Raw genomic sequence first — 55,759 nt, 5'->3', positions numbered from 1 at the left:
CGGCCTGCGGATTGTTCGGCATGCCCGCCAGGATCGCAGCCGTTCCCGAAGAATCGCAAACATGATCTACATCCGACCGAATTTCCTGCGGAGGAGCTTCTCAAAGGCGCCGGGAAGTTCCATCCTTGGGCCCGCGGGCGACGCCGCCCGCACCTCCCGTCCCGCGATCCCCGGAGCGCCCCCGCATGAGCCCGTCCGCGTCCGCGACCGCCACGTTCACCGCCGGCACCGCCGTCGACCCCGGCCCGGAGCTGGACGTCGCCGAGTTCGCGCTCCCCGCGGACGGCCTGGACGAGGCGCGGCGCCAGCACGCGCTCGACACGGTCGACGAGTACCTGTCCCGCAAGCGCAGGCACCTGGTCGGTTACCAGGCCACCCAGGACATGCAGGGCACCGCGCTGGACCTGGCCCGGTTCATGCCGAACAACATCAACAACCTCGGCGACCCGTTCCAGAGCGGCGGCTACAAGCCCAACACCAAGGTCGTCGAGCGTGCCGTGCTCGACTACTACGCGCGGCTGTGGAACGCGAAGCGCCCGCACGACCCGGCCGACCCCGAGTCGTACTGGGGCTACATGCTGTCCATGGGCTCGACCGAGGGCAACATGTACGCGCTCTGGAACGCCCGCGACTACCTGAGCGGCAAGGCGCTGATCCAGCCACCGGCGGCCCCGTTCGACGCGCTGCGCTACGTCAGCGCCGCGCCCGACCGGCACAACCCCAACGCCCACCGCCCGGTGGCGTTCTACTCCGAGGACACCCACTACTCCTTCGCGAAGGCGGTGTGCGTCCTCGGCGTCGAGACGTTCCACGCCGTCGGCCTGGAGAAGTACGCGGACGAGTGCCCGCTGGTCGACCCGGTCACCGGGCGCCGCGAGTGGCCCACCGAGGTGCCCTCCCGGCCGGGCCCGTCCGGCCTCCCCTGGGACGGCACCGGCGAGATCGACGTCGACGCGCTCGCCGTCCTGGTCGAATTCTTCGCGGCGAAGGGCCACCCGGTCTTCGTCAACCTGAACCTCGGCAGCACCTTCAAGGGCGCGCACGACGACGTCCGCGCCGTCTGCGAGCGCCTGCTGCCGATCTTCGAGCGCCACGGCCTGGTGCAGCGCGAGGTCGTCTACGGCACCGACCCGGCCACCGGCGAGCCCCTGGTCGACGTGCGCCGCGGCTTCTGGATCCACGTGGACGGCGCCCTCGGCGCGGGCTACGCCCCCTTCATGCGGCTGGCCTCGAGCGACCAGGCGTACGGCTGGACGCCCGAGGTCGAGCTGCCCGAGTTCGACTTCGGCCTGACCCTGCCCACCGCCGAGCACGGCGACGTCGACATGGTCTCCTCGATCGCCATGAGCGGCCACAAGTGGCCCGGCGCGCCCTGGCCCTGCGGCATCTACATGACGAAGGTCAAGTACCAGATCTGCCCGCCGTCCCAGCCCGACTACATAGGCGCGCCGGACACCACCTTCGCCGGCTCCCGCAACGGCTTCTCGCCGCTGATCCTCTGGGACCACCTCTCCCGCCACTCCTACCAGGACCAGGTGGACCGCATCCGCCGCGCCCAGGAGCTCGCCGGCTACCTGGAGCGCCGCCTGCGCGCCCTGGACGCGGCCCTCGGCGTCGACCTCTGGACGGCCCGCACCCCGGGCGCCGTCACCGTGCGCTTCCGCCGGCCGAGCGCCGAGCTGGTGGCGAAGTGGTCGCTGTCCTCCCAGGACGTCGTGATGGTCCCCGGCGACGAGTCCACCCGCCGCAGCTACGTGCACGTCTTCGTGATGCCCTCGGTCGACCGGGCCAAGCTGGACGCCCTCCTCGCCGAGCTCGCCCACGACCCGGAGTACCGGGCACAGGCCTCCTGACGGCCCCGGACCGGGGTCCGCACCCCGGCCCGGACCCTGCCTGCGGGAGCTCCCGGGCCATCCGGTACGGTCACGGCCTCACGTCTGCTCAGTTCCGGTGACGGTCCGTGAGGGCCGCCACCGGGGGAGCGGTGACCCCACCCGTACCGTGCACCGAACCTAGGGAGTTTCCTCGTGCACCAACCCCTGCGCCGGAGCCTTCCGGCCGCCCTCGCCGCCCTCGGCATAGCCGTCGGCGCCCCGCTGCTCACCGCCGGCACCGCGCACGCCCAGGGCGAGTACGCCTGCGGCGACGTCAACGTGCTGTACTCGGTGGACGGCGGCAAGACCTGGAACGACGAGGGCCGGATGAAGCAGCCCCACGGCAGCGTCCAGGTCCGCCTCGTCGGCGACATCACCGAGGGCTGCGACTACGAGGTCTCGCTGGCCTCGTACGAGACCGAGGGCCCCACCTGGGCCACCTCGGGCAAGCAGACCTTCCTCGGCTGGGCGACCACCACGCTCAACAAGGGCCACCGCCAGGCGACCCTGGACGTCAGCGCCCACCTGCCGAAGTGCTTCGGCCAGATCGACCTGTACAACAACGACCAGAAGTTCGACGGGGTCGCCAACCCGCTGCCGAAGTACCCCAACGGGGTCTTCCCGAACGACCTGATCACGGCCTGGAACGGCGGCAAGGCCTGCACGCCGACCCCGACCCCGACCGGCACCCCGACCGGGACGCCCACCGGCACGCCGAGCTCCTCGGCCTCGCCCACGGCCACCGCGACCCCGCACCCGACCGGGACGCCCACCACGACGGCGACGCCCACGGCCACCGCCACCGCGACGGCCACCGCCTCGCCGTCGACCAGCCCCAAGCCGTCGGCCCCGGCCACCACCGGCACCCCGTCGGCCTCCCCGGCCGCGCCGGCGCCCTCCGCGCCGACCGACAGCGCCGACACCACCGGCCCGGTCGGCAAGCCGTCCGCCAAGCCGGTCTCCACCAAGCCCGCGCCGGTCCTGGCCAGCACGGGTGGCAACAGCGGTCAGATGATCGCCTACGGTGCCGGTGGCGCCGCGCTGCTCGCCGTCGGTGGCGGCGCGCTGGTGATCGCCCGTCGCCGCGGTTCGCGCGGCTGACGTACTGTCACTGCCTGTAACAGCCGGACGTCCGCGGTCTCCTGGACCGCGGGCGTCCGTCCTTTTGCCTCCGGACCGTCCTCATGACCTCCGGGCCGTCCGGAAGCGGCGCCGGTACTCCGTCGGCGTCGTGTCCAGCCGGCGCCGGAACGCCCGCACGAGCGTGTCCGTCGTGCCGAACCCGCAGGTGGACGCGATCCGTTCGAGCGTCTCGTCGGTGGTCTCCAACCGGTTGCGGGCCCGCTCGACGCGCGCCGACTCGACGTAGGCGCTCGGGGTCGTGCCGAGCTCGGTCTTGAAGATCCGGGTCAACTGCCGCTCCCCGACGTGGGCATGGGCGGCGAGGTCGGCCACGGTGAGCGGCGCGGTGAGGTTCCCGGTGATGTGGTGGCGCAGGTCCTCGATCCGCCGGGTCGTCGAGACGGGTTCCAGCGGCACGCTGAACTGGCTCTGCCCACTGGGCCGCTTGAGGTACATCACGAGCTGCCGCGCGACGCGCAGTGCCAGCTCCTCGCCGAAGTCGTCGGCGACGAGCGCGAGCGACAGGTCCAGGCAGGCGCTGATGCCGGCGCCGGTCCAGACGTCGCCCTCGCGGATGAAGATCGGGTCCGCGTCGACCTCGATCTCCGGGTACTCGGTGGCGAGTTGGCGTGCGGTCGACCAGTGCGTGGTGGCCCGCCGGCCGTCCAGCAGCCCGGCCGCGGCCAGGATGTGCGCGCCCACGCAGACGGAGGCGATCCGCCGGGCGCGGGCGGCGAGCTCCTTCACGCGGGCGACGACGGCCGGATCGGTGACGGCGCTGACCCGCCGCTCGCCGTCGACCTCGACCGCGCCGGGCACGAGGAGGGTGTCGACGGCGCGCCCGGCCGCCTCGTCGAAGGTGAGGTCGGGCAGGACGCGCACCCCGGCGGCGGTGGTGACCGGCTCCGCCGTCTCGGCGGCGAGGACCACCCGGTAGCCGGTGGCGTCGTCCGTCTCGCGCCGCACGAGCGAGAACACCTCGGGCGGTCCGGTGACGTCGAGCAGGTCGACGCCCTCGAACAGGACGATGACGATGAGTCGTTCGGCGCGCGGCACGGCGTCTCCCGGATTCGGCGATGTCGGTTTCTGCATGGTAGAGGGCATTGCCGACCTCGGGGGCCCCGCATAGCGTTGTCGTCGCAGGTCACCCCAGTGACCGAGACCCCTTCAGAATCGACCCGAGGCGGTACACCCATGTCCACGACCACCCTGCGCGCCCTCAACGGCCTCGACGAGACGCCCGCCTCGCTCGCCGCCGCGACGCTGATCATGGTCGACTACCAGAACACCTACACGCGCGGCGTCATGGAGCTCGACGGCTGGCAACCCGCGCTGGACGCCGCCGCCGCGCTGCTCGCCCGGGCCCGCGAGGCCGGGGCGACGGTGATCCACGTCGTCAACGACGGCGGCGAGGGCACCCCGTACGACATCCGGGCCGAAATCGGGCGGATCCACCCGGCGGTGGCCCCGGTGGAGGGCGAGGCCGTCGTGGTCAAGCAGGTCCCGGACGGGTTCGTCGGCACCGACCTCGGCGAGCGCGTGGACGCGGCCGGGACCAAGGACGTCGTGGTGGCCGGCTTCATGACGCACATGTGCGTGGCCTTCACGGCGGCCGGCGCCTTCCTGCGCGGCAACCGGCCGACGGTCGTCGCGGACGCGTGCGCGACGCGGGCCCTGCCGTCGGTCGGAGGCGAGCTGTCCGCCGCGCGGATCCACGACGGCGCGCTCGCGACGATCGCGGACCTCTACGGCGTCGTGGTGCCGTCCCACGCGTCGCTCGACTGAACGGAGTTGGGGGGCGCCGGGTTCCGGCACCCCCTGTTCGGCCTCAGGACTCCTGGAGCCAGAGGTCGCAGTTGTGCTCGTCGTCCAGGTCGACGGTCCGAGGTCCGTCGTCCGTGGTGTAGGTGTGCGCCTCGCTGTCGTCGAACCGCTGCCACGGGTGGCCGGTGGTGGCGAAGCGGGTCCAGTCGCGGACCATGCGCTCGGCGAGCCGCTGTTGGTCGGCGTCGAGCGTGGCCGGCAGGCCGGCGACGTCGAAGAGGTACGGCAACTCCGAGGCGTGGTAGGCGCCGTACGGGAATCCGGGCGGGAGGCCGGGCGACACGGGGGCGGTCCGGTCGGCGAACTCGTAGGCGTACACGGGGGTGTGGCGTGCGAGGAGGCGATCGCCGGCGAGCGTCGGGCAGGACCAGATCCGGTCGGTGGCGACGGTGGCCCACGCGACGGCGGGGGAGGGGTGGTCGCTCGCCGGGTACCGCTCGGCGACGGCGTCGGCCTGGTCGCCGAAGCTCTGCACGAGCAGGTCGTGGTAGCCCTGTTCGGTCATCGGGTGCCCGAGGTTGAGGACGGCGGCGAACCCGCGGTGCTCGTCGCGCGTGCCGCCCTGGAGGACGGGGACGCGCTGGAACCGGCCCTCCCGCAGAGCCTTGGCCGGTTCGGCGGGGAGGAGCGGAGTATCGAACGCGGGCTTGGCGAACTGGCCTAGGTGATCGACGAGTTGGGCGGCGGGCTTGTGCCGCAGGCAGTCGATGTCGGTGCAGCCGAGGGCGGTGCCGAGCGCGCTGCCGGCGGATTCGACGGCGGCCCGGCTCGTCCAGGGCGAACCGGCGGGCATGGTCGGCCAGAAGAGGGCCTTCGGGTAGTCGATGAGGCAGGACCCGCTCTGGATGATCGCCTTGTCGAACAGTCCGGCGGCGGAAGGCGAGGTGAGCTGCGAGCAGACGCTCATCCCGCCCGCCGACTGCCCGGCCAGGGTGACGTTCCCGGGGTCCCCTCCGAACGCCGCTGCGTTGCGACGCACCCAGCGCAGGGCGGCCTGCTGGTCGGCGAGCCCGAAGTCGCCGGAGCCGGCGAGGCCGGGGTAGCCGAAGTAGCCGTAGATGCCGAGGCGGTAGTTGACGGTCACGACGACGGCGTTGCCGTCGACGGCCATGCGGTGGGGGTCGTAGTCACTGCCGGCACCACCGGTGAAGCTGCCGCCGTGGAGCCAGACGACGACGGGGCGTCGTTGCGCGTTCTGCGGGGCGGTGACGTTGAGGTAGAGGCAGTCCTCGTCACCGGTGGTGCCTTGGGGGCACCGGTTGCCGGGCGCGGTCGCGTCGCGCACACCGGACCAGGGGGTGGCGGGCTGGGGGTCACGCCAGCGAAGGTCGCCGGTGGGCGGGGCGGCGTAGGGGATGCCCTGGAACGTGCGGTAGCCACCGTGGTCGGCGCCGCGGAGGAGGCCGGCGTCGGTGGCGGCGACGGGTGCCGGCGACGAGGCTGAGGCCGGTGTGGCCGGGAGGGCGAGTGCTGTGAGGAGCGCACCGAGGAGCAGTGCGGACGGTCGTGGCATGGGACGAGACCTTCCGGGTCGGAGGCATGAGTTGGATGCATGGCTCGGAAGAAGAAGCTCGGCAACCTGGCCGAGGCCTCCGATGATACAGGTGTATCACGCGCAGGGGGAATGAGTTGCGACCACGACAGAAAGCCGCCCCGCTCGGGAAGAGCGGGGCGGCCCGGGGAGGTTGAGGGAGGGTCAGACGTCGCCGAACTCGCCTGCCTGGACGGCGGACACGAACGACCGCCAGGCCTCGGCCGGGAAGACAAGCGCGGGGCCCTGCGGGTCCTTGGAATCGCGGACAGGCATGACGCCGGCGTATCCGTCGGCCACCTCGATGCACTGGCCCCCGTTGCCGCTGTAGCTGCTCTTGCGCCATGGGGCGCCGGTCAGGTCAACCTTCATGTTGAACAGTCCCCTTCGTGCCTTGCTGATGGTCATGAGCGACGCCGCTTGTGGCAGCGATTCAACCTGGAACAAATCGTATTCCCTTGCCCAAGCGCTCGCGGTCGGCCGGTCGTTCTCCAGGTAACCGCGTTGATGCGTCTCGGTGTACCCGAGCAGCGAGCCATCGCCGAGTTCCAGGAGCGATACCGATCGCATGAACGGGCGGAGGGCGCCCATGCTGAATGGTGCGACCTGAACCACGTAGTTGGGGCGGGAGGCCAGCTCCTCTATGCGATCGAGCTGGTGGGACAGCACATCGATGCCACCCACCTGGGTGTGGAGGCAGCTCTCGTCCAGGATCACATGGACGAGAGGAGCCGGCTGGCGACCGATCTTCGCCTGTCTGTCGAGCAGGAGCCTGAGTCGCTCGGCCCCTTGCTCGGCGGTGACGCTGCCGCGTGCAACCGATGCATCTTCCAGCGCCTTTGCGTACTCGGGAGTCTGTAGCAGGCCAGGCACGATGCCCAGTTCGAAGAGTCGGATGACGCGGGCGTCCCGTTCTTTGGCCACGTACTCCTGGTAACCGGGTAGAAGAGCCGTTCCCTTGAGGCTCCAATACGTAAGTTCAAGAGTGTCACCGGCCCGGAGGGCGATGTCCGTTGCGCGTACCCAGTCAAGTGTGGGATGACGCGTACCTCTTTCGAGGTTCGAGATCTGACTGTCACTCAGTCCCGTGAGCCTCCCCAGATCGATCTGCGTGAGGCCGGCGGCCTTGCGCAGCCTGCGCACTTGGGCGCCGAAGGCCTTGAGTGGGGAAGCTGATGGATCCAGCTCTGTCTCGGGCATGGCCATACCTCCACTGGGGCCGCCATTCCACTGCGGAAACTGTCAAGTGGAAAACGCTTCCGATCGTAGGGGTGGGCACGCCACCATGGCTACACCAGGTGATGCGCCGATAGCGCTGTGCGACTGCGGAGGCCCCTCATGTTCGAAGCCCAGAGATCCGTGCTGTCCGAAGTCCCCCTCCTCCACGAGGTGGTGATCGATCGCGGCCACCTCGACGACGGTCGGCCCCGCGAAGGCGTCTTCATGGAGCAGTGCGCCGGCGTCATGTACCTGCGGCCCATCGGCGGTGGCATCGAGTGGACCACCCGGGCCGACCAGGTCAGTGTTCTCAGCCCCCGCGAGATCGCCCCCGGCGCCGGTGCCCGCTCCCGCCGTCGGCTGCTCAACGACGAACCGGCGTGAATCCGGGCGAATTCCTTCTCGCCGGGCTCCACCTCAGCTCGCTGGCGGCCGCCGGATTCGCGGCCGTGGAGAGCCTGTTGACTTCCCGTCCCGACCAAAACCCCACTCCAGGATTCGAGTTGAACGACCACCTCACCCCGAAGCCGCCCGCCCGACGTCTCGGTCAGCAGGCCCTCGTCCTCCACGAGGACTCCGACCTCGAACTCCGCGTCCTCCTCCTCGAACCCGCCCACCGCGAGGGCTACACCCTCCCCGGCGGCGGCGCCGAGGCGGACGAGCTGCCCCACCTTGCCGCCCGCCGTCACCTGGAGACCAGGACGGGGCTCGTCCTGCCTCTCCGCACGGTCCTCACCGTCGACTACGTCGCCCGCCGTGACCACCCCGAGGCGCTCGACCTCGTCTACGCGGGCGGCGTCGTGACCCACCGCCAAGCCAGGACCATGAACGTGCACCGCCTGCCACCGGACATCCGCGCCCTGCACTGGATCCCCCGCCACCTGCTGGACACCGTGATGCAGCCCGACGACGCCCACCGCGTCCACGACGCCTGGGACGCCTGGGAACACGGTGCGGGCCGCCCCCTGCTCCTGCGCGGCTCCCCCGTCCCGGTCTGCTGATCGTGAAGCTCCCTGGTCTTGCCGAACACCGTTTCTCCCCAAGGCAATTCGACTACGCTTGCGAACCCGAGATCGAACGACGGGGGCGCCCATGCCGTACGAGGCCGGCACGAGGATCAGGCTGACCAGGGAAGCGCAGGTCACCGCAGGTGACTCCGCGACGAGGGGCGGCGTTCCCGGCCCGCTGTTCCTCGCCGAGGGGCTGGCGGGAACGGTCATGGGCTCGACCACGGAAGGCGGCCGGGGGCAGGACCACCTCGCAAGCTTCGATCAGCACGTTCGCGGCCACCGGTTCGACGCGTTCGCGGCGAGCCTGATCGATGACCTCCGCCAGAACGTCGCCCGGCTGGGAGCGTTCGACGCCGGAGCCGGCGCTCGGACGACCTACCGGGTGCGCTTCGACAACGGGTTCGTCCTCGACGGTCTTGAAGAAGGCTGGCTGACCCAAGCCTAAGTACCTCCCCCCCACCACCACCGAGGAGCTCCATGGCCGACAGCGTCACCTCTCTGACCGCCCGCGTGCACGATCTTCTGGTGGCGGTCATGACCAATGGCCTTTCCCCACGGGGCGTCGACGTCGTGGCCGGCCTCCACGACGTCGTCGCGCGCGCCACGGCCCTCGGCCCCGACGGCAGGTGGCTGGTCGCATCGGGGCACTCGGGCCTCGGTGGCCTGGCCATCGCCCAGGGGCAGGTGGACCGGGGCCTCTTCCACTTCGACGCCGCCGTGGCGAACGGGTTCAACGACTGCGTGGCGTTCCACATGCCCCTCGTGCGCCCGCTGCACCGCGACCCCCGGTTCCGGGCGCTGTACGAGCGGATGCGCGTGACTCCGGCCGACCTCGACGAGTTCCTCTGGCTGCACGGGGAGATACAGATCATGGCGCGGGAGGCCCAGCAGGCGACCGTGGACAACATCGGCCGCCTCGACACCGGGGTCTCGCTGCTCCCGCACGCCCCCGTGCCGACCCGCGAGCCGAACACCCCCGGCGTGCTGATCACCCGCCTCGACCTCGCCGCCACGCAGACCGCACTGCGACAGGCCGCCGTGAAGGCGGATTTCCAGCGCAGCGCCGGCAACGTCAGTCTCGGCCTCATCGACGACTCGTGGGACTACACCCGTGCCAGGCACGACGCCTGGCACGCCGACGATCTGGACACCCGACGCGAACAGGCCGCCGCAGCCCGGGCGTTCGTCGAACGTCCGGGCATCGGCACCATGCTGATCCCCTGCCCGCCACTGGGCTCGATCGTCTACCCGGCCTGACCAGGGCCGCGCACAGGCACAGACGGGATCAGTCCCCGTGTCCAGGGTGGGTGCTCAGGCAGAGGGCCCAGACGTCCGTGTAGGTGTTCGGGGACGGGGAGCCGCCGACGTGGACGGTGGCGCTCCAGTGGTCGGGGTCGTCGGTGCCGTCCTCGGCCGGGGCGGCTTCGGCGTCGCTCGGGTAGCTGCCGGTGAGGTGGGTGCCGCCGGAGCCGGCCTTGGAGAAGTCGGTGGTCGTCACCTTGCCGCCGCTGGCCGCGGCGCCTCCGCTCACCAGGCTCCAGCGGTCGTGGCGCTCGTCGGCGTCGCCGCCGCAGCCCACCGTCGCCGTGCCGAAGGTGCCCGCCACGGTCGGGCCGCTCACCTCGGCGAAGCCGACCTTCGTCGTGATGTTCTTGATCGTGACGTCGTCCCCGGTGCAGATCGCGTACGCGAACGTGGTGTTGCCGCCGTCGCGTCCGCCGCCGATGCCGCCGACGGCCGTCCACGAGTCGGGGTTGGTCTCGCCGTCGCCCGCCGCCTTCCTGCCGAAGTCGTGGGCGGCGTCCGCGGAGGTCGGGAAGCTCGCGATCGGCTTGAGGCTGCCGACGCTCGCGGGGGTGGTGCGGGCACCGCCGCCGATGAGGCGGGTGCCGGTCGGGCAGGTGGCGGTGACGAGGCGCGAGTCCTGGGAGAGCGAGGGCCCGGCGACCTTGTTCATGACGACCTGGGTGTGCCGGATCCGGTTGCTGTCCAGGCACATCGCGTACGGCGTGCTGGAGAACGCCGGGCTGTAGTTGCTGCCGCTGCCGCCGAAGGCGAGCCAGTGGGTGGCGTCCTGGCCGACGACCCCGGGCGTGCCGGTGAACTCGCCGAGGTCGTCCGCGCCGGGCGCGGTGCCCATGACGTGGTTGCCGTTGCCGGCCCGGTCGTCGCCGGTGGTCTGGGTGATCCCGCCGCCGGAGACGAGGCCGCTCTCGCAGTCGGCGTGGGCCGAGACACCGGTGAAGGGTGTGGCCGGGCCGATCGTGGCACCGGGGTTGGCCACGGTGACGCTCGCGGCGTCGGCGTACGCGAGGTTCGGCGCGGTGAGGGCGAGCAGGGCGCCGGGGACGGCGGCCTTGGCCAGGAGGGAGTGTCTCATCGTTCAGGGCCTTCCGGGTGGTTAGACGGCTCGGCTGTTGAAAGCGGTTCAGACGCCGTCGTTGGCGCACAGCGCCCAGGCATCGGAGTGGGTGGCCGCCGAGCCCGTGCCGCCGGTGTGCGTGAACGCCGTCCAGGACGCGGCCGTGGTGGTGCCGTTGGCGGCCGGGTTGCCGCCGGAGTCGCTCGGGTAGCTGCCGTTGAGGTGGTCGCCGGCCGAGCCGGGGCCGGTGAAGTCGGTGGTGGTGACGGAGCCGCCGCTGACGGCCGCGCCGCCGGAGATCAGGTTGCCGTCGCCGCCGGCGCAGGTGACTGTGGTGTTCTGGCCGGTGCCGCCGGTGCTGGGGCCGGCCGCCTCGGTGAAGCGGACCTTGACGGTGACGCCGCTGACGTTGATCCCGGTGCCGCTGCAAATGGCGTACGCGTACGTCTCGTTGCTCGAGTTGGTGCTGTTGTCCCAGCCCACGGCGCTCCACGCGGTGGGGTTGGTGTCGCCGTCGGCGGCGGCCTTCCGGCCGTAGTCGTGGGCGGCGTCGTTGAAGGTCGGGAAGCTCGCGATCGCTTTCAGGTTGCCGGTGTTGCTCGGCGTGACGAGCGCGCCGCCGCCGAGCAGGGCCGTGCCGGACGGACAACTCGCCGTCACCAGGCCGACGGTGGCCGCGCTGGTGGGCGTGTTGGCCTTGTTCATCACCACCTGGGTGTGGTTGATCAGCGTGCTGGTCAGGCACAGCGCGTACGGGGTGGTGGAGAAGCCGGAGTTGACCTGGCCGCCGCTGCCTCCCTTGGCGATCCAGTACGTCACGTCGGTGCCGACGACGCCGGTGGCGCCGGTGTACTCGGTGCTGCCGTCGGAGCTGGGCTCGGTGCCGAGGACGTGGTTGCCGTTCGACCCGGTGCCCGTCCCGTTGCTCTGGTCGATCCCGCCGCTGGAGACGAGGCCGCCGGAGCACTGGGCGCTGGTCGAGACGGACGAGTCGATCGCGGTGGGCCCGCCGGTGGCCCCGGGCGTCCGCACGGTGACGGCGACGCTGTTGGCGGCGGCCGTGCCCGGCGCCGCGAGGACGAGCAGCGCGCCGACGACCATCGCCGTGCCGGCGGAGGTGAGGCGGCGGGTCGGCGCGGCGTCCTTGGTGCGGCGGAAGATCGGGCGTGTAGCCATGAGGGTTCCTCCAGGTCGGGTGTCGCGAGGGCGGACCGATTGAAGCAACGGCCCGGTCCGAGGGACTACTGGTGTCCAGCACAGGGCATATGGCCCCGAACTGGTTGATTCACCAACTGCCCCACCCCGGAGGCGAACCCGGGCCGCCCTCCGTGCGAGGACGGCCCGGGGCGGCTCAGCGCAGCCGACGGCAGAGGAGCGCGTCCGGCGCGCCGCCCTCCAGCCAGCGCCACGTCATCGCCACGCCCGCGACGTACTCGCCGGCGGCGCACTGGCCCTTGTAGGAGCCGGGGGCCCAGTCGCTCGCCGCCGAGTCGGCGCCGGTGGACACCGGCGGCCGGTCGTCACCGTGGTCGAACCACAGGACGCGCCCGGTGGTCGGCAGCGAGCCGGTGGCCGGCGCGCACAGCAGGGCTGCCATCGCGTTGCCGTGGACGCCGTAGCCGACGGCGAAGTCCCCGTCCGGGCACTGGAGTTTGTTGTAGCCGGAGGCCCAGTCGCCGCCTGTGACGTAGCGCTCGTCGGTGACCGCGACCCAGTCGCCCGATCTCGTTCCCGTCCCTCCGGTGTCCGTGCACAGACCACGGCTCGAACCGCGCCCGAGGCCGATCAGCCGCTGCCCGTCCGGGCAGTTCCCCTTGCGGTTGCCGCTGCTCCAGTCGGGCAGGGCGAGCATGTGCCGGGAGACGTTCTGGTCGGCGTGGTCGAGGTCGAGCATGTTCCAGTGCGGGGCGTCCGCCACCGGGCCGGTGTACGAAGGGGCGGTGACCAGCCGGTTCCAGTCGTCGGCGCGCCAGTCGCCCGGGTCCTCGATGCTCAGCCGCCGCCCGGCCGCGTCGTAGTGCAGCAGTGCCCAACTGTCCTGTGGCACGCCGCCGTTGTGCCAGCCGATGAGCGGCCAGACGGCGAAGTCGGCGTCGCGGGCGGCGAGCAGCGCGGTGAAGGTGTCGAACCAGGCGTGCTCCTTGGCGTCCGTCGAACCGCGCCCGCCCGCGCCGAACTCGCTGATCCAGACGGGCGCGGTGAAGTGCTGCCCGCTCTGCGTGACGAACAGGGCCTCCTGGTCGACCACGGACGCCAACTGCGCGGGGGTGAAGTCCTGGTAGCGCGGGTCGCTCGTGGCGCCGGGCCCGCTGCCCGCGCCGGTGTTGGCTGGTCCCGTGTAGGCGTAGAAGTGTGCGGAGTAGACCAGTTTTCCGGAATCCACGAGGGTGGTGGAGAGCGTGGCGACCGGTGTGAGCACCGGCCGGCCGTGCGGCAGCCCCGCCAGCGGGATGCCCTGCCAGTTGATGCCCTCCATGATGATCAGGAGGTCAGGGTCGGCCTGGAGGATCCGGTTGCCGGCCTCCTCGAAGGCGGCGTACTCGTCGTGGCCGTCGCCCATGCCCCAGTTGGGGTCGTCCCAGGTGTCCCGCCGGACCTCGTTGCGCAGGTCGGCGCCGACGACGCGCTTGTTGTCGCGGTAGCGGCTCGCCATGAACAGCCAGTCGTCCTCCCACTGCCGGGTCGACTGACTGCTGTTCCAGCGCTCGTTGCCGTCCAGGCCGCAGCAGAACCGGTACGTGGTCGTGTGGTTGTTGAGGACGACGGCGAACCCGTCCGTCGTGAGGGCGGCCACCACGGCGTCGTACACCTGGAGCGGAGTGCTGCCGCGCAGCTGGGGGTTGGCCGCGACGGCGGCGTCCGGGACGGCCGTGCCGTCGTGGACCATCGCGTCCGCGAACGGCAGGCGGACGCTGTTCAGGCCGAGGCTGTGGAAGCCCGCCATGATGTCCGCGAGGGGCGCCCGGTCGAGGCCGAGCGGGATGTCGTGCGAGACCTGTCCGGCCTGGTTGTCCGCCGGGTCGTTCGGGTCCCCACTTCCCTCCCACGTGCCCTGGGCGCCGGACCAGTTGCCCGACCTCAGCTTGAACCGGTTCCCGGCGGCGTCGACGACGTACCGCCCCCGGGTGCTCAGCGGCCCCGTCCAGGAGGCCGACAGCTCGGCCCCGGTGAGCGCCGCCGGCGCTTGCCCGACGGCGGCCTCAGTGGCCGGGGGAGGGGCGACGGCCAGTGCGCACAGGGTGGTTGCGAGCGACAGCAGGCGTAAAGCGAGTCTTCTCATGGCGATCCCGAGATGGTGAGGGTACGGACCGGTCCCTGATGGTCCTCCACCTCATTTCCCCGGCTTGTGCCGGTCATGCCACGGGCCCTGCCCGCCGAGTGCACGAGGTGTCCCCGCCGCCCCCTACGATGACGCCCATGAATGCACCGGAGGCGGAGAGACGCCTCATCGACGGCCGGTTCGAACTGCTCCAGCAGCTCGGCGGTGGCGGCATGGGCCTCGTCTGGCGGGCGCGCGACACGGCCCTGGAGCGCGAGGTCGTGCTCAAGGAGGTCCGGCCGCCGGACCCGGCCGTGCTCGCCGCCGACCCGGCCGCCGCGCGCGAGCTGCGCGAGCGCGTCCTGCGCGAGGCGCGGGCGCTCGCGCGCCTCCAGCACCCCAACGTCGTGGTCATCCACCACATCGTCGACACCCCCGAACACCCGCACCCCTGGCTCGTCATGGAGCTCGTCTCCGGCGGCAGCCTCGCCGACCGCCTCGGCCAGGGTCCGCTCGGCGTCGCCGAGGCCGCCCGGATCGGCCGCGGCGTGCTGTCCGCGCTGCGCGCCGCCCACGCCGTCGGCATCCAGCACCGCGACGTCAAGCCCGGAAACGTCCTGCTGCGCCCCGACGGCACCCCGGTCCTCGCCGACTTCGGCATCGCCGCGATCCAGGACGCCACCGCCCTCACCGCGACCGGCGCGCTCATCGGCTCGCCCGAGTACATCGCACCCGAACGCCTCCGCGGCCAGGAGGGCAACCCGTCCTCCGACCTGTGGTCGCTCGGCATGCTGCTGTACGTCTCGATGGAGGGGTACCACCCGCTGCGCCGTGCGAGCACGCTCGCGACCCTCGCCGCCGTCCTCGACGAGCCGCTCCCGCCCCCGCACCGGGCCGGCCCGCTCGGGCCGCTGCTGTCCGCGGTGCTCGCCAAGGACCCGGCGGTGCGCCCGGACGCCGAGCAGTTCGACCGCATGCTCGCGGCGGCCGAGTCCGGCTCCCCGACGCCCTCGCCGATGACGGCGCAGACGACGCACCTGCGGCCCGGGCCGCCGCCCCCGATGGACGCGGTCCCGTACCCGCAGGACCTGACGAGGCCGACGACGGCCCGCACCACTCCCAACCGCGCGCCCGCGATCGTGGCGGCCGTCGCGATGGTCGCCGTCGCCTCCGGCAGCGCGGTGTGGATGCTCCGGCCGGACAGCACCGCCAAGGCGAACACCACGGCGTCCACGACGGTCGGCACGACGCTCCCCACGGGCACGGGCGGAGCGCCCGGGGCGGTGACACTGCCCTCCAGCACGGCCCAGGCGCCCGCCGCCAAGGTGGACCTCCTCACCCCCGACGGCGTCCGGAAGGTCGTCGACGCGCTGCGCCCGTTCACGCCGAGCGGCAAGGTCTGGGACCTCACCGTCTACCCCGAGTACGCGATCGCCAGGGTGCCCGTCGCGTCCGAGCCCAAGGGCTACGACCGGATCGAGTACCGCGACGGCAGGGCCGCCAAGGAGACCGTCGCCGGAAGCGGCGAGATCACCCCCGACGACAAGCTCTTCGATCTCGCCCAGTACGACTGGAACCTGCTCCCCGGCCTCCTGAAGAAGGCCCAGGACACCCTCGACGTCGCCCAGCCGAAGTCGCGTTACATGATCGTCGAACCCGACATCTTCGACCAGAGCCCGGCTCTCCTGATCTACCTCACCGACGACTACGGCAGCGGCTACCTGGAGACGGACCCCAAGGGCAACGTCATCCGCACCACCCCCAAGGGCTCCTGAGCCTCAGAGGTTGGTGAGCTGATCGCCCTTGGCGTCCTCGACGACGTGGTCGACGCACACGGCGAGGATGAGCAGGAGGAGGGCGTCCTGCGGGTGGAGGACGTCGACGGCGTAGGCGTCGCGGACGGTGAACCAGCGGCGGGAGATGTGGGCGAGGGTGGTGCCCTCGTGCTGGATGTCGAACTCGCGGTCCCACAGGTTGCCCGCTATCCGCAGGCGGCGGCCGTCGGCGAGGCGCACCTTGAAGCGGTCGCCGAACAGGGCGAACATCTTCTTGCTGATCTTGGCCGTCACCGCGCCGTCCTGCTTGACGAGGAGGGTGTGGTGGATCGTGAAGGCCTTGCGGACGATGCTCGCGACGTGGTCGCCGCGGGTGTCGACCAGGGCGAAGGTCCGGCGCAGCCGGAGGAACCTCCGGTTGACGCGGTAGAGCTTCTCCCGGTGCTCGGTCTCGATCCAGGCCTCCTCGTGGAAGGCGAACATGCGGTCGCGGACCAGGTAGCGCATCTGGTGGATCCCCCCGTGCTGTGATCGTGTCCGCCGGCCCTCCGGCGCGGCGCGCACAGAGCGTAGCGGGAGATCGGTTCAGGGGGAGCCCGTGGGGTGGGGTGCTTTACCGGTCGTAGAGGTTGGGCTGGGAGTTGATCCCCTGGCCGTCGATGTCCGCCCCCCACTGGTCCACGCCCTCGGCGCCGGTGCAGTAGCCGACGCCCTCGATGTGGCCGCCGGCGCCGTAGCACTGGTCGGCGGTGACGTCACGGCGGGCGGCCGAGGCGGAGGCGGCGGTGCCGGTCACGAGGAGGGCGGCGGTCGCGGCGGTCAGGGCCGCGCGGCGGAGCGGTGAAGTGCGCATGTGGCCAACCACAGCACGGCCCCGCGGGCGCGGCGAATCCGGTGCGTCCGATCCGCTGAAGCGCCGGCCGGGCTCTCAGGGGCGCCGGGGCTGGCGCGGCAGCGGGAGGGTGAGCGCCTCGGGGGCGCCCGGCGGCAGGGCGAGGGCGGAGGCGGTCTCGGCGGGCAGGTCGCGCAGGCCGAGCATCGCGGTGGCGAGGTGGGTGGTCGCGCGGTGCCAGTCGGTCACGCGCTGGAGCATGGCGTGGCCGCTGCCGGTGACGGTGTAGCCGCAGACGCGGGCGCCGGCGGCGCGGCCGCGCGCGGCGAAGGCGTGGGTGTCGGCGGGCGGGGTGACGGTGTCGCGGTCGCCGTGGAGCATCAGCACGTCGCGCCCGGCCAGGTGCTCGCAGGGCTCGCCGGCCGGGCACCAGGGGGCGAGCGCGACGACCCCGGTGACGTTCGGGTGGCCGCCCGCGCGCAGCGCCGCCCGGCCGCCCATCGAGTGCCCGACCAGGACGGTCGGCACGCCGCCGAGTTCCTCGCGGAGTTCGTCGAGGGCGGCGAGGGCGTCCCGGGCGGCGTCGGCGCGTTCGTCGTTCCAGCCGCGGTGGCGGTAGCGGACGGTGCCGATGGCGATGTCGGCCCCGGCGGTGGCGCGGCGCAGCGCGCGGAGGAAGCCGTGCATGCGCAGCAGCGGCAGGTTGAGGCGGCCGGGCCGGGCGAGGTTGCGTTCCTCGCCGCCGTGGAGCACGAGGACGGCGGCGCCGGGCCGCTGGGGCCGGACGCGCCAGTGCAGGGCCCGGTGTGCGTCGGGCCGTGGCCGCGCCGCGTTCTCGGCGGTGCCGTCCCCGGCGCTCGTCCTGATCGTCCCGCTCACTTGCGTGTCCTTCCCAGGCCCCCCGCGTCCTTCGTCCGTGGACCGCCAACTGTACGCGCGATCACGCGCCCGGTCGCCGGTGCGTCCTGCGCGGGCCGGTTCACCCGGGGGGACCAAGCCGTACGGGCGGGGCGCGCGGGCCGGGCCGGGCGCTGCTATCCACGAAGGGAGGGGGATCCAGGACTAAAAGGGCCGTTGAGCGCCGTTCGCGGCGCCGCGTCCCGAGTGGAGGACTCCGTGGTTCAGCAGCTCGCCCTCTCCGTGGACTTCGGATCGGGCTTCACCCAGGCTTGGTCCAAGGTCGCGAAGTTCATCCCGCAGTTCATCGCCTTCCTCGCGATCCTCGTCATCGGCTGGATCGTCGCGAAGGCGATCGCCCGGCTGCTCGACCACGTGCTGCGCCGGATCGGATCCGAGCGGGTCGCCGAGCGGGCCGGGATGGCCCGGTACCTGGCCGGCTCCAGTTACGACATGACGGGCATCGTCTGCAAGATCGTCTATTACGCGGTCCTGCTGATGGCCCTGCAACTCGCGTTCGGCGTGTTCGGGCCGAACCCGATCAGCGCGATGATCCACGGCATCGTCGCGTGGCTGCCCAGGGGCATCGTCGCGGTCGTGATCGTGGTGGTCGCGATGGCCATCGCCAACGCCGTCCGCGACATCGTGGGCAACGCGCTCGCCGCCGCCTCGTACGGGCGGACGGTCGCCAGGATCGCGTGGGCGTTCATCGTCGCGCTCGGGGTGATCGCCGCGCTGGGCCAGGCCGGCATCGCCACCGCGATCACCGGTCCGGTGCTGATCGCCGCCCTCGCGACGATCGCCGGCGTGCTGGTGGTGGGCGTCGGCGGCGGCCTGATCATGCCGATGCGCCAGCGCTGGGAGCGCTGGCTGGACACCGCCGAGCGGGAGAGCGCCAAGCTGCGCGGCAGCGCCTACCAGGCGGGCCGCTCGGACGCGCTGGCCAACCAGCCGGTGCGCCCGGCCACCGAGGCCGGGACGCGGGAGCGGGGCATCGACCCGGGCCGCGAGCTGTAGTCAGGCCGGGAGGAGTCCCTGCTCGCGCACCAGCCAGCAGATCGCGGTGAGCCGCCCGACGGCGAAGTCGTACCCGACCGGCTCGCGCCAGCCGATCTCGGTCAGCGCGTCGAGGAAGCCGAGCGCGTAGTCCGACAGTTCCTCGCGGTCCAGGGGCCGGGGCAGCAGCTCCGGCCCCTGCGCGTACAGCAGCTCGCGCAGTTCGGCGGCGTGCTGGTCGACCGAGGCGACGAAGCCGGGCTCGAACGCGAACTCGGCCAGCCGCGGCGTGAAGGCGGCGACGATGCCCGGCAGCGGGCAGCCGGCCGGCTCGTCGGGGGAGCGGCCGAAGGACTCGTCGGAGGTGGCGAACATCCGTCCACGGTAGGGGAACCGGCGCGCGGGCACGGCGGGTCGTGACGGTTCCGTGCTGAGACCTTGGCCACCTGGAAAACACACCGTGCACCCGCCGGTTCCGTCGTGTGACGGTCCGGCCGTCCGTACCAGAATGGCCGCATGGATCTCCGCATCTTCACCGAGCCCCAGCAGGGCGCGAGCTACGAGACGCTGCTGACGCTCGCCCGCACCGCCGAGGACCTCGGCGCGTTCAGCGCCTTCTTCCGCTCCGACCACTACCTGAAGATGGGCGGCGTGGACGGCCTGCCCGGCCCCACCGACGCCTGGATCACCCTGGCCGGCCTCGCCCGCGACACCCGCACCATCCGCCTGGGCACCCTGATGACCGCCGCCACCTTCCGGCTGCCCGGCGTCACCGCGATCCAGGTCGCCCAGGTCGACGCGATGAGCGGCGGCCGGGTCGAGTTCGGCCTCGGCGCCGGCTGGTACGGGGCCGAGCACACCGCGTACGGCATCCCCTTCCCGAAGGAGAGGTTCGGGCGTCTGGAGGAGCAGCTCGCGATCATCACCGGGCTGTGGAACACCAAGCTCGGCGACACCTTCGACTTCGCCGGCGAGTACTACACGCTGACCGACTCGCCCGCACTGCCCAAGCCCGCCCAGGAGCACGTCCCGGTGCTGGTCGGCGGCCACGGCCCCAAGCGCACCCCGGCGCTGGCCGCGCGCTTCGCGGACGAGTTCAACCTGCCCTTCGCCTCGATCGAGGACACCGCGGCGCAGTTCGCCCGGGTGCGCACCGCCGTCGAGGCCGCGGGCCGCCAGGCCGACGACCTCGTGTACTCGGCCGCCCTGGTCGCCTGCGTCGGCCGCGACGACGCCGAGGTGGCGCGGCGGGCCGCCGCCATCGGCCGGGAGGTCGACGAGCTGAAGGAGAACGGCCTGGCCGGCACCCCGGCGGAGGTCGCGGAGAAGATCGGCCGCTACGCCGCCGTCGGCACGCAGCGGATCTACCTCCAGATCCTCGACCTGCACGACCTCGACCACCTCGAGCTCATCGCGGGCGCCGTCGCCCCGCAACTGGGCTGACCGTCCGCCCGGCACCCGGCCTGACCACGGCTCTTTACTCCCTCTTTGGAATGCGCGATGCTCCGGAGGGAGGAACGGCAGGGGAGGCCAGGTGAGCAGTACGCGAACGGTGGAGGCGGCGGCGCCCCCGGTGCCGCCGCCGCGCCGCGCCGCCGGGGCGCTGCGCCCGCACGGGCTGCACGACCTGCGGCGCGCCCCCGCCCCGGCGGTGCTGCACTACCCCGCGGATGACCTCCTGGTCGTCTCCGGCCTGCCCGGCAGCGGCAAGAGCACCCTCATGCGGCACAGCATCCGCGCCGCGCTGATCGACTCCCAGCAGGTCCGCGAGGAGTACGCGGCCCGGGTGCCCGCCCTCGTCCCGTACGCCGTGTACCGCCCGCTCGTCCGGCTGGCCCACTACCGGCGGCTGCGCCGGGCCGTGCTCGACGGCGGGCCGCTCGCCGTGCACGACTGCGGCGCGCTGCCCTGGGTGCGGTCCTGGCTGAGCGCCGCCGCCGCGCGCCAAGGGCGCAGGGTGCACCTGCTGCTCCTGGACGCCGACGCCGACAGCGCGCTCGACGGCCAGCGGCTCCGCGGGCGGGTCGTCTCCCGCTACGCCTTCGCGCGGCACCGCGCGGCCGCCCGCCGCCTGCACGACGCCCTCGCCGGCTCGGGGGAGCCGCCGGCCGGGTGTGCGTCGGCCGTGGTACTCGACCGGGCCGCCGCGCGCGCCCTGCGGGAGATCGACTTCGTGGCGTCGTAATCTCGGCGAGTCCGCGCGCGGCCGCACCGGCCCTCGCCGCCGACGCCCCGTCAATCCACCCCGCCAGGAGCGCAGATGCGCCGTTCCTCCCGGGTGCGCTCGCGTGCCCTCCGCCTGTTCCCCTGCGCCGCCGCGCTCGTCGCGACGGCCGGCCTCGGTCAGCTCGGCGCCCCCGCCCCGCGCGCCGCGGCTCTGGCCGCCCCCACCGCCGTCTGCGACGGCACCGACGCCGCGGCCCGCCGCCCCGCCGGGGGCGAGAGCGGGCAGGACCCGAACTCCGTCACCCCCGCCCGGGCCCGGGCCATGGACGAGGACCTCCGCGCGCACCTCGCCGGGCACGTCAACGCGCACGCCTTCGACGGCACCACGACGACGATCCGGGTCTATGTCCACGTGATCCACTCCGGTGACACCGGCCGCCTCTCCGACGGGACCATCGCCGCCCAGATCGACCACCTCAACGCGACCTACGGCGGCCAGGGCGACGGCAACACCGCGACCGGCTTCGGGTTCGAGCTCGCCGGCACCGACTACACCGACAACGCCGGCTGGTACAAGGGCATGACGCCCGGCTCCCGCGCCGAGCGCGACATGAAGAAGCAACTGCGCAAGGGGGACGCCGGCACTCTCAACCTCTACACCGCCAAGCTCGGCCAGTCCCTGCTCGGCTGGGCGACCTTCCCCGACGCCTACCGCTCCGACCCGGTCGGCGACGGCGTCGTCCTGCTCGACGCCTCCCTGCCCGGCGGCTCGGCCACCAACTACGACGAGGGCTCCACCGCCACCCACGAGACCGGCCACTGGCTCGGCCTCTTCCACACCTTCCAGGGCGGCTGCCAGTCCCCAGGCGACTACGTCGACGACACCCCGTCCGAGCGCAGCCCCGCCTACGGCTGCCCCGAGGGGCGGCACACCTGCTCCACGACGGTCCTCGACCCGATCCACAACTTCATGGACTACAGCTACGACAGCTGCATGAGCCAGTTCACCCCGGGCCAGGTCGAGCGGATGGCCAACTCCTGGGCGGCGTACCGCAAGTGAACCCCGACTCCACTCACTCGAAAGGAGTAACGCCATGAGCGCCATCCCCCGGATCGTCGTCGGGGTGGACGGATCGCCCGCCTCCGAGCAGGCCCTCCAGTGGGCCCTCGACTACGCGCGGGCCATCGGCGGCAGCGTCCACGCGGTCACCGCCTGGGAGTACCCCGCGTTCTACGGCTGGGGCGGCACGAGCGGGCCGCCCGACGGCTTCAACCCCGAGGACCTCGCCGGGCGGACCCTCGCCGAGGCCGTCGCCAAGGTCGCCGGCGACGCCCCCGGCGTCCCGGTCAACCAGAGCGTCATGCCCGGCAACGCCACCGGCTCGCTCCTCCAGGCGGCCAACGGCGCCGTGCTCCTCGTCGTCGGCAGCCGCGGCCTCGGCGGCTTCTCCGGCGCGCTCCTCGGCTCCGTCAGCCGGCACGTCACCGAGCACGCCCCCTGCCCGGTCGTCATCGTCCGGGAGGGGCAGGTGCCCGTCACGGGGCGGTAGGCGCACAGGCGCACCGGGCCGCCGAGCGGGGCAGGATGGAGACATGCCAGAAGGTGACTCCGTCTACCGCGCGGCGGCCCAACTGCGCGACACGCTCGCCGGCGGGCAGCTCACCGCCGCCGACCTGCGCGTGCCCGCCCACGCCACCGCCGCGCTCGCCGGCCGCTGGGTCCTGGAGGTCGCCCCGCGCGGCAAGCACCTCCTCACCCGCCTCGAAGGCGGCCTCACCCTCCACACCCACCTGCGCATGGACGGCCGCTGGGAGACCTACCGCCCCGGCGAACGCTGGGCCGGCGGCCCCGCCTGGCAGATCCGCGCCGTCCTCGCCACCGAACGCGGCACCGCCGTCGGCTACCGGCTGCCCGTCGTCGAACTGCTGCGCACCGCTGACGAGGAACGCGCCGTCGGCCACCTCGGCCCCGACCTCCTCGGAGCCGACTGGGACCCGGTCGAGGCCCTCCGCCGCCTGCTCGCCCACCCCGGGCGCCCCCTCGCCGAGGCCCTCCTCGACCAGCGCAACCTCGCTGGCATCGGCAACGTCTACGCCAACGAGCTCAGCTTCCTGGCCGGCGTCACCCCCTGGACCCCGGTCGGCGAGCTGTCCAACCCGGGCCGGCTCGTCGGGCGGGCCCGCGAACTCCTCGACGCCAACAAGCTGCGCCCCGGCCACATCACCACCGGGGACACCCGCCGCGGCCACCAGCACTGGGTCTACGGCCGGGCGGGCCGCCCCTGCCCGCGCTGCGGCACCCTCGTCCTGACCGCCCGCCAGGGCACCCCGCCGCAGGACCGCGTGGCGTACTGGTGCCCGTACTGCCAGCGCGGGCCCGCGCCGGAGGTCCGCAGCGCCGGGCCGCGCACGGCAGGGCGGCGCTGAGTCCTCCCGGGGGCTCAGTCGCGCTGGACCAGAGCCGGGTGGCGCGGATCGTCCACGCGGACGACGACGTCGGCGGCCTCGGACGGAACGGTCTCGGCCTCGTAGCGGGCGAAGGCGGGCAGCGTCCACCGTTCGTCCTCGGGCGTGCGGCGGGCCAGCGCGGCCGGGGTGAGGGCCAGGTGGACGGTCAGCTCCAGTGGCAGCCAGCGGCCGAGCAGCAGCGCGCCGTCGAGCAACAGCACGCCGCCGGGCGGGAGTCGGGTGTACGGGGCGCGGGTCGCGCGGTCCGTCACCGGATCCCACAGGGACGGCAGGACGCGGCCGGTGCCGCCCGGCTCCAGCGGGTCGAGCACCTCGCGCGCCAGCGCACCGTCGTCGAGCCAGAGGTCGTGGAAGGCGTCCGCGTCCCGCTTGCCGTACTCCAGGCGGATCGACGCCGGGCGCAGGAAGCCGTCCGCCGACACCCGCAGGGCCGGGCGGCCGCGCAGCCGCAGCGGCTCGACCAGCGCGTCGGCGAGGTCCCCCGGGCGGGCGGCGGGCGCGCCGTCGACGGCGACCCGCAGCCATCGCTGCCCGGCGCCGGGCAACGCGGTGATCCGCTCGGCGAGGTGCTCGGCGAGCAGGTCGGGGGAGATCGGGCGGACCAGCACCTGGGCCTCCTAGAGCGCGGCCGGCGGGAGCGCGTGCAGGACGTCGTCGTGGCCCGCGTACACGTGGTTCCCGTCGGCCGCGAGCGACCAGACGTCCTTGCCGGGGCCGGAGTCCCGGAAGGTCCAGAGCAGGCGGCCCTTGGCGGCGTCGACCGCGCACACGCCGCCGGTGGCCGGGCCGGGGACGTAGAGGACGCCGTCGACCAGCATCGGGTGGCTGCGGGCGTCCAGCAGGAACGGCAGCCGGAGCGACCAGAGCGGCTCCGGGGCGGCTTCGGTGTGTGCGGTGAGCACGCCGTTGTCGCGCGGGAGGAACACCGCCTCGCCCGCGATCAGCGGGGGCATCGCCCGCCAGTTCTCGCCCCGGGCGGGCGGGAGCGTCCAGAGCTCGGCGCCGGTGGCCAGGTCGAGGGCGCGCAGGCCGCCGGACCCGTCCGGGACGTGGACGGCGCGCTGCCCGAGCGCGCACCAGCGGAGGTTCTCGTTGCCGGCGGCCGTCCAGCGCGGTCGGCCGGTCGCGGCGTCCCGGATGACCAACTCGGTGCGGCCCTCGGGGGTGCGGACGGAGGCGATGACGCCGGTCGGGCCGGCCGAGGGGGTGAGCAGCCTCTCGCCGAGGTCCGCGGGGGAGGACCACAGCAGCGTGCTGTCCGCGATGCGCACGGCGAACGCCTTGTGGCCCGGGACCTCGTTGTCCTGGGTGGGCCTGGCGTAGGCGGTGCCGTAGAGGGTCGTGCCGTCGCAGCCGGCGAGGACGACGTCGTCGGTGACGGTCTCCGGCAGGACGACCGTGAGGTCTGCGGAGGAGTCGCCGAGGTCGCGGCCGTCGATGTGGCCCTGGGAGGTGGTGAACACCCGGTCGCCGCTGATCACCACGCGGGCGGCGGTCGGGTCGTCGCCTCCGAAGCGCCGGTCCGGCGGCGCGAGGCGCAGCAGCCGGGTCGGCGAGCCGGTGGCCGGGTCGAGCAGTTGGAGGCCGGCGCTGGTGACGAACAGCGGCCGGTTCGGCCGGGCAGTGAGCCGCTCGGGGGTCATCGCCTCGGGCGCGCGGTACGTCCAGACCGGGGTCGGCCCGGCTCGTGGGCCGCGCGGGCCGCGGCGACCAGAGGATCCTGCGGGTCACGTCCGCACGCCGAGGCCGCCCGGTCGACCCGGGCGAGGTACTCGTCGTGGGTGATCACGCCGTCGCCGTCGCTGTCCAGCATCGTGAAGATGCGCCGCTTCGCCTCGTCCGACATGTCGTCACCATCCGTTTCCGATCGGTCAGTTACTCAGGGAAACGCTATCGTCGCGGTCGGTGCGCGCCGGGCAGGCGCGAGTGGTGTCGTGTGCAACGGCGGATCGGCGTCGCGCCGGCCAGGGCGTGCGGACCCCGGCCGGCGCTGCCCGGCTGACGGCCGTTTCGCCGTCAGCCCTTCGGCACGGGGCTCGCGCCCGCGTTGGTGTAGGTGCCCGACGCGATCGGCCACTCGTGCTGGTAGATCTTGAACGGGAGGTCCTTCTCCAGCAGCGGGGTGCCGAAGACGGCGATGCGGCCCAGCACCGCGCCGTCGATCTCGATCCCGCCGGAGACGTCGGCCTTGCCCTGGACGAGCGGCTTGCCCGCGCTGCTGTCGATGGTGACCGACCCCTCGACCGCGGCCTTCAGGTACGGCTCGACGGTGGCCTTCACGCCCACCGAGTCGTACAGGGCGACCGACCCGTCGGCGACCAGGCCGCTGCGCACGTGGGCGTTGCCCGCGAACGCGGCCCTGACCGGAGAGACGGTGGTCTTGAGCGGCTCGCTGCCGCCGCTCCAGCCGCCGGCCTTGGTGTAGTCGGCGTGGATCGCCCAGTCACCGTCGGCCGCCTGGGCGACGTCGACGGTGACCTTGCCGTCGGCGGACACCTCGGCGTAGACGGTGACGTTGACGGTGATGACCACCGGCACCGTGCCGACCATCACGGTGTAGGGCGAGGTGAGCGTGGCGATCGGGATCTTGACCGGGCCGGTCCCCTTGTCGAGGCCCGCCGTGACGCGCCACTTGGCGTGCGCGCCGAGGTCGAAGCCGACCTTGGCCCGGTCGAGGCTGAGCAGGCCGCCGCCCTGGTAGGAGAAGCTGACGCTCGGGTCCAGCTCGATCGATCCGGTGAGCTGGGCCTTCGCTCCGCCGGGCAGGTCGATGGTGTCGTCGGCGTCCAGTTGCAGCGCGGCCGAGGCGGCGCCCTGGGCGCCGTCGGAGCGGGGGACGTAGGAGACCTTGACGTCCTTGAGCTTCGGGGTGACCTGGATCCGGTGCGGGTCGAGCGCGGTCTTGATGTCGGCCCAGGCCTTGCCGAGGAGTTCGGAGATGGTGGCCGGCCGGGTGGCGACCTCGACCTTCCCGGCGGCGGCCGGCTTGACCTCGGTGACGGCGAGCAGGGCGCCCTGCGGCGCGGCCGCGGACGGCGGGCTGTCGATCACCTGGCCGGGCTTGACGGCGGCGGCGACCGCCGCGGTGGCGGACGGGCTCGGGGTGCCCTTGCCCGCGTCGGCGACGGCGAGCACGGCCTTGCCGGACTGCTTGTCGTACGACGCGAGTTCGAGGTCGGGCGCGCCGGTCACGACGGCGGGTGTGCCGGACGCGGACGGGACGGGCGACGACGCGGGCGACGAGGCGGACGCCTTGGGCGAGGGCGGCGACGAGGGCGGAGCCGCCGTCGGGACGGCCGGGGTGCGGTCGGCGGCGGGGGCGACGATGGTCACCTTGCCGCCGCCGGCCGGGACCGGGGCGTCGTGAGTGGTGCCGGTGCCGGCCGGAGCCGCGTCGGCGGCCGCTGCGGCATCGGTGGGCTGCGCGGCGGGCGTCGTCGGGTCGCAGGCGCTGAGCGTCAGCACGACGGATGCGGCGAGCGCGGGCAGGGCGAGGGTGCGCATGTTCATGCGGAGGATCACCTTCGGCGGACGAGGGACAGGACAGGGTGCGGCGAGCCGGGCAACCGCCGACCACATGTCGGTGGCATGCCAGGTGCTGCGGCGGCAAGGTCCACTGCGGGAGGGTTCGGTGGTGTGCGAACCGGACGCGGGTGGCCACCGGCTCATCGAGGGCGGTCGGGCAGGTGGCGGCCGAGTTCCGCCGTCGGCCAGGGGAGTCGGGGAATGGGGGCACCCTCGACTCCGGGCCCGGTGCACGTGGTTCCGGCACCGGGCGTGATCCACCAGCGCCCTAAAACTAGAGCCAGTAGTTTTGCTGATCGGGAACGTACACTAGTCCGCGATCACGGCACACATCGGGGGTGGCGCAGCGGGAGGAGAGAGGAAACGCGGATGGGCAGACCGTCACGGCCGCTGCTGACCCGGGAGGGGATCATGCGGGCGGCGCTGGAGTTGGTCGACGAAGAGGGCGCTGCCGCGCTGTCGACCACCCGGCTCGCGGCCCGGCTGGGCGTCAAGGGGCCGTCCCTGTACAACTACGTGACGGGGCGTGACGAGATCGTCGACGGGATGTGCGACCTCATCGTCGCCGAGATGGCGATAGACCCGGACGTCCGGCCGTGGACGGCCGCACTCGACACCTGGGCCCGCTCCTACCGGGCCGCGTTCGCCGCCCATCCGAACGCGGTCCCGCTGCTGGCGGCCCGGCCGACCGAGTCCGCGGCGGCGCTCCGGGGCTACGCCGACGCCTTCGCCATGCTGCGCGCGGCGGGCTGGCCGGAGGACCGGCTGCTGATCGTCGTGCAGAGCATCGAGTACTTCCTGCTCGGCTCGGCCATCCGCATCGAGAAACCGCGCCGGAGGCCCGTGGCTCCCGAGGAGACCCCGCCCGGGCTCGACCTCATCCTGAACGCCGCGCCCGACTTCCGCGAGCAGGCCTTCGAGACCGGGCTCGCCGTCCTCATCCGTGGTTTCGAGCAGACCCTGGCCGAGCTTTCGGCCTGACGACTCGTCAGGGCCGGTGAGAGTTCCAGCCGTTCGGGGCGTGATGCGGGACGGGTGCGGGGCGGCTGCCGGCGAGGCCCTGTCGAAGGGCCCGACCGGCAAGATCCTCAAGCGGGCGATCGAGCGGTAGTGGCCGGGCGGGCGTTCAGGCGTCCGTCGGGGGGACGAGGTGGTCGAGTGCCTGGGCGCAGTCCAGCGCGGCCTTCGTCGATCGGGGCAGCATCACGCGCTCGTAGGCGGCGACGGCGGCCTCGGTGTCGGGTTCGGCGAGCAGGGCGTGGGCGAGGTCGGCGCCGTCGAGCATGGCGAGGTTGGCGCCGAGGCCGACCGGGGGCATCAGGTGGGCGGCGTCGCCGAGCAGGGTGATGCCGGGCGTGGCCGCCCAGGTGTGCGGGGCGGGGAGGACGAACAGCGGACGGTTGACGAAGTCGCCGTCGTTGTCGCGCAGGAGGCGCAGCAGGTCCTGGTTCCAGCCGTCGTAGAGCTTCGACAGGTGGGCGCGGACGGCCGGTCGGTCGTCGAGGCGCACGCCGGCGGCCAGGTGCCAGTCCGGCGCGCAGCGGAACGCGGCGTAGACGCGGATGCGGCCGTTGCTGTTGCGCTGGGCGAAGAGGGTCCGGCCGTCGGCCTTGGCCAGCATGCTGCCGTGGCCGACCATGCGGGCGAGGGCGGGGTGGCGGACGTCGCAGTCGTCGAAGCCGGCCTCGACGAAGGTGACGCCGGTGTAGCCGGGCGCGGCGGGGGAGAGGGCCGGGCGGACGCGTGACCACGCGCCGTCGGCGCCGACCACCAGATCGGCGTCCTCGGTGGTGCCGTCGGCGAAGTGCAGTCGCAGGGTGCCGTCCGGGAGTCGGGCGACCTCGGTGAGGGCGCGGCCCCAGCGGACGGCGTCGGCGGGGAGGGATTCGAGGAGCAGGCCGCGCAGTTGACCGCGGTCGATCTCGGGGGAGTCCTCGTCGTGCACGGGCCCGGGGAAGGGCAGGGGGGCGCCGGTGACGGGGTCGAGCCGACGCCACTCCTGGCCTTCGGGGCGGGCCAGGGCGCGGAACCGGTCGAGCAGGCCGGCCGCGTCCAACGCGCGCTGGCCGGTGCCGGCGTGGATGTCGAGACTGCCGCCCTGGGTGCGGGCGTTGCCCGAGGTCTCGCGTTCGAAGACGGTGACGGGGTGGCCGTGGCGGTGCAGCACGGCGGCCAGGGTGAGGCCGCCGAGGCCGGCGCCGACGACGACGATCCGGCGGTGATGCGTGGCGTTCATGGGTGGTGTCCCCCTCAGGGATGCGGGATGTGCGCGGCTCGCTGCTTCGGACCGGCGCACCACCAAGAAAGCACAGTCACTGCAAAAGTGCAATGACTTCACCTTTTGCATCGCTCCACCGTGGAGTACGGTGGACCGGTGACCGAACCGACCGGGCGCCGCGAGCGCAAGAAGGCCCAGACCCGCCAGTCGCTGGCGGACGCCGCACTCCGGCTCTTCCTCGACCGCGGCTACGACCAGGTCGGCGTGAAGGACGTCGCCGACGCCGCCGACGTGTCGGTGACCACCCTGTTCAAGCACTTCTCGAGGAAGGAGGCGCTCGTCTTCGACCAGGACGACGACCTCGAAGCCGCCCTCGTCGCCGCCGTCCGTGACAGGGCCCCCGGCCAGTCGATCCCGCGCGCCCTGTGCGAGCACCTCCTGCGGACCCGGACCCGCCTCGCGGTCGACGCCGGGAACCCCCGATTCGCCGCGTTCACCCGCATGGTGCGGGACACCCCGGCGCTGCGCGAGTACGCCCACGAGATGTGGATGCGCCACGAGGCGGCCCTGGCCAGGGCCATCGCCCACGAGGTCGGCGCCCCGGAGGGCGACATCGGCTGCGCCGCCCTGGCCCGCTTCGCCCTGGAGGCCCGCCTGCTCGTCCAGCGGCACCCCGACGACCCGCGCCGGGCCGCGGAGGGGGCCTTCGCCCTGCTCGAGCACGGGTGGGAGGCTGTGCACCCCGGCAACTGACGTGTGCGAGGGCCGGACGTGTGCCGCCCGGGTGGCACCTGGCACCCTGGAGCACGTGCGCCCGATCGACGGGAACTGACACGTCAACGCCTCGGGGCGACCGGGGGTTGGTCCCCCGGTCGCCCGGACCGCATTCGGGTCTCCCTCCCTCAGGAGGTGAAGACCACGCCCTGGTTGACGGGCTGGAGCGAGCCGACCGTGAAACCGGCGGCGGAGACGGTCAGTCGGTCGACCGGCTTGCCGCCGCCGTCGGCGCAGCGGTCGTCGAAGCCGTGTCGTCGTTGCACGCCGTGGCCCCGAGCCCCAGCGCCAGCACCGTCGCCGCGACCGCCGCTCCCTTGGCAACCCGCATGGCCCCACCCCATCGTCCCGCGGACGCCACCCGGTCGTGCGCCCGATCAGTCCGGAGGACGCCCCGATCCGGAGCCCCGGTTCGCGGATCAGTGTCCCGGTGGCGTAACGCAGAGCCCCGGGACGACAGCGGTTCCCGGAGATCGGTGGCTACTGGCAGTGACGGGCGGGGCCGACGTGGCGGACGTGCCGGCCGGGCTCGCCTTGACACCGTTGGGGGCCCGGCGTAGCAAAAGAGCATGCGCCAGGGTGAGCCCGGCGGCCCGAGCGGGCCGCACCGTCCCCGCGAGCCCGATGCCGTCGCCGGGGCGCCGCACGAGCGGGACGCCCTGCTGGCGGACGCCGTCCGGGCGGCGCTCGGCGGGACGGGGGCGTACGGGGCGATGGTGCACCTGCGCTCGCGCGACCGCCGCTCGCTGGTGCTGTGCACGATCGCCGGGGTGCCGCTGTCGATCATGAGCCCGTTCCGGCGGATCGCGGCGGCCGGGCCCCTGCCGGCTGCGGTCAGCTTCCGCACCGGGCGGACGATCACGCTGGCCGACACCGAGGACACCATGCGGCGCTTCCCGCAGCTCGCCGTCGCCATGCCGTACGACTTCGCCTCCGCGTGCGTGCCGGTGACAGCGGGCGAGGACCGGTTCGGCGTGCTCAGCGCCCTGTGGGCGGCCTCCGACGACGGGGTGCCGCCGGGCGCGCCGCAGCGGCTGCGCTCGATCGCCGAGCGCCTCGCGGCCGGGCTCGCCGGGCTGGAGGCGGCCGGGCGGGTCGTCGAGCCGAACGGGGACACCCCGGTGATGGAACTGCCCGCCCCGTCCTTGCCGACCAGCCGGGTGGGTCTGTTCGACTGGAACACCGCCACCGGCGCGCTCGCCGCCGACGAGCAGTTCCAGGAGATCTTCGGGTTCGCGCCCGGCGAGTTCGACGGCCGCGTCGCCTCCCTCACCGCCCGGATCGCCCCCGGTGACCTGCCCGAGTTCCGGGCCGCCGCCAAGCTCGCCCTCGACCGCGGCGAGGTGATGGCCGCCCGGGTGCGCGTCCTCGGCCACGACGGCAACCCGTACCCCGTCGAGCTGTGGGCCCGCGTGCCGAGGACGGTGGAGGAGTACGGCACCCACCTCGTCGGCGCCGTCCTGGACACCCGCACCCTCACCGCCGCCGCGGCGGCCGTCGAGCGGCTGCGCGAGGGCGTCTTCTCGCTCGACCCGGACGGCCGCATCACGTACGCCAACCGCGGCGTCGAACCGCTGCTCGGCGCGGTGCGCGAGGACCTGATCGGCCACCTCCCCTGGGAGGTCATGCCCTGGCTCGCCGACCCCTTCTACGAGAACCGCTACCGCGCCACGATGCTCTCCCAGCAGCCCACCGCCTTCCTGGCCAGCCGCCCGCCGGACGGCTGGCTCGCCTTCTCCCTCTATCCCGACGCGCACGGCGTCACCGGCCGGGTCGTCGCCGCCGAGGCCCCGCCCGGCGCGGCCGGCGCCCCCACGGCACCGCCGCGCGGCGCCCGCCCCGGCCTCGGCGACACCTACCACCTGCTCCAGCTCGCCAGCGCCCTCACCGAGGCGGTCAGCGTCGCCGACGTCTGCCGGGCCGTCGCCGAACAGATCCTCCCGGCCTTCGGCGGCCAGGAGCTCGCCATCTACACCGTCCGCGACAAACGCCTCCACCTCGTCTCCCAGGCCGGCTACCCCGACGGCTTCCTCGACGGCTTCGAGGGCACCCCCACCAGCGCCCGCATCCCCGGCGCCGAGGCGCTCAGCACCGGCACCCCGATCTTCTTCGAGGACGTCCACGAACTCTCCGCCGCCTACCCCGGCATCGCCCTCGACGAGATGGGCGCGTGGGCCTTCCTGCCGCTCATCGCCTCCGGCCACCCCGTCGGCAGCTGCATCCTCGGCTTCGACGAACCCCGCCGCTTCACCGCCGAGGAACGCGGCCTGCTCACCGCCCTCGGCGGCTTCATCGCCCAGGCCCTGGAACGCGCCCGCCTCTACGACGCCGAGTTCGCCCTCGCCCGCGGCCTCCAGCAGGCGCTCCTGCCGCACCGGCTGCCCGACGTCCCGGGCGTGCGCACCGCCGCCCGCTACCTGCCCGGCACCCAGGGCATGGAGATCGGCGGCGACTGGTACGACGCGATCGTCACCGGCGGCGACCTCACCCTCGTCATCGGCGACGTCGAGGGCCACAGCGTCGGCGCCGCCGCCACCATGGGCCAGCTGCGCAGCGCCGTCCGCGCCTTCGCCAGCGGCGGCGAACCGCCCGACCGCGTCCTCGCCCGCACCAACCGGCTGCTCCTCGACCTCGACCCCGGGCTGCTCGCCAGCTGCTGCCTGGTGCGCCTCACCCCGGCCGACGGCACCGTCCGCATCGCCCGCGCCGGGCACCTGCCGCCGCTCCTGCGCCGGCCCGGCGGGCAGGCGCAGGTGCTGGACCTGGCGGGCGGGCCGCTGCTGGGGGTGGACGACGGCGCGCAGTACCCGGTCAGCGAGCTGCGCCTGACGCCCGGGTCGGTGGTGGCGCTCTACACGGACGGACTGGTGGAGGATCCGGCGGTGCCGATCGATCAGGGGCTGGAACGGCTGCGGGCCGTGCTCGGGCGCGATGAAGGGGAGGGGCTGGAGGCGCTCGCGGACCGGGTGCTGCGGGAGGTCGGCTCCACGCACCGGGTGGACGACGTCGCGCTGCTGCTCACCGAATTCCGGGGCACCGGGTGACCGGTCGACTTTCGTCGGGAGACGGCACGACGAAGGGTGACGGCGGCGGGCCCCCTCGCCCGGTTAGCCTCGGACGGGTGAACGCGATTGCACGGGCCTGCACGAAGGCGGTACGGACGGCGCTGCCCGGGCCCTGGGGTCCTTGGGCGGTGCTGCGTGAGGTTCTCTCCGTCCTGCTGCTGGGCGGGCTCGCCGTCCTGCTGGAACTCCTGGACCACACCGGCTGGGCGGTGCCGGTCGGGATCGGGACCGCCCTGCTGTTCCTTCTGCGGCGGGCCTTCCCGGCGGGTGTCCTGCTGGTGACGGCGGCGGTGGCCGGCTGGGCCCCCGGACCGCTGCCCCTGCTCGTGGTGGCCGGGTGGGCGGCCGGTGCCCGGGTGCGCCGGGTCGGCGCGCTGGTCGCGACCTTCGTCGCGAGTTGGGCGCTGTTCACCGTGACCGGCGTGCTGAAGGACGCCGGTTCGATGTCGCCGAAGGCGATCATCGCGATCTCGCTCGGCGGCTTCCTGATCACGGCGGTGCTGCCCGCCCTGTGGGGGCGCTACCGCGCGCAGCGCCGTGCGCTGATGGACGCGCTGCGGGAGCGCAACGACCAACTGGTGCGCGAGCGCGTCATGGTGGTGCACCAGGCGCGGCTGCGCGAGCGGCACCGGATCGCGCAGGACATGCACGACAGCCTGGGCCATCAGCTCGCGCTGATCTCGGTGCACTCCGGCGCGCTGGAGGTGGACCGCACGCTCACCGACCGCCAGCGCGAGGCGGTCGGCGTGCTGCGGCAGGCGGCGGTGGCCGCGATGCGCGAGCTGCGCGAGGTGGTGGGCGTGCTGCACGACGAGTCGACGGCGGTGCCGCCGGCGCCGACGGCGGCGGGTGCGCCCGGGAGCCGGGGCGGGGTGGACGGGATCGGGGGTCTCGTCGAGTCCTCGCGTGCCGCCGGGGCGGAGGTGTCCTTCCGGAAGGAGGGGGAGCGGCGTGCGCTGCCCGTGGCCGTCGACCACGCGGCGTACCGGATCGTGCAGGAGGCGCTCACCAACGCCCACAAACACGCCCCCGGTGCGCCGATCACGGTCGCGCTCCGGTACGAGCCGGACGCGCTCGTGGTCGAGGTCACCAACCCCCGCGCGCCGGAGCTCGTCGGCGCGCGGGCCGGGGCGGGGCAGGCGGTCAGCGGCGGGCAGGGCCTGACCGGCCTGCGGGAGCGCGCCCGGCTGGTCGGCGGCATGGTGCACGCCGGGGCGACGCCCGACCAGGGCTTCCGGCTGGCGGGGATGCTCCCGTACGAAGGGGCCGCGGACGGCGGCGACGGAGGCGAGGCCGGCACCGGTACGGAGGACTGGGTGCTGGAGGGCCTGCCGACCGCGGAGGACGACGGCGGCCGGCGGCGCAGTCCGGCGCTGGGCTGCGCGGTGGGTGTGGTGGGCGTCGGGCTCACCGTGCTCGGACTGCTCGTGTGGGGGCTGTGGGCCTTCATCGAGGCCAGCGACAACGCGACGGTGAAGAGGGACGTCTACGAGGGGATCCGGGTCGGGCAGTCGGAGTCGGACGTGCGCGGCCGACTGCCGCGCGGCGCAGCCTGGCTGACCGAAGGTTTCGACAAGGGCGGGCCGCCCGTGCCGGAGGGCGCGCACTGCGTGTACTTCCAGGCCGAGGACTCGAAGGAGAAGTTCGGCGAGGACAACGCGGTGCGCTTCTGCTTCAAGGACGGCGCGCTGGTGGACAAGGAGCACTACCTGGTGAAGGACTGACCGGGCCGGTCGAGGCCCGGGCACGTCCGGATGTGAGGATGGTGCTGCCACCCGTACAGCACCCTTCGAGGGGATGACCAGCGTGATCCGAGTCCTCGTCGCCGACGACGAGCCGCTCATCCGGGCCGGGATCAGGATGATCCTCGCCTCCGCCGACGACATCGAGGTGGTCGCGGAGGCCGCCGACGGCCGGCGTGCGCTGGAGCTCGCGCGGGCGCACCGGGTGGACGTCGTGCTGCTGGACATCCAGATGCCGGTGATGGACGGTCTGACGGCACTCGGGGAGCTCTCGAAGGCCGCACCCGGCGCGCGGGCCTTGATCCTCACCACCTTCGGTGAGCGCGAGAACGTCCTGCGCGCCGTGACCGAGGGGGGTGCGGGCTTCCTCCTCAAGGACACGGCACCGGCGGAGCTGATCCAGGCGGTGCGGGCCGCGGCGAGCGGCAACGCGTTCCTGTCACCTGCCGCGACCAGGCACATCGTCGATTCGCTGGCCTCCGGGCGCAGCGGCTCGGCCGTGGCCCGCGGCGCCGAGGCGCGGCGCCGGCTGGAGGTGCTCACCGGCCGTGAGCTGGAGGTTCTCGCGCTGCTCGGCGAGGGGCTGTCCAACGCGGACGCCGGCGCGCGGATCCACATGAGCGAGGCGACGGTGAAGACGTACGTGAGTCGGATCCTGGCCAAGTTGGGCTGCGAGAACCGGGTCCAGGCGGCGCTGCTGGCGCGGGACGCGGAGCTCGACGGGCGCGGCTGAGCGTGTTCCCGTGACAGCGGAGCGTGGCGAGTGTGGCGCAGGTCACTCAATCGCCGCGCGGAGCCGGGAACTTCGGATTTTTCGGTGACGGACCGTCAGTGATCGCTGACGGTCCGTCGATGGTATGCCCGGTCTGATGAATGGACAGGTGTGACCGAGCGCACGGAAATTGAACATTCGATCTTGTCAATCCGGTCAAATGCGGTCGAACCGGATGCCACTTCTTGATCGATACCGCCGGTAACAGTCAACTGACCTGCGTACCCGAAGAATTGCTTGCCGTGCCGACCGAACCGCCCCTAGCTTCATTGGCGGCGCAACGAGCGCCACCCGGGTTCACCCCGACGCACGGCCCGCCGACTGACCACCGGCGCGAGGGCCGTACCGCCGACGCGACCGGCCGTACCCAGGCCGTCGGCGAGCGGAGGTGGCCGGGGCGGCACGGCACGTCCGACACGTGCCCCGCCGCCGTCGAGTGAGGCGAACGGATCAGACCGGCCCCGTCCAGGGCCTGGTTCCGTCTGCCTGCCCGGGGCTTGTCGAGAGGATCTCCATTGAATCCCCGTCACGAGACCGCCACTGCCACCGACTCCACGACCTCCACCCCCGCCTCCGCCAAGCGCAACCGCCTGCGGATCGGGATCGTCGCGGGTGCCGCCGTCGCGGCCCTGCCGGTTGCCGGCCTCGTCACGGCCACCTCGGCCTCCGCCGCGCCCACCTCGGCCTGGGACGCCGTCGCCCAGTGCGAGAGCGGCGGCGACTGGAGCATCAGCACCGGCAACGGGTTCTACGGCGGGCTCCAGTTCACCTCCGGCACCTGGGCCGCGTACGGCGGGACCGCGTACGCCTCCCAGGCCAACCACGCGACCAAGGCGCAGCAGATCGCCGTCGCCGAGAAGGTCCTGGCCTCCCAGGGCCCGGGCGCGTGGCCCGTGTGCTCGCACAAGGCGGGCCTGAGCAAGGGCGGCGCCCCGGCGGAGGTCGCGGACTCCGTGAACGACGCCCCGGCGCAGCCGGACCGGCCGGCGGCCAAGCCGGCCCCGAAGCCGTCGAAGCCGACGGCGAAACAGGGCGTCAAGCAGGGTGCCGGGCAGGACGCCGGCCAGGAGAACAAGCCCGTGACCAGGTCGACGCCGCGGACCCAGCCGCAGGCGCAGCAGGCACCGGCCCGGCCGGCCGAGCCCGCTCCGTCGACCGCGAGGAGCAGCGCGAACGGCAGCTACACCGTGCGGAGCGGTGACACCCTGAGCGAGATCGCGGCCAGGTTCGGCACCGACACCGACACGCTGTACGGCAAGAACCTGCGCACCATCGGCGACAACCCGGACCTGATCTTCCCGGGGCAGGACCTGACCGTCTGACGCACCGTCGCCACCGCAGGACCGCAGGGCCGCACGACCGCAGGACCGCACGACCGCACACCGAGCGGCCATCCCGGGACCCGGGGATGGCCGCTCCGCGCGTTGTGGGGGCGGGGCCGGAGTCCCGGGTCGTCGACAGGGTCGCCCGGCTCCCCAAGGGGCCGTGTGCGGCCCTTCGGCGTGTCGGGCCCGTGTCGGCGTCCCTCGACGGGGGCATCGCGCCTGGTCGGGCGGCGTGTCGATAGGGTCGCCCGATGGTGCGACTGATACCCGACGACGAGCTCGTGGGCTCGTCCGTGGTGGCCAACAACACGATGAACCGCGAGCGCGGGCTCAGCGGCGTGAACAGCTGTGCGCGGGAGCTGGGGTTCGACCCGGCGCAGTGGCTGCTCGGGCGCGGTGGGGCCGCGCCGGCCTGGCTGGATCTGTGCAGCGGCGAGGGGCGCGCGATGGTCGAGGCGGCGCGTCGGCTCCCCGAAGGGGCGGTTCTGACCGGCGTGGACCTCGTGGGCCCGCTCGCGCCCCCGCCCGATGCCGATGCGCTGCCGGGACTGCGGTTGGTCACGGCGGCGCTCGCCGACTGGACCCCGCGCCGGTCGTACGACCTGATCACGTGTGTCCACGGCCTGCACTACCTGGGTGACCAGCTTGGCGTCATCGCCAAGGCCGCCTCGTGGCTCGCGCCGGAGGGGCGGTTCGCCGCGCACTTCGACCCGGAGTCGGTGCGGTGGGCGGGCGGGGCGAGCGCGGGGCGGGCGGTGGTCGCGGCGCTGCGCGGGGCCGGGTTCGAGTACCGGGCGCGCCGGCACCTGCTGGTGCTGGAGGGCGGGCGGAGCGTTCACCTGCCGTTCGCGTACGCCGGGGCAGACGCGGAGGCCGGGCCCACCTACACGGGGCAGCCGGCGGTGGCGTCGCACTACCGCGCGCCGGAGCGCACCTGAGCGTGCACTGTTGAAGATTCAACGCAACGTCCGAATACCGCCGGAGGTTCGCGCCGTCGCCGTCGAGGATCGAGTCGTGCCCGACAACGGGCCTCCGACGATGGGGAGATGACGATGAACGGTGCGACGGGACTCGACGGCAAGGTGGCCCTGGTGACCGGCGGGAGCCGGGGGATCGGGGAGGCGATCGCGCTGCGGCTGGCCGAGGACGGCGCGGACGTCGTCCTCACGTACCAGGGGAGCGCCGAGCGGGCCGAGGCCGTCGCGGCGAAGATCGCCACGACGGGACGGCGCGGCTGGGCGGTCCGGGCCGACTGCGCGGACCCGCAGGAGGTGCGGGCCGCGGTGGCGGCGGCCGTCGAGCGGTTCGGGCGGCTCGACGTCCTGGTGAACAACGCCGGCGTCGGGGCCGTGGGGCCGATCGGCGACACGCCGGCGGCGGACGTCGACCGCGTGCTGGACGTCAACGTCCGCGCGCCGTACCTGTTCGCCCAGGCGGCCGCGCCGCTGCTGGCCGAGGGCGGGCGGATCGTCACGATCGGCAGCTGCCTCGCCAAGCGGGTCGCCTTCGGCGGCGCCGTGCTGTACGCGACCAGCAAGGCCGCGACGATCGGGCTGACCAAGGCGCTCGCCCGCGAGCTGGGACCGCGCGGGATCACGGTGAACGTCGTCCACCCCGGGCCGATCGACACCGACATGAACCCGGCGGACGGCGAGTCGGCCGCGTTCCAGGCCGGGCTGACCTCGCTCGGGCGCTACGGCACGGGGGCGGACGTGGCGGCGGCCGTCGCGTACCTCGTGGGCGAGGGCGGCCGGTACGTCACGGGCGCCGAGCTCGCGGTGGACGGAGGCTTCGCCTCCTGACCGGCTCCCCGGGCTCCCCGGGCTCCCCGGCCCCGGCGTGGCGCCGGGGCCGGGGGCCGGGCGATGGTTCGTGGACGCGGTTAGCATCACGGAGACCGATCACCCGCCGTCCCAGGAGGGCCGTGCCATGACCGCTACCGACGACCCGATCGACGATCCGATCGACCTGCTCGCCCGGGCGCTCGCCCAGAGCGCCGGCCTGATCGACGGCACGGGCGTCGAGCTGGCCGGCCACCCGACGCCCTGCCGCTCGTGGGACGTGGGCACGCTGATCAGCCATCTCCTGTTCGACCTGCGGCAGTTCACCGTCCAGGCGCGCGGGGGCCGGCCGGACTGGTCGGAGTCCTTCGAGCGGGTGGAGGGGGACTGGCTGCACGCCTTCGAGGCCGGCGCCGAGGAACTGATCGACGCCTGGCGGGAGGCCGGGGAGCTCACCGGCACGCTGGAGGTCCCCGGGGTGGGATCCTTCCCCGCGCGCTTCCCGGTGGACCAGGAGATCGCGGAACTGGCCGTTCACGCCTGGGATCTGGCCAAGTCCACCGGGCAGTCCACGGACGGACTGGACCACGAGGTGGCGCTCGCCGCGCTCGCGTGGGCGCGTGGGGCGCTCAAGCCGGCGTACCGGGGCGGGGACGAGGCCTCGTTCGCGTTCGGCCCCGAGGTCGCCGTGCCGGAGGACGCGCCGCCGTACGACCGGCTGGCGGGGTTCTTCGGCCGCGACCCGAGGGCGGTCGTGCCGGGGGCGTGAACCGGCGGGGCGGGGGCGCGCGGAGCGTGCGCGGGCGCCAGGATGCCTCGCGCGCCCCGTTGCACGTGCGCGCCCGTCCTTTCTAACGTCCGCTCATGACCATTTCCACGGAGCCCATCGGCAGCATCCCGCGCCCGTCCGCGCTGCTCGCCGCCCTCGCCGAGCACGCCGAAGGGCGGCTCTCCGACGCGGACTTGAAAAAGCTGCAGGACGAGGCGACCGCCGAGACCCTCGCCAAGCTCGAGGCGCTCGGCTGCCCCGTCCTGGTGGACGGCGAGCAGGCCAAGCCGAGCTTCGCGACGTACCCCCTGGCAGGTTTGACCGCCCTCAGCGGGGACGGCGTCGTCATCCCGTTCGCCGACGGGCACACCCGGCAGCTGCCGGCCCTGACCGCCGGACCGTTCCGGTACCAGGTGCGTGCGGACACCTACCTGCGGGACGCGCTGCGCCACACGTCGAAGCCCGTCAAGCAGGCCGTGATCGCGCCGTCCGCGCTCAGCCTCCTCTACCCGGCCGGCGGTATCGACGGGTACGCGCGCGAGGCGTTCCTGGACGACCTGGTCGACGAAGCCGAGGCGGACATCCGCGGCTGCCTCGATGCGGGCGCGCACACCGTCCAACTCGACTTCACCGAGGGGCGGTTGTCGCTCAAGCTGGACCCGTCGGGTGGAGTGCTGGACGCCTTCGTCGCGCTCAACAACCGGGTGCTCGAACGCTTCTCCGACGAGGATCGGGCACGCATCGGTGTGCACACCTGCCCGGGCGGGGACCTCGACTCCACCCACAGTCTGGACGTCGACTACGCCGACCTGCTGCCGAAGCTCTTCCAGCTGAAGGCGGGCAAGTTCTACGTGCAGTTGGCGAGCGAGGCCGATCCGGACCGCGTCCTCGCCGTCATCGCCACCCATCTCCCGGCGGACGCCCGGGTGTTCATCGGGGTGACCGACCCGATCGACCCCCGGGTGGAGACCCCGGAGGAGGTGCGGGACCGCGTGCTCGCGGCGGCCCGGCACCTGCCGGTCGACCGGTTGGGCACCACCGACGACTGCGGGTTCTCGCCGTTCGCCGACGACACCTCCACCTCGCGCGAGACCGCGTTCGCCAAGATCGCGGCCCGGGTGGAGGGCACCGCCCTGGCGGCGGAGACGCTCGGACTCTAGCCCTGGATCCCGCGCCCCTGGCCAGTGCCACGGCATCAGGACGCCGGGGGCGCGGTGGCCGCCGCGGCCTGCTTGATCGCCTCGCGGATGCGGACGTACGTGCCGCAGCGGCAGATGTTCTGGATCCGGTCGATGTCGGCGTCCGTCGGCGCCGGGGTGCGGCGCAGCAGGGCGGCGGCGGTCATGATCTGGCCGGGCTGGCAGAAGCCGCACTGGGCGACGTCGCAGGCGAGCCAGGCCTCCTGGACAGGGTGCAGGGTGTCGCCGTCGGCGAGACCCTCGATGGTGATGACGGCGCGGCCCGCGCAGTCCTTGACCGCCGTCGTGCAGGGCTGGAACTCCTCGCCGTCCAGGTGGCTGGTGCACGCGCGGCAGACGCCCACGCCGCAGCCGTACTTGGGGCCGGTGACGCCGAGTTTGTCGCGCAGCACCCAGAGCAGCGGCATGTCGTCCGGCGCGTCGACGGTGACCGGCTGTCCGTTGAGGACGAAGGTGTGACTGGGCATGGGGAGGAGAGGTCCTTCGGCGGGGTCGGCTGCTGCGCGGACGGTCAGAAGGTGATCGGGAACGAGCGCGGGCTCGTGCCCGTCGCGCGGGCGTAGGCGTTGGCCACCGCGGCGGAGGCCGCCGGGACGCCCAACTCGCCCGCGCCGCCGGGCGGTCCGCTCGGCGGCATGAGGTGGATCTCGACGACGGGTGGGGAGTGGCGCTGCCGCGCGTAGTGGAAGTCGCCGTAACTTCCCTCGCGGAAGGCGCCGTTGTCGAGGTGGTTGCCGGCCTGGAGGATCACCGAGATGCCGTCCGTCAGGGCGCCCGTCAACTGGGCCTCCAGGCCGCGGGGGTTGACCACCTGGCCGACGTCGGCGGCGATGACCGCCTTGGTGACGCGCGGGTTCCTCGGGTCGGAGGCGTCGAGCTCCACGAGGTAGGCGGCGCGCCCGCCGTTCTCGTCGTGGTAGCCGACGCCCTGGGCCTGGCCGGGGGGCATCGGGCGGCCCCAACTCCCCGCCGTGGTGGCGGCGTCCAGGACGGCCCGGCCGGCGTCGTCGCGCAGCCGGGCGCGGCGGAAGGCGACCTCGTCCTGGCCCATCCGGCGGGCGATCTCGTCCATCATGATCTCGTCGGCGACCCGGACGGTGCCGGAGTAGACCGAGCGCCAGCTGCCGGTGTGCACGTCCAGGGGCACCTCGGCGAGCAGGTGGGTGGGGATGCCGACGTCGTACGGGTTCTTCTCGCTGAGCAGGAAGAAGGCCTGGGCGAGGCTGATCCCGGCGATCGAGAGGTTGAACCCGGCGGCGGTCAGGGCCTCGCCGAGGCCGTGCCGGAAGTCGGTCGTGATGGTGGCGGCGCGGTGCTCGTAGCTGAGCACCTGGCCGAGGGCGTAGGTGGCCCGGACGCGGTGGTGGCTCGCGGGGCGCATCCGGCCGTGGCGCATGTCGTCGTTGCGGGTCCACATGAGCTTGACCGGGCGGCCGGCCGCCTTGGAGATCCGGGCGGCCTCCAGGGCGGCGTCGAAGAACAGCCGTCGCCCGAACGAGCCGCCGCCGCGCACCACGTGGACCGTCACGGCGTCCTGGGGGAGGCCGAGTTCGGCGGCGATGGTCTGCTGGGCGACGATCGGCGTCTGGGCGGCGAACCAGACCTCGGCCCGGTTGGGCCGCACGTCCGCGATGGCCGTCAGGACCTCCATCGGCGCGTGGTTGACGAAGGCGAAGTCGAACTCGCCGTCCACGTACCCGGTGAGCAGCGGCGGGATGAGGAAGGGCGCGTGGGCGGCGCGCAGCCGGTCGCGGACGTCGGCGTCGGACAGGCCGGCGGCCGGGCCCGGGTTCCAGGTGGTGACGAGGGCGTCGCGGGCCTTCATCGCCTGGTCGAAGGTCTCGGCGAGGACGGCGACGCCGCTCGGGATCCGTACGACGCCGAGGACACCGGGCATGGCGCGCGCGGCGGTGGCGTCCAGGGACTTGAGCGTGCCGTTGACGGTGGTGGGGCGGGCGACCACGGTCGGCACGGCGCCCGGGACCGCCAGGTCCCCGGTGTACTTGGCGCGGCCGGTGACGATGTCGCGGGCGTCGATGCGGCCGGTGGGCTTGCCGACGAGGCGCAGCTGGTCGGCCTTCTTGGGGGCCGAGGACACGGCGGGGACGGCGATCGCGGCGGCGTCGGCGGCGAGTGCGCCGTAGCCGGCGCGGCGGCCGTCCGGGGCGAGGACGGCGGCGTCGGCGGTGCGCAGGGTGTCGGCGGGCAGGTTCCAGCGCTGGGCGGCGGCGGTCACCAGGCGGGCGCGGGCGGCGGCAGCGGCGGCGCGCACCGGCTCGTACAGCGAGCGCACCGAGTTGGAGGCGCCGGTGAGCTGGTTGAACAGCAGCTCGGGGCGGCCGTCGGAGAGCGGTACGTCCACGTCGGCGAGCCGGGCGTCGAGTTCGTCGGCGACGAGCATCGCGATGGCGGTGGTGAGGCCCTGACCGACCTCCAGGCGGGGCAGGTGCAGGACGGCGCGCCCGGCGGCGGTGAGCTCCAGGACGAGCAGGTGGGAGGTCGGCAGGCCGGCCAGGATGAGCGCGTCGCCGAGGTCCAGGACGTCCGGGATGCCCGGCAGGCCGATCAACTGCGGTGGCGCGAAGCTGGTTTGGGCCCGTGCGGCGGTCGGTGCGGCGGTCTGTGCCGTGGTCTGCGCGGCCGTCTGCGCGGCGGCCCGGACGGCGGCGCATGCCGTGGCCGGGGCGGCCGCGTCCAGGCCGAGCCGGGCGGCGACGGTGAGCGTGGGCGCGGCGAGGAGGTAGGTGAGGAAGCGGCGGCGACCGGTTTCGGGGTCGGGCGCTTCGGCCGCGTCGGGCGCGCCGGGGGCGCCGCCCGAGGGGGCGGTGGACGTGGTGATGGGAGGAGCCCTTCGAGCCGGTGACGGCGCCGGACGGTCGGTGCCGGGTCGCGAACGCCGTTGAGCATAGGAGCGCGTTACTGACGGGTCAACACCGGCAAATTTGGTCCGGCGCGGGGATCGCTTGCGGGCGAACGGATGACGCGGTCGCACGGTGGTTCAGCCGTCGTGTGCCGGTACGGGTGCCGGAGGGCAAGTGGCCCAGGAAAGAGCTTGATCATTGGCTCTTCCCGATGGTCCACCGGCTCCCTAGGCTGGCGTGCGAACCGTTGCGAACGGGCGGCCCGCGCGCCGTCCCCGACCTTTCAGGAGCGAAGTGCCGACTCGTCTCGTCCCGCCCGCCGGGCCCCAGCGGACGCTCGCCGCAGCCCAGTTGGCGAGCGCCGTCGGGGACGGCGCCTACTACACCTGCTCCGCGCTGTACTTCACGAACATCGTCGGGATGTCCGCGGCCCGCCTCGGCGTCGGCCTCGCCGTCGCGTGGGCGCTCGGCTCGCTCGCGGGCGTGCCGCTCGGCCAGCTCGCCGACCAGCGGGGCCCGCGCCGTACGGCGGTGGGGCTCGCGCTGGCGACGGCGGTGATCGTGGCGCTGTTCCTGGTGATCCGCTCCTACCCGCTGTTCCTGGTCGCCATGTGCCTCTACGCGACCACCCAGTCCGGGCTGACCGCCGCCCGCCAGGCGCTCGTCGGCGGACTGGTGTCCCCCGCCGAGCGGACCGGGCTGCTGGCCCACCTCCAGTCAACGCTCAACGGCGGACTGGCGGTTGGCGCCGCGATCGGCGGCATCGCACTGACCGTCGGCACCCGCGAGGCCTACCTCGGGGCGTTCGTCGTCACCGCGCTCGGCTTCGTCGTCGGCGGGACGGTCCTGCTGCGGCTGCCCGAAGTCGCCCCGGTGGCGGGCCGGTCGAGGCCAGGGCCGCGCTTCGAGGTGCTGACCGACCGGCGGTACGCCGTCGTCGCGCTCGTCAACACCGTTCTGCTGCTGCGGATGCCGCTGCTGAGCCTTGTGATCCCGCTCTGGCTCGCCCAGAGGGCGTCGGGCCTCGGCTGGCTCGGGTCAGTGCTGTTCGTCCTCAACACCGTGGGCGTGATGGCCTTCCAGGTGCGGGTGGCGCGTGACGTGAGCGATCCCGCGTCGGGTGCGCGTGCGGTGCGCTCGGCGGGTGCGCTGCTGCTCGTGTCGTGCGCGGTGTTCGGCCTCTCGGCGCTGGACGTGCCCGAGTGGGCGTTCGCGGCGCTGCTCCTGGGCGGCTCGGCCTTCCTGCTGGTGGGGGAGATGCGGCAGTCGGCGGGATCGTGGCAGATCAGTTTCGACCTCGCGCCCGCCGACCGGATCGGGCAGTACCAGGGCTTCTTCGGGACGGGCGTCGCCGTCGCACGGACCCTCGGGCCGCTCGTCCTCACGACGCTGCTGCTCGACGGCGGACTGGCCGGCTGGCTCGTGCTCGGCGCGGTGTTCGTGGCGGCCGGCTACGCGATGGGCCCGGCCGTCCGCTGGGCCGAGCGCAACCGGCGCCCGGCCGAGCCGGTGGCGGTCCCTGCGGGGTGACACGGTCGGCATGCGGGGCATGCCGGGCACGCGGCGGCGGCGAGCGGCGGTGGTCGGAAACCGCTGGCCGCCGCGCCGCGCGCGCTGGCATGCTGGCCGCGTGGACACCCCGGACAGACCGCAGATCTCCGTCGACTTCGCCCCCGAGCTGCACCTCTTCGTCGCCGGCCGGCGCCGCCAGGGCCGCTCCGAGCTGCGCACCGACGGCACCTCGACCCTCGGCCACGTCGTCGAGTCCCTCGGCGTGCCGCTCACCGAGGTCGGCGCCCTGCTCGTCGACGGCCGCCCGGTGCCCGACTCGCACGTCCCGGCCGACGCCGAACACGTCGAGGTGCGCGGTGTCGTCCGCCCGCAGCCCGCCCCCGGCCCGCTGCGCTTCCTGCTCGACGTCCACCTCGGCACCCTCGCCCGCCGCCTGCGCCTGCTCGGCATCGACGCCGCCTACGAGAACCCGGACATCGGCGACGCCGCCCTCGCCGCCCGCTCCGCCGCCGAGCGGCGCGTCATGCTCTCGCGCGACCGCGGCCTGCTGCGCCGCCGCGAACTCTGGGCCGGCGCGTACGTCTACAGTCACCGCCCGGCCGAGCAACTGCGCGACGTCCTCTCCCGCTTCGCCCCGCCGCTGGCCCCCTGGAGTCGCTGCACGACGTGCAACGGGACGCTGCGCACGGTGGAGAAGACGACGGTGCGCGAGCAGCTGCACGACGGCACCGAGCGCTCGTACGACGCGTTCGCCCAGTGCGCGGACTGCGGCCAGGCGTACTGGCGCGGCGCGCACCACGCGCGGCTGGACGCGATCGTGGCGGACGCGGTCCGCGAGTTCGGCGGGACGGCCGTCACGGCGGGTGACTGAGCCCCGCACGGGGCGGGCCTCGCGGTAAGCCAGCGAGCGGTAAAGCCAGTGAGCGGTAGAGCCAGCGAGCGGTAGAGCCAGGGACCGGTCCTCTGGCGGGCGTCCCGCGGCGTGTGGTCTCATCGGCGGTGGGGGCGAGCCCGAGGTGTTCCGTCGTGCAAGACGTGCCAGAGAGGCCGGGTCGGATTCACATGCAACCGTTCGGAGACGAGCAGCCGTCGGGGAACGCACAGCCGTTCGGAACGGCAGAGGCGGACGAGGCGCCCGTGGTCGTGGCGCCGGACGGTGCGGAGGTGTTCCCGCTGCTCGACGTGGCCGGGCGGGGGAGCCTGGCGGTGTTCGAGCTCGCACCGGGGGACGTGACCCGTGCGGTGTCGCACGCCACCGTGGAGGAGCTGTGGTTCGTCACCGAGGGCCGCGGCGAGCTGTGGCGCCGGCAGGGGGACCGCGAGCAGACCGTTCCGCTGGCCCCGGGGACGGCCGCGTCGATACCGCTGGGCACCGCGTTCCAGTTCCGCGCGGCCGAGGACGCCGAGGGGCCGCTGCGCATCGCGGCCGTCACGATGCCGCCGTGGCCGGGAACGGACTCCGAGGCCCGCCCGGCGAAGGGCCGGTGGGAGGCGACGGTCCGATGAGCAGGTGAGGAGCTAGGACCGGTGGAGGGCGAGCGTCCAGGTGTGGGTGAGGTACTTGCCCGCCCGTTCGGGGTTGCGCTCCCGGATGACGGCCGTGAGGCGGTCGGCGCCCGTCCGCTCCAGGGTGGAGGTGAACCGGTCGGCCTCGCCGTCGGGCACGGTGACGAGTTCCGCGAGGGTGGCGTCGGCGAGGTCGCGGCCGAAGGCGCGCAGCACGCCCGCGTCGAGGACCAGGATCGTGCCGTCGGGCAGGACGACCGGCCCGCACGCCTGGGACTCGGTGAGCAGCAGGGCGCTGCGCTCGATCGCGCCCCCGGGCAGGAGGCGCACGACGCGGCTCGCGGTGGGCGTCGCCCGGTCGGCCTCGACCACGCGGATGCCGGTGCCGACGACGTAGTGGCCGTAGCTGCGCCAGGTGTCGGTGACGTCGCCGTCGCGGTCGAACTGCCACGTGTGGAAGTGGGCGTAGCCCTCCAGCCCGAGCAGGAAGCGGCCCCCGCCGAGTGTCGCGCCGCGCTCGCCGCGGAGTTCGGCGACCAGGGTGCCGTCCTCGAGGTCGAGGAGGTAGGCGGGGCCGAGGTGGCCCCACGCGTGGTAGCCGATCGAGCTCGTGGTGACGAGGACGCGCCCGGAGGAGATGTGCGCGGCGTTCGGCGTGCCCGGGACGGGGTGGGTCCACCGGAGGCGCCCGGTGGTGTCGGTGCACGTGATCGCGCCGGTGCGGCCGCCGATGACGAGGTCGTCGCGCGCGGCGAACGGCTCCTCGCGCACCCGGAAGACCGGGTCCATGCCGCGTTTGCGGTGCTGGTCGATGACGGTGACGCGCCAGTTCCCCATGCGGGTGATCGTAGGGCCCCGTCAGGCCGGCACGGCCCGCCGGGTCCACAGCCAGGCTCAGCAGCTCGCCCACCTCGTCGGCCAGGCGCCTCCACCTCGACGTCGTACGGGCTGGCTCCGCCCAGCGTGTCGATGATGCCGAGCACGAGGAACGAGGGGGTGCTCAACCGGGTTTCGGGAATGCGCTGACCGTACCGCGCGCGCCCGGCGCCCCAACACGCGTCGCGGACGGTGGGCGGGGCGGGCCCGCGCGGCGGACAATCGCCACAGGACCGGCGAGGAGGCCGCAGTGGAGGCGCAGGTGGAGTTCGAGGACCGGGACGGGCCCGCGTCGACGTTCCTCGAGATCATGATCGAGACCCCGCAGGGGTCCCGCAACAAGTACGTGATGGACTTCGCGGCGGGCCGCATCCGCCTCGACCGCACGCTCTTCACCGCCACCCGCTACCCCGCGGACTACGGCTACGTCGAGGGCACCCTCGGCGGCGACGGCGAACCGCTGGACGCCCTCGTGCTCGGCGGCGAACCGGCCGTGCCGGGCTGCGTGCAGACCTGCCGGGCCGTCGGCATGTGGGTCATGCGCGACGAACGCGGGCCGGACCAGAAGGTGCTGTGCGTGCCCGCCCGCGACCCGCGCTACGACGGCCTGCGCGACATCGGCGACCTGTCGCGCTTCGACCTGCTGGAGATCACCCACTTCTTCCAGGTCTACAAGGACCTGGAGCGCGGCAAGTCCGTCGAGGGCTCGCACTGGGCGGGCCGCGAGGACGCCTACCGGGAGATCGCCGGCTCCCGGGCCCGGGCGGCGGGGACGCCGTTCGCCGGGACACCCTTCGGCGGGCAGGCCTTCGGAGGGCCGGCCTGAGCGTGCAGGGACCGGTCGGAGCCGGCTGCCACTGCCCGTAGGGTGATCATGTGACGTCATCCGACCTGACCGTGAAGGCCCTGATCGCCGACCCCTACGCGGGCTACGCAGCCCTGCGCGCCGCCGCTCCCGTCCACCGGGTCGTCGGCCCGGACGGACTGCCCGTGTGGCTGGTGACCCGTTACGCGGACGTCCGCCAGGCCCTCGCCGACCCGCGCCTGTCCCTCGACAAGGCCCATGCGACGCCCGGCAACTACCACGGGTTCAGGCTGCCGCCGGCCCTCGACGCCAACCTGCTCAACATGGACCCGCCCGACCACACCCGCATCCGCCGGCTGGTCACCAAGGCGTTCACCCCCGGCCGGACCGCCGCCCTGCGCGGCCCGATCGAGCAGGTCGCCGAAAAGCTCCTCGATGCCATGGCCCCGCTCGGCCGCGCCGACCTGCTCGCCGCCTACGCCGCGCCGCTGCCCATCACGGTCATCTGCGACCTGCTCGGCGTCCCCGAGGAGGAGCGGCACGACTTCCGCGCCTGGACCGACACCCTCATCACCCCCGACCCGGAGCGCCCCCAGGACGCCAAGGCCGCCGTCGGCGCGATGCTCGCCTTCTTCACCGGCCTCATCGAGCGCAAGCGCACCGCCCCTGGCGACGACCTCCTCTCCGACCTGATCGCCGTCCGCGACGCCGAGGACCGGCTCAGCGAGGACGAACTCACCTCGCTCGCCTTCCTGATCCTCTTCGCCGGCTACGAGAACACCGTCCACCTCATCGCCAACGCCGTCCTCGCCCTGCTCACCCACCCCGGGCAGCTCGCCGCCCTGCGCGCGGAACCGGCCCTGCTGGAGGGCGCGTTCGACGAGTTCGCCCGCTTCGACGGCCCGACCCCGGTGTCCATCCGGCGCTTCCCGCGCGAGGACGTCACCATCGGCGGCGTCACCGTCCCGGCCGGCGAGACCGTCCTGCTCGCCATAGCGTCCGCCAACCGCGACCCCGACCAGTTCGCCGACCCGGACCGCCTCGACCTGCGCCGCCGCGAGAGCGGCCAGCTCTCCCTCGGCCACGGCATCCACTACTGCCTCGGCGCGCCGCTCGCCCGGCTGGAGACCGAGATCGCGCTCGGCGCATTGTTGCGCCGCTTCCCCGGCCTGGCCCTCGACGTGCCCGTCGAGCAGCTGCGCCACCGGCCCGCACTGCGCGCCCGGGGCCTGCTGGAACTGCCCGTCCGGTACTGAGCCGGCCGTCGTCGCGCGCGGGAACCGGCACCGGCTCTACGGCGTTGTCGAGGTCGGCAGTGCGAAAAGCAAGGGTGTGGAGGAGAGGAAGCGCCATGGGTGTGGCCCTGACGAAGGGCGGCAACGTCTCGCTGGGCAAGCAGGCCCCCGGGCTGGTGGCCGTGCGGGTGGGCCTCGGCTGGACGGCGGGCCCCGGATACGACCTGGACGCCAGCGCGCTGCTGTGCGGGCGCTCCGGGCGGGTCGTCTCGGACGGGCACTTCGTCTTCTTCAACAACCTGCGCAGCCCGGACGGTTCGGTCCGCCACCACGGCAGTGACCGGGGTGGGGCGGGTGGCGATGGCGGGGACCGCGAGCGGATCGACGTCGAACTGACCGACGTGCCCGCCGACGTGGAGCGGATCGTCTTCGCCGTCGCCATCTACGACGCGGCGCAGCGCCGCCAGTCCTTCGGCCGGGTGAGCGGCGCGTACATCCGGATCACCGACGCCGACGGCGCCACCGAGGTGGTGCGCTACGACGTGGCCGCCGAGGCGGGCAGCGAGACGGCGATGGTCTTCGGCGAGCTCTACCGCAACGGCGCGGACTGGAAGTTCCGCGCCGTGGGGCAGGGCTACGCGACGGGGCTGGCGGGCATCGCGACCGACTTCGGCGTCGCGCTGCTCCAGCCGGCCGCCCCGGCCGCCCCGGCCGTGCCCCCGGCTCCGCCTACCGCCCCGCCTACCGCCCCGCCCGCCGTCGTCCAGCAGGCAGCAACGGTCCAGCAAGCAACAGGGAGTTCCGCAGTGACGTGCTTCTTCGACCCCTCGCACGGCGTCGGCTCGACCGCGGTGCTGTGGTCGCCGCAGTGGGGCGTGCCGCGCCAGATCCAGGCGTGCGCGGCCTGCGCCCAGCGTGTGCAGACCACCCCGCCGCCGTTCTACACCCCGCAGCAGGGGTACGCGCAGCCGGTGCAGCAGGGATACCCCCAGGGCTACCAGCAGGGGTACCCGCAGGTGCCCGGCCAGGGCCACCCCGAGCAGCAGGGCGGCCGCCGCTTCGGCACCGGCGCCCTGATCGGGGCCGGTGCCGCGGGCCTGGTCGGCGGCGCGCTGCTCAACGAGGCGCTGAGCGACGACGAGCCCGAGGTCGTCATCAACAACTACTACGAGGGCGACGACGACAGCTTCTTCTAGACCGCGCCAGGAGGGGTGGCGGTCGTCACTTGACGACGACCGCCATCCGGCCGTACGTCGCGTAGCCGTTCTCGAAGTCCGACTCCGAGACGGTCGTCCGGCCGCGCGCGGGGTCGTTGACCGACACCGTGCCGTTGCCGAACCCGGTGATGACGACGGCGTGTTCGGCCGGTCCCGCGTACAGGACCTTGACGCCGTCGTACGCCGTGTAGGTGGTCGACTTGAGGTGGCGCCACAGGTAGTCCACCCACACGATCGCCGGGCGGCCGGCGGCCAGGCTGTCCTTCAGGGTCTGGACGGAGATGCCCGAACCGGAGTGGGCCAGCGAGAGCCCGTAGTCGCGGGCGGCCTTCGCCACCGGCGGTGAGTACACGCCGAAGCCGGTGCCGTCCACCTCCGAACCGTCGGGGTCGCCGACGAAGGCCTCGTACGGGTCCCCGGAGCGGTCGCCGGAGTGCCCGAACTCGGGGTGGTCCCGGTCGACGCCGATGTGGTCGAGGACGTCCTGGTCGCCGACGTACACCCCGCGCGAGGCCAGGACCATGCGCAGGGCCGCCGCCTCGCAGTCGTTGTCGAGCTGCTGATGGTAGTAGGGCACCGAGGCGGACTCGACGCCCCCGCCGGCCGTCGCGGTCCCGGTGCCGGCCGCCAGGGTCGCGCCGACGAGGGCGGCGACGCAGGCCACGCGTGCTTTCGCAATGATCATCATGGACCTGACGCTACGAAGGCCGGCTGCGGAGCGCAGCCGGTGCGCCCCGAACCGGTGACGGGGCGTCCGTTCGGTCGTACCGTGGCCGGATGAACACGAACGCGTCCTCGAGGTACGACGCCGTGATCGTCGGCGGCGGGCACAACGGACTGGTGGCGGCGGCGTACCTCGCGCGGGCCGGGCGGCGGGTGCTGGTGCTCGAACGGTTGCCGCGGGTGGGCGGGGCGGCGGTGTCGGCCGAGGCCTTCCCGGGGATCGACGCGCGCCTGTCGCGCTACTCGTACCTGGTGAGCCTGCTCCCGCGAGCGATCGTGCGCGAGCTCGGCCTGCGGCTGGAGCTGCGGCGCCGCCGGATCTCCTCGTACACCCCGGTCGTGCGGGACGGGAAGCCCACCGGGCTGCTCGTCGACGCGGCCGACCCCGAGCGGACGCGCGAGTCATTCCGGGCGCTGACCGGCGGCGAGCGCGAGTGGGAGGCCTGGCGCCGCTTCTCCGGCACGACCGGGCGGATCGCCGAACGCGTCTTCCCCACGCTCACCGGACCACTGCCCTCGCGCGCCGAGCTGCGCCGCCGCATCGGGGACGACGCCGCCTGGGAAGCGCTGTTCGAGCGCCCGCTCGGCGAGGCGGTCGAGCGGACCTTCGCCGACGACCTCGTGCGCGGCGTCGTGCTGACGGACGCGCTGATCGGCACGTTCACCCACGCCCACGACCCCTCGCTACGGCAGAACCGCTGCTTCCTGTACCACGTCGTCGGCAACGGGACGGGCGACTGGGACGTCCCGGTCGGCGGCATGGGCGCGGTCACCGGCGCGCTCGCCGAGGCGGCGCTGGCGGCGGGCGCCGAGCTGCGCACCGGTTGCGAGGTCACGGCGATCGCGACGGACGGCGGCGACGAGGCCGAGGTGACGTACCGTCATGACGGCGGCGAGGCCGTGGTCGCGGCCCGCAAGGTGCTGGTGAACGCGGCGCCGGCCGCTCTGGCCCGCCTCCTGGGCGACGCACCTTCTCCTGAACTCCCGCCAGAGGGATCCCAGTTGAAGGTCAACATGGTGCTGCGCCGCCTTCCCGCCCTCCGGGACTCCACCGTCGACCCTCGCGACGCCTTCGCCGGGACGTTCCACATCGCCGAGGGCTACCGACAGTTGGAGACGGCCTACGGCGAGGCGGCGTCCGGCCGGCTGCCCTCGGCGCCGCCGTCCGAGATCTACTGCCACACGCTCACGGACGGCTCGATCCTCGGCCCGGAGGCGGTCCGCCAGGGCCTCCACACCCTCACCCTCTTCGGACTCCACATGCCCGCCCGGCTGTTCGCGGATCCGTCGACGCACGAGGACGTCAAGTCCCGGGCGCTGGCGGCGAGCCTGGCGCAGCTGGACGAGGTGCTCGCCGAGCCGATCGCCGACTGCCTGGCGACGGACGCGGACGGGCGGCCCTGCGTGGAGGCGAGGACGCCGCGGGACCTGGAGCGCGAGATCGGCCTGCCAGGCGGGCACATCTTCCACCGCGACCTCGCCTTCCCGTACGCGGAAGCGGATCCGGCCGGCGCCGCGGAGCGCTGGGGCGTGGCGACGGCCCATCCGAACGTCCTGCTGTGCGGCGCGGGCGCGGTGCGCGGCGGGGGCGTCAGCGGAATCCCCGGCCACAACGCGGCGATGGCCGTCCTGGAGGAGCCGGCGCCGTGACCCGTGCTGTCGCTGCGATGCGCGTGGACGGGTATCGCCGCCAGAAAGCCTTCGCCCACGTCAACCCGCCCCTGGCGGGATAAGGGCTTGCCCTACGGGCGCCCGGTGCGGCAAGGTCCGCACCATGCTTGAACTGCGAATTCTCTCCTCCGACGACTGGCCGGTCTTCCGCGAGCTGCGCCTCGCCGCGCTCGCCGAGGCACCGTACGCCTTCGGCTCCACCCTGGCCGACTGGCAGGGGCCCGGCGACCACGAGGACCGCTGGCGCTCGCGCCTGGAGATCCCCGGCGCGCTCGACCTGGTCGCCGTCCTGGACGGCAGGCCCGTCGCCATGGCCAGCGGCGTCCCCGCCGACGAGGACCCGACGGCTGTCGAGCTGATCTCGATGTGGGTCGGCCCGGAGGCCCGAGGCCAGGGCGTCGGGGACCTCCTGATCACCGAGATCGCCACGTGGGCCGCCGCCCAGGGCCGTACCACCCTGAAGCTCGCCGTCATGCCCCACAACGACGCCGCGATCGCCCTCTACCGCCGCCACGCCTTCGCCGACACCGACGAACTCGGCGACCTCCTCGACGACGGCGTCTCCCGCGAACTCGTCCTCGCGAAGCGGCTGTAGGGCCCTACTCCGCCGGCACGGTCGCCTTCGGGCGGGCGTGCGCCGGGAGGCCGTTGGTGAGGTCCTCGACGAGCAGGCGCCAGGCGATGGTGTCGGCGGCGGTGCGCAGCTGCGGGCTGCGGGGGCGGCCGGCGTCGGCGTCGAGGCGGGCGTTGAGCCAGTCGGACCAGGCGCGGGCGAGGGCGGTGATCTGCTGCCGGCCCGCGTCGGTGGGGGTGAGGCGGTCGCCGGCGCGGGTGAGGTAGCCCTCGTCCGTCATGCGGTCGAAGACCGGTTCCAGGACCTCGGGCGGGACGCGCTTGCGGGTGGCGATGAGGTCGAGGGAGGCCCGGCCGACGGCCTTGGTGTGGCCGGCGACCTCCATGAGGGCCCACGCGCCGGCGAGGTCGACGCGGGTGTCGGCGGTGGAGACGATCGAGCGGACGGCGTCGAGGTCGACCCCGCGCACGATCCTGCAGACCGCGTACTCCAGGTGCGGGTCGGCATCGCTGGTGGTCGGCTGGGCGAAGCCCTCGCCGATGTCGGTGGAGCCGGCTCGCGCGGTGTCGCGCAGCCTGACCTGTTTGAGGAACAGTGCGACGACGAAGCCGATCACCGCGACCGGGATGGTCCACAGGTAGACGGTGTGCAGGGCGTCGGAGTACGCCTGGACGATCGGCGCGGCCTGGTCGGCGGGCAGCGCGTGCAGGCTCTGCGGGCTCTCGGCGGCCCTGGCGAGCACGGCCGGGCTCGCGCCGGTCAGGCGGGCGGAGGCGGCGATGCCGTCGGCGAGTTCGGTCGTGAGGCTGTTGGCGTAGATGGTGCCGAAGACGGCGGTGCCGAAGGCGCTGCCGATGGTGCGGAAGAACGTGACGCCGGAGGTGGAGGTGCCGAGGTCGGCGTAGTCGACGGTGTTCTGCACCGCGATGGTGAGCACCTGCATGCTGAGCCCGATGCCGACGCCGAGGACGAACATGTACAGCGAGGCGAGCGCGGTGCCGGTCCCGGGTTCGAGCAGCGAGAGCAGGTAGAGGCCGAGGGCCATGACGAGCGTGCCGGCGATGGGGAACAGCCGGTACTGGCCGGTCTTGCTGACGACGTTGCCGCTGGCGATGGAGGCGAGCAGCAGGCCGATGACCATGGGGAGCATGCGGACGCCGGAGACGGTGGCGGAGTCGCCGTCGACGTACTGGAGGTAGGTCGGCAGGAAGGTCAGCGCGCCGAGCATGGCGAAGCCGACGATGAAGCTGAGCACCGAGCAGACGGCGAACACCGGGTTGCGGAACAGTCGCATGGGCAGCATCGGTTGGGCCGCGCGCGTCTCGGCCCAGCAGAACAGGCCGAGGGCGACGGCGCCGCCCGCGAAGAGCCCGGTGATCGTCGCCGAGCCCCACGCGTACTGGTTGCCGCCCCAGCTGGTGGCCAGGATCAGCGCGCCGGCCCCGACGGTGACCAGCGCGATGCCGAGGTAGTCGACGACCGGCCGGACGGCGGCCCGCACCGAGGGGATGGTCCGGGCCGCCGCGACGACCACGAGGACGGCGATCGGCACGTTGACGTAGAACGCCCAGCGCCAGGAGAGGTGGTCGGTGAACAGCCCGCCGAGCAGCGGGCCGATGACCGTCGCGACGCCGAACACCGCGCCGATCGCGCCCTGGTACTTGCCGCGCTCGCGCAGCGGGATGACGTCGGCGATCAGCGCCATCGCGGTGACCATCAGACCGCCCGCACCGATGCCCTGGAGGGCGCGCCAGGCGATCAGCAGCGTCATGTCGGTCGCCAGGCCGCAGAAGAACGAGCCGGTGACGAAGACGATCGCGGACACCTGGAAGAGCAGCTTGCGCCCGTACAGGTCGCCGAACTTGCCGGCCAGCACGGTGGCGACGGTCTCGGCGAGCAGGTAGGAGGTGACCACCCAGGACATGTGGGCGGCGCCGCCCAGGTCCGCGACGATGGTGGGCAGCGCGGTGCCGACGATGGTCTGGTCGAGGGCGGCCAGCAGCATGCCGAGCACGACGGTGGCGAAGACGACGTTGCGCTGCCGGACGTCCAGCACGGGCGGGGCGGACGGCGTGGTCCCGGTGTCGACGGTCATGCGCCCAGCCTCGCCGGGGCCGCGGGACCGCCGCGCGGCGGTTCGGCCGTCCGGGTGAGCGCGGTGGCCTCCGCTGGCCCCCGCGGTCGGGCGGGGCGAGGATGGGGCCCCACGACGGTGCCGGGCGTCCGGACGTCCGGAAGAGGCTCCGATGACCCCCGATCCCGTGAGCGGCACCG

General features: G+C 73.5%; 55 protein-coding genes (2 of these 55 cut by a window edge). 33 read left to right on the top strand and 22 right to left on the bottom strand.

All coding sequences use genetic code 11. The features are described from left to right. Positions 1-22, bottom strand: partial view of an Lrp/AsnC family transcriptional regulator gene (locus PUR71_RS37765; RefSeq protein WP_329931788.1) — the 5' end (the start) only. It extends 470 nt beyond the left edge of the window; only the first 22 of its 492 coding nucleotides appear in the window; its start codon is at positions 20-22; its stop codon lies off the left edge, out of view. A gap of 163 nt (positions 23-185) precedes the next feature. Between PUR71_RS37765 and PUR71_RS37760 the strand changes: the two genes are divergently transcribed. Both PUR71_RS37760 and PUR71_RS37755 read left to right on the top strand, forming a co-directional pair. Next, positions 186-1,853 carry a histidine decarboxylase gene (locus tag PUR71_RS37760; RefSeq protein ID WP_329931787.1) on the top strand — a complete coding sequence of 556 codons (1,668 nt, stop codon included), beginning with the start codon at positions 186-188 and terminating at the stop codon, positions 1,851-1,853. Positions 1,854-2,027: 174 nt separating this feature from the next. Then, positions 2,028-2,975 (top strand): hypothetical protein, encoded by a 948-nt coding sequence (locus tag PUR71_RS37755; RefSeq protein WP_329931786.1) that lies wholly within the window; start codon positions 2,028-2,030, stop codon positions 2,973-2,975. Positions 2,976-3,056: 81 nt separating this feature from the next. On the opposite strand, the gene PUR71_RS37750 is transcribed toward PUR71_RS37755, so the two are convergent. Further along, positions 3,057-4,088: a GlxA family transcriptional regulator gene (locus tag PUR71_RS37750; RefSeq protein WP_443077710.1), complete on the bottom strand. Its 1,032-nt coding sequence runs from the start codon at positions 4,086-4,088 to the stop codon at positions 3,057-3,059. A gap of 102 nt (positions 4,089-4,190) precedes the next feature. Between PUR71_RS37750 and PUR71_RS37745 the strand changes: the two genes are divergently transcribed. After that, a complete protein-coding gene (locus PUR71_RS37745) occupies positions 4,191-4,781 on the top strand; it encodes an isochorismatase family protein (RefSeq protein ID WP_329931784.1) in 591 nt (196 codons plus the stop codon). Positions 4,782-4,824: 43 nt separating this feature from the next. Here PUR71_RS37745 and PUR71_RS37740 read toward each other — a convergent pair whose 3' ends face one another. Beyond that, positions 4,825-6,333 (bottom strand): carboxylesterase/lipase family protein, encoded by a 1,509-nt coding sequence (locus tag PUR71_RS37740; protein WP_329931783.1) that lies wholly within the window; start codon positions 6,331-6,333, stop codon positions 4,825-4,827. 183 nt (positions 6,334-6,516) lie between these two features. Beyond that, positions 6,517-7,551 carry a Scr1 family TA system antitoxin-like transcriptional regulator gene (locus PUR71_RS37735; RefSeq protein WP_329931782.1) on the bottom strand — a complete coding sequence of 345 codons (1,035 nt, stop codon included), beginning with the start codon at positions 7,549-7,551 and terminating at the stop codon, positions 6,517-6,519. Between the two features lie 138 nt (positions 7,552-7,689). On the opposite strand from PUR71_RS37735, the gene PUR71_RS37730 reads away from it, so the two are divergent. The 4 genes from PUR71_RS37730 to PUR71_RS37715 all read left to right on the top strand — a co-directional run bounded on the left by PUR71_RS37730 (position 7,690) and on the right by PUR71_RS37715 (position 9,836). Beyond that, positions 7,690-7,953: a hypothetical protein gene (locus tag PUR71_RS37730; protein WP_329931781.1), complete on the top strand. Its 264-nt coding sequence runs from the start codon at positions 7,690-7,692 to the stop codon at positions 7,951-7,953. A 119-nt stretch (positions 7,954-8,072) separates the two neighbouring features. After that, entirely contained in the window at positions 8,073-8,570 is a 498-nt protein-coding gene (locus PUR71_RS37725) for an NUDIX hydrolase (protein WP_329931780.1), read from the top strand. 91 nt (positions 8,571-8,661) lie between these two features. Next, a complete protein-coding gene (locus tag PUR71_RS37720) occupies positions 8,662-9,024 on the top strand; it encodes a hypothetical protein (RefSeq protein WP_329931779.1) in 363 nt (120 codons plus the stop codon). 32 nt (positions 9,025-9,056) lie between these two features. Next, positions 9,057-9,836: a hypothetical protein gene (locus tag PUR71_RS37715; RefSeq protein ID WP_329931778.1), complete on the top strand. Its 780-nt coding sequence runs from the start codon at positions 9,057-9,059 to the stop codon at positions 9,834-9,836. Positions 9,837-9,864: 28 nt separating this feature from the next. On the opposite strand, the gene PUR71_RS37710 is transcribed toward PUR71_RS37715, so the two are convergent. The 3 genes from PUR71_RS37710 to PUR71_RS37700 all read right to left on the bottom strand — a co-directional run bounded on the left by PUR71_RS37710 (position 9,865) and on the right by PUR71_RS37700 (position 14,221). Continuing rightward, positions 9,865-10,959 carry a hypothetical protein gene (locus tag PUR71_RS37710; protein WP_329931777.1) on the bottom strand — a complete coding sequence of 365 codons (1,095 nt, stop codon included), beginning with the start codon at positions 10,957-10,959 and terminating at the stop codon, positions 9,865-9,867. A gap of 48 nt (positions 10,960-11,007) precedes the next feature. Continuing rightward, positions 11,008-12,117, bottom strand: coding sequence for a hypothetical protein (locus tag PUR71_RS37705; RefSeq protein WP_329931776.1), 1,110 nt, complete (start codon positions 12,115-12,117; stop codon positions 11,008-11,010). Positions 12,118-12,292: 175 nt separating this feature from the next. Beyond that, entirely contained in the window at positions 12,293-14,221 is a 1,929-nt protein-coding gene (locus PUR71_RS37700) for a glycoside hydrolase family 5 protein (protein ID WP_329931775.1), read from the bottom strand. Positions 14,222-14,358: 137 nt separating this feature from the next. On the opposite strand from PUR71_RS37700, the gene PUR71_RS37695 reads away from it, so the two are divergent. Then, a complete protein-coding gene (locus tag PUR71_RS37695; protein ID WP_329931774.1) occupies positions 14,359-15,975 on the top strand; it encodes a serine/threonine-protein kinase in 1,617 nt (538 codons plus the stop codon). A gap of 3 nt (positions 15,976-15,978) precedes the next feature. Here the strand turns inward: PUR71_RS37695 and PUR71_RS37690 are convergent, their stop codons facing one another. From PUR71_RS37690 to PUR71_RS37680, 3 genes are all read right to left on the bottom strand, one after another. Next, positions 15,979-16,482, bottom strand: coding sequence for an LURP-one-related/scramblase family protein (locus PUR71_RS37690; RefSeq protein ID WP_329931773.1), 504 nt, complete (start codon positions 16,480-16,482; stop codon positions 15,979-15,981). A gap of 106 nt (positions 16,483-16,588) precedes the next feature. After that, a complete protein-coding gene (locus tag PUR71_RS37685) occupies positions 16,589-16,828 on the bottom strand; it encodes a hypothetical protein (RefSeq protein ID WP_329931772.1) in 240 nt (79 codons plus the stop codon). Positions 16,829-16,903: 75 nt separating this feature from the next. Next, on the bottom strand, positions 16,904-17,686 hold the full coding sequence (locus tag PUR71_RS37680) for an alpha/beta hydrolase (RefSeq protein WP_329931771.1): 783 nt from the start codon (positions 17,684-17,686) through the stop codon (positions 16,904-16,906). A gap of 237 nt (positions 17,687-17,923) precedes the next feature. Here PUR71_RS37680 and PUR71_RS37675 point away from each other — a divergent pair, with 237 nt between their 5' ends. Further along, positions 17,924-18,721, top strand: coding sequence for a mechanosensitive ion channel family protein (locus tag PUR71_RS37675; protein WP_329931770.1), 798 nt, complete (start codon positions 17,924-17,926; stop codon positions 18,719-18,721). On the opposite strand, the gene PUR71_RS37670 is transcribed toward PUR71_RS37675, so the two are convergent. After that, the gene (locus tag PUR71_RS37670; protein ID WP_329931769.1) at positions 18,722-19,075 is read right to left on the bottom strand and encodes a DUF6401 family natural product biosynthesis protein; all 354 of its coding nucleotides are present in this window, start codon (positions 19,073-19,075) and stop codon (positions 18,722-18,724) included. 141 nt (positions 19,076-19,216) lie between these two features. Here PUR71_RS37670 and PUR71_RS37665 point away from each other — a divergent pair, with 141 nt between their 5' ends. The 5 genes from PUR71_RS37665 to PUR71_RS37645 all read left to right on the top strand — a co-directional run bounded on the left by PUR71_RS37665 (position 19,217) and on the right by PUR71_RS37645 (position 23,293). Further along, complete coding sequence (locus PUR71_RS37665; protein WP_329931768.1) at positions 19,217-20,143, top strand: LLM class F420-dependent oxidoreductase; 927 nt, start codon at positions 19,217-19,219, stop codon at positions 20,141-20,143. Positions 20,144-20,234: 91 nt separating this feature from the next. Beyond that, complete coding sequence (locus tag PUR71_RS37660) at positions 20,235-20,885, top strand: AAA family ATPase (RefSeq protein ID WP_443077709.1); 651 nt, start codon at positions 20,235-20,237, stop codon at positions 20,883-20,885. A gap of 75 nt (positions 20,886-20,960) precedes the next feature. Then, entirely contained in the window at positions 20,961-21,926 is a 966-nt protein-coding gene (locus PUR71_RS37655; protein ID WP_329931767.1) for a zinc metalloprotease, read from the top strand. Positions 21,927-21,960: 34 nt separating this feature from the next. Beyond that, positions 21,961-22,416 (top strand): universal stress protein, encoded by a 456-nt coding sequence (locus PUR71_RS37650; RefSeq protein WP_329931766.1) that lies wholly within the window; start codon positions 21,961-21,963, stop codon positions 22,414-22,416. Between the two features lie 43 nt (positions 22,417-22,459). Beyond that, positions 22,460-23,293: a DNA-formamidopyrimidine glycosylase family protein gene (locus PUR71_RS37645; RefSeq protein ID WP_329931765.1), complete on the top strand. Its 834-nt coding sequence runs from the start codon at positions 22,460-22,462 to the stop codon at positions 23,291-23,293. 14 nt (positions 23,294-23,307) lie between these two features. Here the strand turns inward: PUR71_RS37645 and PUR71_RS37640 are convergent, their stop codons facing one another. The 4 genes from PUR71_RS37640 to PUR71_RS37625 form a co-directional block, all read right to left on the bottom strand. Next, positions 23,308-23,943, bottom strand: a complete 636-nt coding sequence (locus tag PUR71_RS37640) for a uridine kinase (RefSeq protein WP_329931764.1) — start codon at positions 23,941-23,943, stop codon at positions 23,308-23,310. Positions 23,944-23,952: 9 nt separating this feature from the next. Further along, positions 23,953-24,978 (bottom strand): outer membrane protein assembly factor BamB family protein, encoded by a 1,026-nt coding sequence (locus PUR71_RS37635; RefSeq protein ID WP_329931763.1) that lies wholly within the window; start codon positions 24,976-24,978, stop codon positions 23,953-23,955. Then, on the bottom strand, positions 24,975-25,181 hold the full coding sequence (locus tag PUR71_RS37630; RefSeq protein ID WP_329931762.1) for an EF-hand domain-containing protein: 207 nt from the start codon (positions 25,179-25,181) through the stop codon (positions 24,975-24,977). Before PUR71_RS37630 ends, PUR71_RS37635 begins: the two co-directional genes overlap by 4 nt. Positions 25,182-25,351: 170 nt before the next feature. Further along, a complete protein-coding gene (locus tag PUR71_RS37625) occupies positions 25,352-26,845 on the bottom strand; it encodes a hypothetical protein (RefSeq protein WP_329931761.1) in 1,494 nt (497 codons plus the stop codon). A gap of 384 nt (positions 26,846-27,229) precedes the next feature. Between PUR71_RS37625 and PUR71_RS37620 the strand changes: the two genes are divergently transcribed. Continuing rightward, positions 27,230-27,841, top strand: coding sequence for a TetR/AcrR family transcriptional regulator C-terminal domain-containing protein (locus tag PUR71_RS37620; protein ID WP_329931760.1), 612 nt, complete (start codon positions 27,230-27,232; stop codon positions 27,839-27,841). A gap of 145 nt (positions 27,842-27,986) precedes the next feature. Here PUR71_RS37620 and PUR71_RS37615 read toward each other — a convergent pair whose 3' ends face one another. After that, a complete protein-coding gene (locus PUR71_RS37615; protein ID WP_329931759.1) occupies positions 27,987-29,096 on the bottom strand; it encodes an FAD-dependent oxidoreductase in 1,110 nt (369 codons plus the stop codon). 138 nt (positions 29,097-29,234) lie between these two features. On the opposite strand from PUR71_RS37615, the gene PUR71_RS37610 reads away from it, so the two are divergent. Further along, complete coding sequence (locus tag PUR71_RS37610) at positions 29,235-29,831, top strand: TetR/AcrR family transcriptional regulator (protein ID WP_329931758.1); 597 nt, start codon at positions 29,235-29,237, stop codon at positions 29,829-29,831. A 149-nt stretch (positions 29,832-29,980) separates the two neighbouring features. On the opposite strand, the gene PUR71_RS37605 is transcribed toward PUR71_RS37610, so the two are convergent. Then, on the bottom strand, positions 29,981-30,118 hold the full coding sequence (locus PUR71_RS37605) for a hypothetical protein (RefSeq protein ID WP_329931757.1): 138 nt from the start codon (positions 30,116-30,118) through the stop codon (positions 29,981-29,983). A gap of 303 nt (positions 30,119-30,421) precedes the next feature. Here PUR71_RS37605 and PUR71_RS37600 point away from each other — a divergent pair, with 303 nt between their 5' ends. The 8 genes from PUR71_RS37600 to PUR71_RS37565 all read left to right on the top strand — a co-directional run bounded on the left by PUR71_RS37600 (position 30,422) and on the right by PUR71_RS37565 (position 40,466). Next, entirely contained in the window at positions 30,422-32,896 is a 2,475-nt protein-coding gene (locus PUR71_RS37600; RefSeq protein WP_329931756.1) for a SpoIIE family protein phosphatase, read from the top strand. A 77-nt stretch (positions 32,897-32,973) separates the two neighbouring features. Next, positions 32,974-34,641 (top strand): sensor histidine kinase, encoded by a 1,668-nt coding sequence (locus PUR71_RS37595; protein ID WP_329931755.1) that lies wholly within the window; start codon positions 32,974-32,976, stop codon positions 34,639-34,641. An 82-nt stretch (positions 34,642-34,723) separates the two neighbouring features. Further along, positions 34,724-35,392, top strand: coding sequence for a response regulator transcription factor (locus tag PUR71_RS37590; RefSeq protein ID WP_329931824.1), 669 nt, complete (start codon positions 34,724-34,726; stop codon positions 35,390-35,392). A gap of 554 nt (positions 35,393-35,946) precedes the next feature. Then, positions 35,947-36,753: a transglycosylase family protein gene (locus PUR71_RS37585; protein ID WP_329931754.1), complete on the top strand. Its 807-nt coding sequence runs from the start codon at positions 35,947-35,949 to the stop codon at positions 36,751-36,753. Positions 36,754-37,007: 254 nt separating this feature from the next. Beyond that, positions 37,008-37,694, top strand: a complete 687-nt coding sequence (locus tag PUR71_RS37580) for a class I SAM-dependent methyltransferase (RefSeq protein WP_329931753.1) — start codon at positions 37,008-37,010, stop codon at positions 37,692-37,694. Between the two features lie 108 nt (positions 37,695-37,802). Further along, the gene (locus tag PUR71_RS37575) at positions 37,803-38,558 is read left to right on the top strand and encodes an SDR family NAD(P)-dependent oxidoreductase (RefSeq protein WP_329931752.1); all 756 of its coding nucleotides are present in this window, start codon (positions 37,803-37,805) and stop codon (positions 38,556-38,558) included. 127 nt (positions 38,559-38,685) lie between these two features. Continuing rightward, the gene (locus tag PUR71_RS37570) at positions 38,686-39,306 is read left to right on the top strand and encodes a TIGR03086 family metal-binding protein (RefSeq protein WP_329931751.1); all 621 of its coding nucleotides are present in this window, start codon (positions 38,686-38,688) and stop codon (positions 39,304-39,306) included. A 95-nt stretch (positions 39,307-39,401) separates the two neighbouring features. Further along, a complete protein-coding gene (locus tag PUR71_RS37565) occupies positions 39,402-40,466 on the top strand; it encodes a cobalamin-independent methionine synthase II family protein (protein WP_329931750.1) in 1,065 nt (354 codons plus the stop codon). A 35-nt stretch (positions 40,467-40,501) separates the two neighbouring features. On the opposite strand, the gene PUR71_RS37560 is transcribed toward PUR71_RS37565, so the two are convergent. Both PUR71_RS37560 and PUR71_RS37555 read right to left on the bottom strand, forming a co-directional pair. After that, positions 40,502-40,972 (bottom strand): (2Fe-2S)-binding protein, encoded by a 471-nt coding sequence (locus tag PUR71_RS37560; protein ID WP_329931749.1) that lies wholly within the window; start codon positions 40,970-40,972, stop codon positions 40,502-40,504. 44 nt (positions 40,973-41,016) lie between these two features. Continuing rightward, complete coding sequence (locus PUR71_RS37555; protein ID WP_329931748.1) at positions 41,017-43,497, bottom strand: molybdopterin cofactor-binding domain-containing protein; 2,481 nt, start codon at positions 43,495-43,497, stop codon at positions 41,017-41,019. Between the two features lie 163 nt (positions 43,498-43,660). Between PUR71_RS37555 and PUR71_RS37550 the strand changes: the two genes are divergently transcribed. The 3 genes from PUR71_RS37550 (at position 43,661) to PUR71_RS37540 (ending at position 46,384) form a co-directional block, all read left to right on the top strand. Further along, entirely contained in the window at positions 43,661-44,896 is a 1,236-nt protein-coding gene (locus PUR71_RS37550; protein ID WP_329931747.1) for an MFS transporter, read from the top strand. 100 nt (positions 44,897-44,996) lie between these two features. Then, the gene (locus PUR71_RS37545; protein ID WP_329931746.1) at positions 44,997-45,749 is read left to right on the top strand and encodes a Mut7-C RNAse domain-containing protein; all 753 of its coding nucleotides are present in this window, start codon (positions 44,997-44,999) and stop codon (positions 45,747-45,749) included. A 191-nt stretch (positions 45,750-45,940) separates the two neighbouring features. Next, positions 45,941-46,384 carry a cupin domain-containing protein gene (locus PUR71_RS37540; protein ID WP_329931745.1) on the top strand — a complete coding sequence of 148 codons (444 nt, stop codon included), beginning with the start codon at positions 45,941-45,943 and terminating at the stop codon, positions 46,382-46,384. 12 nt (positions 46,385-46,396) lie between these two features. Here the strand turns inward: PUR71_RS37540 and PUR71_RS37535 are convergent, their stop codons facing one another. Beyond that, positions 46,397-47,221, bottom strand: a complete 825-nt coding sequence (locus PUR71_RS37535; RefSeq protein WP_329931744.1) for a hypothetical protein — start codon at positions 47,219-47,221, stop codon at positions 46,397-46,399. 349 nt (positions 47,222-47,570) lie between these two features. Here PUR71_RS37535 and PUR71_RS37530 point away from each other — a divergent pair, with 349 nt between their 5' ends. From PUR71_RS37530 to PUR71_RS37520, 3 genes are all read left to right on the top strand, one after another. Then, entirely contained in the window at positions 47,571-48,086 is a 516-nt protein-coding gene (locus PUR71_RS37530) for an inorganic diphosphatase (RefSeq protein ID WP_329931823.1), read from the top strand. A gap of 50 nt (positions 48,087-48,136) precedes the next feature. Then, complete coding sequence (locus PUR71_RS37525; protein WP_329931743.1) at positions 48,137-49,321, top strand: cytochrome P450 family protein; 1,185 nt, start codon at positions 48,137-48,139, stop codon at positions 49,319-49,321. A gap of 95 nt (positions 49,322-49,416) precedes the next feature. Next, positions 49,417-50,496 (top strand): TerD family protein, encoded by a 1,080-nt coding sequence (locus tag PUR71_RS37520; RefSeq protein ID WP_329931742.1) that lies wholly within the window; start codon positions 49,417-49,419, stop codon positions 50,494-50,496. Between the two features lie 25 nt (positions 50,497-50,521). On the opposite strand, the gene PUR71_RS37515 is transcribed toward PUR71_RS37520, so the two are convergent. Further along, positions 50,522-51,205, bottom strand: coding sequence for a C39 family peptidase (locus PUR71_RS37515; protein ID WP_329931741.1), 684 nt, complete (start codon positions 51,203-51,205; stop codon positions 50,522-50,524). An 89-nt stretch (positions 51,206-51,294) separates the two neighbouring features. Between PUR71_RS37515 and PUR71_RS37510 the strand changes: the two genes are divergently transcribed. Then, positions 51,295-52,890, top strand: coding sequence for a phytoene desaturase family protein (locus tag PUR71_RS37510; RefSeq protein WP_329931740.1), 1,596 nt, complete (start codon positions 51,295-51,297; stop codon positions 52,888-52,890). 124 nt (positions 52,891-53,014) lie between these two features. Continuing rightward, complete coding sequence (locus PUR71_RS37505) at positions 53,015-53,506, top strand: GNAT family N-acetyltransferase (protein ID WP_329931739.1); 492 nt, start codon at positions 53,015-53,017, stop codon at positions 53,504-53,506. A 4-nt stretch (positions 53,507-53,510) separates the two neighbouring features. Here PUR71_RS37505 and PUR71_RS37500 read toward each other — a convergent pair whose 3' ends face one another. Further along, a complete protein-coding gene (locus PUR71_RS37500; protein WP_329931738.1) occupies positions 53,511-55,580 on the bottom strand; it encodes an MDR family MFS transporter in 2,070 nt (689 codons plus the stop codon). A 151-nt stretch (positions 55,581-55,731) separates the two neighbouring features. On the opposite strand from PUR71_RS37500, the gene PUR71_RS37495 reads away from it, so the two are divergent. After that, positions 55,732-55,759, top strand: partial view of an MFS transporter gene (locus tag PUR71_RS37495; protein WP_329931737.1) — the beginning only. It continues 1,439 nt past the right edge of the window; 28 of the gene's 1,467 nt are visible here — the first part of the coding sequence; its start codon is at positions 55,732-55,734; its stop codon lies off the right edge, out of view.

The organism is Streptomyces sp. SP17BM10, from assembly GCF_036322405.1.
Lineage (GTDB): Bacteria > Actinomycetota > Actinomycetes > Streptomycetales > Streptomycetaceae > Kitasatospora.
This window is presented reverse-complemented; position numbering and strand designations above follow the sequence as displayed.

Coding starts and splice junctions, on each gene's coding strand:
- PUR71_RS37720 (WP_329931779.1), top strand. CDS start 8,662: ATGCCGTACGAGGCCGGCACGAGGATCAGGCTGACCAGGGAAGCGCAG.
- PUR71_RS37600 (WP_329931756.1), top strand. CDS start 30,422: ATGCGCCAGGGTGAGCCCGGCGGCCCGAGCGGGCCGCACCGTCCCCGC.
- PUR71_RS37500 (WP_329931738.1), bottom strand. CDS start 55,580: ATGACCGTCGACACCGGGACCACGCCGTCCGCCCCGCCCGTGCTGGAC.
- PUR71_RS37535 (WP_329931744.1), bottom strand. CDS start 47,221: ATGGGGAACTGGCGCGTCACCGTCATCGACCAGCACCGCAAACGCGGC.
- PUR71_RS37530 (WP_329931823.1), top strand. CDS start 47,571: ATGATCGAGACCCCGCAGGGGTCCCGCAACAAGTACGTGATGGACTTC.
- PUR71_RS37540 (WP_329931745.1), top strand. CDS start 45,941: ATGCAACCGTTCGGAGACGAGCAGCCGTCGGGGAACGCACAGCCGTTC.
- PUR71_RS37710 (WP_329931777.1), bottom strand. CDS start 10,959: ATGAGACACTCCCTCCTGGCCAAGGCCGCCGTCCCCGGCGCCCTGCTC.
- PUR71_RS37615 (WP_329931759.1), bottom strand. CDS start 29,096: ATGAACGCCACGCATCACCGCCGGATCGTCGTCGTCGGCGCCGGCCTC.
- PUR71_RS37575 (WP_329931752.1), top strand. CDS start 37,803: ATGACGATGAACGGTGCGACGGGACTCGACGGCAAGGTGGCCCTGGTG.
- PUR71_RS37685 (WP_329931772.1), bottom strand. CDS start 16,828: ATGCGCACTTCACCGCTCCGCCGCGCGGCCCTGACCGCCGCGACCGCC.
- PUR71_RS37740 (WP_329931783.1), bottom strand. CDS start 6,333: ATGCCACGACCGTCCGCACTGCTCCTCGGTGCGCTCCTCACAGCACTC.
- PUR71_RS37580 (WP_329931753.1), top strand. CDS start 37,008: ATGGTGCGACTGATACCCGACGACGAGCTCGTGGGCTCGTCCGTGGTG.
- PUR71_RS37620 (WP_329931760.1), top strand. CDS start 27,230: ATGGGCAGACCGTCACGGCCGCTGCTGACCCGGGAGGGGATCATGCGG.
- PUR71_RS37690 (WP_329931773.1), bottom strand. CDS start 16,482: ATGCGCTACCTGGTCCGCGACCGCATGTTCGCCTTCCACGAGGAGGCC.
- PUR71_RS37705 (WP_329931776.1), bottom strand. CDS start 12,117: ATGGCTACACGCCCGATCTTCCGCCGCACCAAGGACGCCGCGCCGACC.
- PUR71_RS37565 (WP_329931750.1), top strand. CDS start 39,402: ATGACCATTTCCACGGAGCCCATCGGCAGCATCCCGCGCCCGTCCGCG.
- PUR71_RS37730 (WP_329931781.1), top strand. CDS start 7,690: ATGTTCGAAGCCCAGAGATCCGTGCTGTCCGAAGTCCCCCTCCTCCAC.
- PUR71_RS37745 (WP_329931784.1), top strand. CDS start 4,191: ATGTCCACGACCACCCTGCGCGCCCTCAACGGCCTCGACGAGACGCCC.
- PUR71_RS37650 (WP_329931766.1), top strand. CDS start 21,961: ATGAGCGCCATCCCCCGGATCGTCGTCGGGGTGGACGGATCGCCCGCC.
- PUR71_RS37750 (WP_443077710.1), bottom strand. CDS start 4,088: ATGCAGAAACCGACATCGCCGAATCCGGGAGACGCCGTGCCGCGCGCC.
- PUR71_RS37760 (WP_329931787.1), top strand. CDS start 186: ATGAGCCCGTCCGCGTCCGCGACCGCCACGTTCACCGCCGGCACCGCC.
- PUR71_RS37570 (WP_329931751.1), top strand. CDS start 38,686: ATGACCGCTACCGACGACCCGATCGACGATCCGATCGACCTGCTCGCC.
- PUR71_RS37630 (WP_329931762.1), bottom strand. CDS start 25,181: ATGTCGGACGAGGCGAAGCGGCGCATCTTCACGATGCTGGACAGCGAC.
- PUR71_RS37670 (WP_329931769.1), bottom strand. CDS start 19,075: ATGTTCGCCACCTCCGACGAGTCCTTCGGCCGCTCCCCCGACGAGCCG.
- PUR71_RS37700 (WP_329931775.1), bottom strand. CDS start 14,221: ATGAGAAGACTCGCTTTACGCCTGCTGTCGCTCGCAACCACCCTGTGC.
- PUR71_RS37645 (WP_329931765.1), top strand. CDS start 22,460: ATGCCAGAAGGTGACTCCGTCTACCGCGCGGCGGCCCAACTGCGCGAC.
- PUR71_RS37715 (WP_329931778.1), top strand. CDS start 9,057: ATGGCCGACAGCGTCACCTCTCTGACCGCCCGCGTGCACGATCTTCTG.
- PUR71_RS37735 (WP_329931782.1), bottom strand. CDS start 7,551: ATGCCCGAGACAGAGCTGGATCCATCAGCTTCCCCACTCAAGGCCTTC.
- PUR71_RS37505 (WP_329931739.1), top strand. CDS start 53,015: ATGCTTGAACTGCGAATTCTCTCCTCCGACGACTGGCCGGTCTTCCGC.
- PUR71_RS37625 (WP_329931761.1), bottom strand. CDS start 26,845: ATGAACATGCGCACCCTCGCCCTGCCCGCGCTCGCCGCATCCGTCGTG.
- PUR71_RS37695 (WP_329931774.1), top strand. CDS start 14,359: ATGAATGCACCGGAGGCGGAGAGACGCCTCATCGACGGCCGGTTCGAA.
- PUR71_RS37665 (WP_329931768.1), top strand. CDS start 19,217: ATGGATCTCCGCATCTTCACCGAGCCCCAGCAGGGCGCGAGCTACGAG.
- PUR71_RS37515 (WP_329931741.1), bottom strand. CDS start 51,205: ATGATGATCATTGCGAAAGCACGCGTGGCCTGCGTCGCCGCCCTCGTC.
- PUR71_RS37655 (WP_329931767.1), top strand. CDS start 20,961: ATGCGCCGTTCCTCCCGGGTGCGCTCGCGTGCCCTCCGCCTGTTCCCC.
- PUR71_RS37635 (WP_329931763.1), bottom strand. CDS start 24,978: ATGACCCCCGAGCGGCTCACTGCCCGGCCGAACCGGCCGCTGTTCGTC.
- PUR71_RS37520 (WP_329931742.1), top strand. CDS start 49,417: ATGGGTGTGGCCCTGACGAAGGGCGGCAACGTCTCGCTGGGCAAGCAG.
- PUR71_RS37510 (WP_329931740.1), top strand. CDS start 51,295: ATGAACACGAACGCGTCCTCGAGGTACGACGCCGTGATCGTCGGCGGC.
- PUR71_RS37560 (WP_329931749.1), bottom strand. CDS start 40,972: ATGCCCAGTCACACCTTCGTCCTCAACGGACAGCCGGTCACCGTCGAC.